This window comes from Paenibacillus sp. BR2-3 (assembly GCF_046529485.1).
In the GTDB taxonomy this organism is placed as follows: Bacteria; Bacillota; Bacilli; order Paenibacillales; family Paenibacillaceae; genus Paenibacillus_AQ.
Window position 1 is genome coordinate 4,902,077 of sequence record NZ_CP126311.1, and the last position, 57,671, is coordinate 4,959,747.

At 46.1% G+C, this 57,671-nt stretch carries 54 protein-coding genes and 1 riboswitch (2 of these 55 running past the window's edge); of the genes, 16 read left to right on the top strand and 38 right to left on the bottom strand.

Annotated features, from left to right (window positions below; translation table 11 throughout):
• From PaeBR_RS23515 to PaeBR_RS23535, 5 genes are all read right to left on the bottom strand, one after another.
• Window positions 1-117: the 5' end (the start) of a glycoside hydrolase family 13 protein gene (locus PaeBR_RS23515; RefSeq protein WP_410512841.1), read on the bottom strand. 1,575 nt of this gene lie to the left of the window's left edge; 117 of the gene's 1,692 nt are visible here — the first part of the coding sequence; it begins with the start codon at window positions 115-117; its stop codon lies off the left edge, out of view.
• A 42-nt stretch (window positions 118-159) separates the two neighbouring features.
• Window positions 160-996, bottom strand: a complete 837-nt coding sequence (locus tag PaeBR_RS23520; RefSeq protein ID WP_410512842.1) for a carbohydrate ABC transporter permease — start codon at window positions 994-996, stop codon at window positions 160-162.
• Window positions 996-1,880 (bottom strand): carbohydrate ABC transporter permease, encoded by an 885-nt coding sequence (locus PaeBR_RS23525; protein ID WP_410512843.1) that lies wholly within the window; start codon window positions 1,878-1,880, stop codon window positions 996-998. Before PaeBR_RS23525 ends, PaeBR_RS23520 begins: the two co-directional genes overlap by 1 nt.
• A gap of 72 nt (window positions 1,881-1,952) precedes the next feature.
• Window positions 1,953-3,248: a carbohydrate ABC transporter substrate-binding protein gene (locus PaeBR_RS23530; protein WP_410512844.1), complete on the bottom strand. Its 1,296-nt coding sequence runs from the start codon at window positions 3,246-3,248 to the stop codon at window positions 1,953-1,955.
• A 506-nt stretch (window positions 3,249-3,754) separates the two neighbouring features.
• A complete protein-coding gene (locus tag PaeBR_RS23535) occupies window positions 3,755-4,747 on the bottom strand; it encodes a LacI family DNA-binding transcriptional regulator (RefSeq protein ID WP_410512845.1) in 993 nt (330 codons plus the stop codon).
• 363 nt (window positions 4,748-5,110) lie between these two features.
• Here PaeBR_RS23535 and PaeBR_RS23540 point away from each other — a divergent pair, with 363 nt between their 5' ends.
• The 5 genes from PaeBR_RS23540 (at window position 5,111) to PaeBR_RS23560 (ending at window position 9,857) form a co-directional block, all read left to right on the top strand.
• Window positions 5,111-5,281, top strand: coding sequence for a hypothetical protein (locus tag PaeBR_RS23540; RefSeq protein ID WP_410512846.1), 171 nt, complete (start codon window positions 5,111-5,113; stop codon window positions 5,279-5,281).
• 678 nt (window positions 5,282-5,959) lie between these two features.
• Window positions 5,960-7,075, top strand: a complete 1,116-nt coding sequence (locus PaeBR_RS23545; RefSeq protein WP_410512847.1) for a GerAB/ArcD/ProY family transporter — start codon at window positions 5,960-5,962, stop codon at window positions 7,073-7,075.
• 1 nt (window position 7,076) lies between these two features.
• Window positions 7,077-8,459 carry a spore germination protein gene (locus PaeBR_RS23550; RefSeq protein ID WP_410512848.1) on the top strand — a complete coding sequence of 461 codons (1,383 nt, stop codon included), beginning with the start codon at window positions 7,077-7,079 and terminating at the stop codon, window positions 8,457-8,459.
• Between the two features lie 28 nt (window positions 8,460-8,487).
• Window positions 8,488-9,654 (top strand): Ger(x)C family spore germination protein, encoded by a 1,167-nt coding sequence (locus PaeBR_RS23555; protein ID WP_410512849.1) that lies wholly within the window; start codon window positions 8,488-8,490, stop codon window positions 9,652-9,654.
• Window positions 9,654-9,857, top strand: a complete 204-nt coding sequence (locus tag PaeBR_RS23560) for a hypothetical protein (RefSeq protein ID WP_410512850.1) — start codon at window positions 9,654-9,656, stop codon at window positions 9,855-9,857. Before PaeBR_RS23555 ends, PaeBR_RS23560 begins: the two co-directional genes overlap by 1 nt.
• A gap of 125 nt (window positions 9,858-9,982) precedes the next feature.
• Here PaeBR_RS23560 and PaeBR_RS23565 read toward each other — a convergent pair whose 3' ends face one another.
• The 10 genes from PaeBR_RS23565 to PaeBR_RS23610 form a co-directional block, all read right to left on the bottom strand.
• The gene (locus PaeBR_RS23565) at window positions 9,983-11,044 is read right to left on the bottom strand and encodes an aldose 1-epimerase family protein (RefSeq protein ID WP_410512851.1); all 1,062 of its coding nucleotides are present in this window, start codon (window positions 11,042-11,044) and stop codon (window positions 9,983-9,985) included.
• Window positions 11,045-11,056: 12 nt separating this feature from the next.
• On the bottom strand, window positions 11,057-11,737 hold the full coding sequence (locus PaeBR_RS23570; protein ID WP_410512852.1) for a D-lyxose/D-mannose family sugar isomerase: 681 nt from the start codon (window positions 11,735-11,737) through the stop codon (window positions 11,057-11,059).
• A 109-nt stretch (window positions 11,738-11,846) separates the two neighbouring features.
• Window positions 11,847-12,800: an ABC transporter substrate-binding protein gene (locus PaeBR_RS23575; RefSeq protein WP_410512853.1), complete on the bottom strand. Its 954-nt coding sequence runs from the start codon at window positions 12,798-12,800 to the stop codon at window positions 11,847-11,849.
• 46 nt (window positions 12,801-12,846) lie between these two features.
• A complete protein-coding gene (locus PaeBR_RS23580; RefSeq protein ID WP_410512854.1) occupies window positions 12,847-13,869 on the bottom strand; it encodes an ABC transporter permease in 1,023 nt (340 codons plus the stop codon).
• Window positions 13,870-13,906: 37 nt separating this feature from the next.
• Window positions 13,907-15,424 (bottom strand): sugar ABC transporter ATP-binding protein, encoded by a 1,518-nt coding sequence (locus tag PaeBR_RS23585; RefSeq protein ID WP_410515292.1) that lies wholly within the window; start codon window positions 15,422-15,424, stop codon window positions 13,907-13,909.
• Between the two features lie 104 nt (window positions 15,425-15,528).
• Window positions 15,529-16,995 carry an ATP-binding cassette domain-containing protein gene (locus tag PaeBR_RS23590; protein ID WP_410512855.1) on the bottom strand — a complete coding sequence of 489 codons (1,467 nt, stop codon included), beginning with the start codon at window positions 16,993-16,995 and terminating at the stop codon, window positions 15,529-15,531.
• A 10-nt stretch (window positions 16,996-17,005) separates the two neighbouring features.
• Entirely contained in the window at window positions 17,006-18,022 is a 1,017-nt protein-coding gene (locus PaeBR_RS23595; protein WP_410512856.1) for a sensor histidine kinase, read from the bottom strand.
• Between the two features lie 12 nt (window positions 18,023-18,034).
• Window positions 18,035-19,645, bottom strand: a complete 1,611-nt coding sequence (locus tag PaeBR_RS23600; RefSeq protein ID WP_410512857.1) for a response regulator — start codon at window positions 19,643-19,645, stop codon at window positions 18,035-18,037.
• Window positions 19,646-19,905: 260 nt separating this feature from the next.
• Entirely contained in the window at window positions 19,906-22,194 is a 2,289-nt protein-coding gene (gene metE, locus PaeBR_RS23605; RefSeq protein WP_410512858.1) for a 5-methyltetrahydropteroyltriglutamate--homocysteine S-methyltransferase, read from the bottom strand.
• 129 nt (window positions 22,195-22,323) lie between these two features.
• Window positions 22,324-23,226, bottom strand: a complete 903-nt coding sequence (locus PaeBR_RS23610) for a LysR family transcriptional regulator (protein ID WP_410512859.1) — start codon at window positions 23,224-23,226, stop codon at window positions 22,324-22,326.
• A gap of 111 nt (window positions 23,227-23,337) precedes the next feature.
• On the opposite strand from PaeBR_RS23610, the gene PaeBR_RS23615 reads away from it, so the two are divergent.
• From PaeBR_RS23615 to PaeBR_RS23630, 4 genes are all read left to right on the top strand, one after another.
• Window positions 23,338-24,018 carry a response regulator transcription factor gene (locus PaeBR_RS23615; protein WP_410512860.1) on the top strand — a complete coding sequence of 227 codons (681 nt, stop codon included), beginning with the start codon at window positions 23,338-23,340 and terminating at the stop codon, window positions 24,016-24,018.
• A 105-nt stretch (window positions 24,019-24,123) separates the two neighbouring features.
• Window positions 24,124-25,047 carry an ABC transporter ATP-binding protein gene (locus PaeBR_RS23620; protein WP_410512861.1) on the top strand — a complete coding sequence of 308 codons (924 nt, stop codon included), beginning with the start codon at window positions 24,124-24,126 and terminating at the stop codon, window positions 25,045-25,047.
• Window positions 25,040-25,837, top strand: a complete 798-nt coding sequence (locus PaeBR_RS23625; RefSeq protein ID WP_410512862.1) for an ABC transporter permease — start codon at window positions 25,040-25,042, stop codon at window positions 25,835-25,837. Before PaeBR_RS23620 ends, PaeBR_RS23625 begins: the two co-directional genes overlap by 8 nt.
• Before the next feature lie 11 nt (window positions 25,838-25,848).
• Window positions 25,849-26,742, top strand: coding sequence for a sensor histidine kinase (locus PaeBR_RS23630; RefSeq protein ID WP_410512863.1), 894 nt, complete (start codon window positions 25,849-25,851; stop codon window positions 26,740-26,742).
• A gap of 40 nt (window positions 26,743-26,782) precedes the next feature.
• Here the strand turns inward: PaeBR_RS23630 and PaeBR_RS23635 are convergent, their stop codons facing one another.
• The 7 genes from PaeBR_RS23635 to pflB all read right to left on the bottom strand — a co-directional run bounded on the left by PaeBR_RS23635 (window position 26,783) and on the right by pflB (window position 34,001).
• Window positions 26,783-27,067, bottom strand: coding sequence for an alpha/beta-type small acid-soluble spore protein (locus PaeBR_RS23635; protein ID WP_410512864.1), 285 nt, complete (start codon window positions 27,065-27,067; stop codon window positions 26,783-26,785).
• A gap of 138 nt (window positions 27,068-27,205) precedes the next feature.
• Entirely contained in the window at window positions 27,206-27,907 is a 702-nt protein-coding gene (locus PaeBR_RS23640) for an SDR family oxidoreductase (protein ID WP_410512865.1), read from the bottom strand.
• A gap of 42 nt (window positions 27,908-27,949) precedes the next feature.
• Window positions 27,950-28,831: an aldo/keto reductase gene (locus PaeBR_RS23645; protein ID WP_410512866.1), complete on the bottom strand. Its 882-nt coding sequence runs from the start codon at window positions 28,829-28,831 to the stop codon at window positions 27,950-27,952.
• A 26-nt stretch (window positions 28,832-28,857) separates the two neighbouring features.
• Window positions 28,858-29,850 (bottom strand): LacI family DNA-binding transcriptional regulator, encoded by a 993-nt coding sequence (locus tag PaeBR_RS23650; protein ID WP_410512867.1) that lies wholly within the window; start codon window positions 29,848-29,850, stop codon window positions 28,858-28,860.
• A gap of 85 nt (window positions 29,851-29,935) precedes the next feature.
• Window positions 29,936-30,517, bottom strand: a complete 582-nt coding sequence (locus PaeBR_RS23655) for an alpha/beta hydrolase (RefSeq protein WP_410512868.1) — start codon at window positions 30,515-30,517, stop codon at window positions 29,936-29,938.
• Window positions 30,518-31,017: 500 nt separating this feature from the next.
• On the bottom strand, window positions 31,018-31,758 hold the full coding sequence (gene pflA, locus PaeBR_RS23660) for a pyruvate formate-lyase-activating protein (protein ID WP_410512869.1): 741 nt from the start codon (window positions 31,756-31,758) through the stop codon (window positions 31,018-31,020).
• 14 nt (window positions 31,759-31,772) lie between these two features.
• Entirely contained in the window at window positions 31,773-34,001 is a 2,229-nt protein-coding gene (pflB, locus tag PaeBR_RS23665; RefSeq protein WP_410512870.1) for a formate C-acetyltransferase, read from the bottom strand.
• A 298-nt stretch (window positions 34,002-34,299) separates the two neighbouring features.
• On the opposite strand from pflB, the gene adhE reads away from it, so the two are divergent.
• Window positions 34,300-36,888: a bifunctional acetaldehyde-CoA/alcohol dehydrogenase gene (gene adhE, locus PaeBR_RS23670; RefSeq protein WP_410515293.1), complete on the top strand. Its 2,589-nt coding sequence runs from the start codon at window positions 34,300-34,302 to the stop codon at window positions 36,886-36,888.
• A 158-nt stretch (window positions 36,889-37,046) separates the two neighbouring features.
• Here adhE and PaeBR_RS23675 read toward each other — a convergent pair whose 3' ends face one another.
• The 4 genes from PaeBR_RS23675 to PaeBR_RS23690 form a co-directional block, all read right to left on the bottom strand.
• A complete protein-coding gene (locus PaeBR_RS23675; RefSeq protein ID WP_410515303.1) occupies window positions 37,047-37,337 on the bottom strand; it encodes a hypothetical protein in 291 nt (96 codons plus the stop codon).
• On the bottom strand, window positions 37,264-37,578 hold the full coding sequence (locus PaeBR_RS23680; protein ID WP_410512871.1) for a DNA/RNA helicase domain-containing protein: 315 nt from the start codon (window positions 37,576-37,578) through the stop codon (window positions 37,264-37,266). The genes PaeBR_RS23675 and PaeBR_RS23680 overlap by 74 nt, the downstream gene beginning before the upstream one ends.
• 212 nt (window positions 37,579-37,790) lie before the next feature.
• Window positions 37,791-38,144, bottom strand: a complete 354-nt coding sequence (locus PaeBR_RS23685; protein ID WP_410512872.1) for a helix-turn-helix domain-containing protein — start codon at window positions 38,142-38,144, stop codon at window positions 37,791-37,793.
• A gap of 132 nt (window positions 38,145-38,276) precedes the next feature.
• On the bottom strand, window positions 38,277-39,515 hold the full coding sequence (locus PaeBR_RS23690) for an ATP-binding protein (RefSeq protein ID WP_410512873.1): 1,239 nt from the start codon (window positions 39,513-39,515) through the stop codon (window positions 38,277-38,279).
• A gap of 297 nt (window positions 39,516-39,812) precedes the next feature.
• Between PaeBR_RS23690 and PaeBR_RS23695 the strand changes: the two genes are divergently transcribed.
• The gene (locus tag PaeBR_RS23695) at window positions 39,813-40,352 is read left to right on the top strand and encodes a hypothetical protein (protein ID WP_410512874.1); all 540 of its coding nucleotides are present in this window, start codon (window positions 39,813-39,815) and stop codon (window positions 40,350-40,352) included.
• A 300-nt stretch (window positions 40,353-40,652) separates the two neighbouring features.
• On the opposite strand, the gene PaeBR_RS23700 is transcribed toward PaeBR_RS23695, so the two are convergent.
• Window positions 40,653-41,429 (bottom strand): TerC family protein, encoded by a 777-nt coding sequence (locus PaeBR_RS23700; protein WP_410512875.1) that lies wholly within the window; start codon window positions 41,427-41,429, stop codon window positions 40,653-40,655.
• Window positions 41,430-41,842: 413 nt separating this feature from the next.
• Between PaeBR_RS23700 and PaeBR_RS23705 the strand changes: the two genes are divergently transcribed.
• Window positions 41,843-42,667 (top strand): sporulation protein, encoded by an 825-nt coding sequence (locus tag PaeBR_RS23705; RefSeq protein WP_410512876.1) that lies wholly within the window; start codon window positions 41,843-41,845, stop codon window positions 42,665-42,667.
• Window positions 42,668-42,730: 63 nt separating this feature from the next.
• On the opposite strand, the gene PaeBR_RS23710 is transcribed toward PaeBR_RS23705, so the two are convergent.
• A complete protein-coding gene (locus PaeBR_RS23710; protein WP_410512877.1) occupies window positions 42,731-44,095 on the bottom strand; it encodes an amino acid permease in 1,365 nt (454 codons plus the stop codon).
• Window positions 44,096-44,233: 138 nt separating this feature from the next.
• Window positions 44,234-44,313: riboswitch (glycine riboswitch) on the bottom strand.
• Between the two features lie 363 nt (window positions 44,314-44,676).
• Between PaeBR_RS23710 and PaeBR_RS23715 the strand changes: the two genes are divergently transcribed.
• Both PaeBR_RS23715 and PaeBR_RS23720 read left to right on the top strand, forming a co-directional pair.
• The gene (locus tag PaeBR_RS23715; RefSeq protein ID WP_410512878.1) at window positions 44,677-44,946 is read left to right on the top strand and encodes a PadR family transcriptional regulator; all 270 of its coding nucleotides are present in this window, start codon (window positions 44,677-44,679) and stop codon (window positions 44,944-44,946) included.
• A 55-nt stretch (window positions 44,947-45,001) separates the two neighbouring features.
• A complete protein-coding gene (locus PaeBR_RS23720) occupies window positions 45,002-45,520 on the top strand; it encodes a DUF2812 domain-containing protein (RefSeq protein ID WP_410512879.1) in 519 nt (172 codons plus the stop codon).
• A gap of 285 nt (window positions 45,521-45,805) precedes the next feature.
• Here the strand turns inward: PaeBR_RS23720 and PaeBR_RS23725 are convergent, their stop codons facing one another.
• The 3 genes from PaeBR_RS23725 to PaeBR_RS23735 all read right to left on the bottom strand — a co-directional run bounded on the left by PaeBR_RS23725 (window position 45,806) and on the right by PaeBR_RS23735 (window position 48,337).
• Window positions 45,806-46,771 (bottom strand): IS701 family transposase, encoded by a 966-nt coding sequence (locus PaeBR_RS23725; RefSeq protein WP_410515294.1) that lies wholly within the window; start codon window positions 46,769-46,771, stop codon window positions 45,806-45,808.
• A gap of 390 nt (window positions 46,772-47,161) precedes the next feature.
• On the bottom strand, window positions 47,162-47,656 hold the full coding sequence (locus tag PaeBR_RS23730; protein ID WP_410512880.1) for a hypothetical protein: 495 nt from the start codon (window positions 47,654-47,656) through the stop codon (window positions 47,162-47,164).
• A 222-nt stretch (window positions 47,657-47,878) separates the two neighbouring features.
• The gene (locus tag PaeBR_RS23735; RefSeq protein ID WP_410512881.1) at window positions 47,879-48,337 is read right to left on the bottom strand and encodes an Lrp/AsnC family transcriptional regulator; all 459 of its coding nucleotides are present in this window, start codon (window positions 48,335-48,337) and stop codon (window positions 47,879-47,881) included.
• A gap of 177 nt (window positions 48,338-48,514) precedes the next feature.
• Between PaeBR_RS23735 and PaeBR_RS23740 the strand changes: the two genes are divergently transcribed.
• Window positions 48,515-49,687 (top strand): serine hydrolase domain-containing protein, encoded by a 1,173-nt coding sequence (locus tag PaeBR_RS23740; RefSeq protein WP_410512882.1) that lies wholly within the window; start codon window positions 48,515-48,517, stop codon window positions 49,685-49,687.
• A gap of 23 nt (window positions 49,688-49,710) precedes the next feature.
• A complete protein-coding gene (locus PaeBR_RS23745; protein ID WP_410512883.1) occupies window positions 49,711-50,916 on the top strand; it encodes an MFS transporter in 1,206 nt (401 codons plus the stop codon).
• Window positions 50,917-51,082: 166 nt separating this feature from the next.
• On the opposite strand, the gene rlmH is transcribed toward PaeBR_RS23745, so the two are convergent.
• The 7 genes from rlmH to PaeBR_RS23780 all read right to left on the bottom strand — a co-directional run.
• Window positions 51,083-51,562 (bottom strand): 23S rRNA (pseudouridine(1915)-N(3))-methyltransferase RlmH, encoded by a 480-nt coding sequence (gene rlmH / locus PaeBR_RS23750; RefSeq protein WP_410512884.1) that lies wholly within the window; start codon window positions 51,560-51,562, stop codon window positions 51,083-51,085.
• Window positions 51,563-51,650: 88 nt separating this feature from the next.
• Complete coding sequence (locus PaeBR_RS23755) at window positions 51,651-52,490, bottom strand: EcsC family protein (protein WP_410512885.1); 840 nt, start codon at window positions 52,488-52,490, stop codon at window positions 51,651-51,653.
• Window positions 52,491-52,708: 218 nt separating this feature from the next.
• A complete protein-coding gene (locus PaeBR_RS23760) occupies window positions 52,709-52,876 on the bottom strand; it encodes a CxxH/CxxC protein (RefSeq protein WP_410512886.1) in 168 nt (55 codons plus the stop codon).
• Window positions 52,877-53,026: 150 nt separating this feature from the next.
• Window positions 53,027-54,826 carry a thiol reductant ABC exporter subunit CydC gene (gene cydC / locus PaeBR_RS23765; protein WP_410512887.1) on the bottom strand — a complete coding sequence of 600 codons (1,800 nt, stop codon included), beginning with the start codon at window positions 54,824-54,826 and terminating at the stop codon, window positions 53,027-53,029.
• The gene (cydD, locus tag PaeBR_RS23770) at window positions 54,823-56,586 is read right to left on the bottom strand and encodes a thiol reductant ABC exporter subunit CydD (protein WP_410512888.1); all 1,764 of its coding nucleotides are present in this window, start codon (window positions 56,584-56,586) and stop codon (window positions 54,823-54,825) included. The genes cydC and cydD overlap by 4 nt, the downstream gene beginning before the upstream one ends.
• The gene (cydB, locus tag PaeBR_RS23775) at window positions 56,586-57,602 is read right to left on the bottom strand and encodes a cytochrome d ubiquinol oxidase subunit II (RefSeq protein WP_410512889.1); all 1,017 of its coding nucleotides are present in this window, start codon (window positions 57,600-57,602) and stop codon (window positions 56,586-56,588) included. Before cydB ends, cydD begins: the two co-directional genes overlap by 1 nt.
• Window positions 57,589-57,671, bottom strand: partial view of a cytochrome ubiquinol oxidase subunit I gene (locus tag PaeBR_RS23780; protein ID WP_410512890.1) — the 3' end only. 1,321 nt of this gene lie beyond the right edge of the window; 83 of the gene's 1,404 nt are visible here — the last part of the coding sequence; the start codon falls outside the window, past its right edge — the gene reads right to left on this strand; the stop codon is at window positions 57,589-57,591. The genes cydB and PaeBR_RS23780 overlap by 14 nt, the downstream gene beginning before the upstream one ends.

Sequence of the window (57,671 nt, forward strand, 5' to 3'; positions counted from 1 at the left end):
GTAGTCCAGTTTGGAGATAATGCCCGGCAAATCCCCGATGCCGTCTCCGTTGCTGTCCATAAAACTTCGGGGGTAAATCTGATACACAACACTTTCTTTCCACCATTTTCTCCCCATTTTCTTAGAAATCTCCTTTGTATGGTTTCTCTTCAAAACTCACTATTTAATCGCTCCCTGCATAACACCTTTAATAATATATCTTTGGCCAAACAGATAGGCAAACAAAAGCGGCAGGATGGTCATCAGGATGGCGGGAATCAGCAGCTCCCAGTTGTTCATATAGGTGCCGTTGAACACCTTCATCTTGATCGGCATCGTATAATACTCTTCTCTGGTCAGCACCAGCGACGGCAGCAGGTAGTCGTTCCAGATCCACAGCACATTCAGAATGGCAATGGTCACGGATGTCGGCGTGAGCATCGGCAGGATAATTCGGAAGAAGGTTTGCTTGCTGCCGCAACCGTCAATCAATGAGGCTTCTTCCAATTCCAGTGGAATCGATTTGACGAAACCGTGATAAAGGAACACGGAAAAGGCGCTGCCGAACCCGATATACAAAACAATCAACAACGGAATAGGCGCTTGCTCAATCAGATTGAGTTTGGCTCCATAGATGTAAATCAAGGGGATCATAATCGATTGAAAAGGAATAATCATCGACGCAACCATAACCGCGAACAACATTTTATTGAATTTGCTGGAATTTCTCACAATAAAGTAAGCAGACATGGCGGAAAAAATCAGGATGAAAATGACGCTGATCGTCGTAATCAGGAACGTATTTCGGAACGTGACCAGAAAATTCATCTTTTCAATAACATCGGTAAATTGTTGGAAATTGAGTTGCTCCGGCAAGGCAAAAGGACTGGCGAGAATTTCCCCGTTGCTCTTGAACGAATTGATAATGATGAGAAAGAAGGGAAACGTAAAGATCACGAACGCCACGATCAGAAAGAGATAGATGGCCGTTAAGGATAAATTTCTGCGCATCGCCATTATGCCTCCACCTCCATCTTCTTGCTGAAATAAACCTGAAGTCCGGTGACAACCGCGACAATGGCGAACAGAATGATCGCTTCCGCCTGACCTACGCCAAAGTTGGATTCAACAAAAGCTTTCTTGACCACGTGCATGGAAACCATCATCGTGCTGTCGTAAGGTTCTCCTGCGGTCAGGGACAAGTTAATATCGTACACCATAAAGGCGCTCTTCAAAGTCAGGAATACGGTAACGACGAAGGAGGGAACCATCATGGGCATAATCATGTGAACCAACCGCTTCCACGCGCTGGCGCCATCGATGGTGGACGCTTCAATAATATCTTTCGGCACACTGATTAAGCCGGCGACAAAGATAATCATCATGTAACCCGCTTGCTGCCAGATCGTGACGATGACGAGCGCCCAGAAGGCCAAACGTTCATCCCCCAGCCAGCCAAGCCGGAACAATTCAATGCCTAGCTTCTCCCCGATGGCCGGCAAGGATTGGACGAAGATGAACTGCCAAATATACCCGAGGAGCAGCCCCCCGATGAGATTCGGCGTAAAGAGCGCGGTACGAAAAAAGTTTTGCTTGCGAATTCCGGAAGTCACCAGATAAGCTAGAGCGAAGCCAACGACATTCACCATAACAATGGTCGCACCCACATACTTTATCGTCAACCACATCGACGCCCAAAATTTCGGATCGGTATAGGCAATACTGTAGTTGTCAAACCCGGCAAATTCCAACGGGCTAATGATCGAATCCATTTTCGTTAACGTAAGGAAAAAACCGTAAGCGAACGGGATTAATAGGGCCATCGAGAAGGCCAAGATGGTCGGTCCCGTGAAAAACAATTGATCTCCTAGCCGTTTGCCTGCTTTCTTTTCAGCGATCATAAAAGTTCCTCCATTTAGGATCAAATGGGTAAAGAGACACCTTCACCCATTTGATTGTTCACGAATCCGAAATTACTTTTTGAAATAGGCCGCGATTTTCTTCGCCAGATCCTCGCGGGATTGCTTCTTGTCCACGTACTTTTGCACTTCCGGTCCGAGCACGTTCATCCAGTCTTCCGAAATAGTGTAGTTCAGGCTGAACGGCATCGTCTTCCCTGCTGCAATCGCCTCGCTGATCGCCGCGCCCAAAGGATTCGTCACTTTGTTCGGATTGTTCTTGAAGGCTGATACAATCTGCGACTTATTGACGACGAAATCCTGACCCGCCTCGTCATACACTAACCAGTCCAGAAACTTCTTGGCCGCTTCTTGCTCGGCGGCGGTAGCCTGTTTATTGATGGTAAGAATTTGCGTCGAGCCGGCGGAAATTTTATTGTTCAGCGGATTGTCGGGATTGTTGTCCACGGGTACCGACAGGAAGCCAAAGTTATCTCCGGCAACAGCCTTGAGCGAATCGAACGCCCAGTTCCCGTTGAATAAAATCGCGGAATCGCCTTTGCCTACAGATACATGCGCATCGTCATAGTATTTGCCGAGCGGCCGCTCGCCGAACTTGTTGTATTGTTTGGAGGTCAGCAAATCGAGCGTGTCATAATAGCCGTTCCAGGCCTCGTTGCTCGCCAAGTCCAACGAACCGGCTTTCAATTGGGCGACAACGCTCGCCGGATCATCGGCCTGATTCAGAAATTGCGTGCTGTAATGGTTGCTCACCGACCAGTTCTCAGTTTGAAAAGCGACCGGATACTTGATGCCGGAAGCCTGAAGTTTATCCAGCAGCTCTTTCAATTTATCGCGCGTATTGATGGAGAACGGGTCAAACGTGCCGCCAGTTACTTTCTCAATCACTGTGTTGTTGTACACGAGACCAAGACCTTCGATGGCAAAGGGAAATCCGACCACTTGACCTTGCTCGTTCTTAAAGGCGGCATCGGTTTCTTCGTTCCACTTCTCATTGGAAAGATCAATGCCCACGTCTTTGTACTTGTTCAGAACCGCGCTTGGCTCAAACATGGCAATCGTCACGGTTTTGCCAGACTTCGTAAGTTTATCAAAGATGTTGATCGGGTCGCCGACCGATATGGAGTAAGTCTCCACGTTAATGTTTGGATTCGCCACCATGAAATCTTTGGCTGCTTGTTCCCACTGGGAAGCAATTTCGCCTTTGCCGTTAGTAATGATAATGGAAACCTTGTCACCCGACGGGCTGTCTGACGAACCGTCCGGCACCGATGAGGAATCGGTTCCCGATTTCCCGCAAGCGGCCAATACGAACGTCAGAACCAGAAACAAAGCAAAAATCTTTTTCAAACAAACCCCTCCTAATTTTTATTTCTTGCTTGTATGTAAGACCCTTCAGAGCCTTGACACCGTTTTCAAAAACGCTTGCAAAGCAGCATCTTCCGGAACCATACATCCGCCCAACGTGATATGATATCGATTTCATACATATGAAAAAAATTATCTCATAAAAAAAACTGTTTGTGTACATTTTCCCTTATCAACCTGCAAAAATACGATATGATATCGGTTTCACAAACTTTATGCAGTGAGGGTGTTGCCCAATTCCTTTGGATAGACTTATTATAGCACCGAATAATACCGCTTACAATACATTCCCCTCCTAATTTTTTATGTTTTGCTTGTATGTAAGACCCCCCAGAGCCTCGACACCGTTTTCAACAACGCTTGCAAAGCAGCAGCTTCCGGAACCATACATCCGCCCAACGTGATATGATATCAATTTCATACATATGAAAGAAATGCTTACAATACATTTAAGTAAAGTAAGCCCCAACCAAAAAATTTGCCGGTAACTAAGTGGATTGGCGAATGACCAACTCAATAGGAAGCTCATAAATCGAGATTTCATATCCGGGGTCCTCCAGCATTTTAATAATGATCTCCATCGCTTTCTTCCCCATCTCATCCACAGGCTGACGAATGGTTGTCAGTTTGGGGACGAGCAGTTCAGCCACCGGTTGATCGTCAAAACCAATCACAGCCAGACTATCCGGCAGGGTTAATCCGCGCTCGTTCGCTTCTGCAATCACTCCGCTGGCCACTTCGTCACTGCCTGTAAAAATGGCCGTCGGCCGATCATCCATCTCCAGAATTTGTTTGACAACCCGTCGACCGTCCTCGATGCTGTTCTGGTTGACAAAAATCCATTTGGGGATCACTTCCAGCCCCGCTTCCATAAGCGCCTGTTGAAAGCCTTGGTTGCGGTCCTTGTCTTTGCGTTCCTGAGCGAACAATCCTCCGGTGCAATAGGCAATTTTCCGGTGACCCCGTTCAATCAAATGCCTGGCTCCGATAAAGGCTCCCTTGTGCTGATCCAGACGAATCATCGGAACCTGCGCCTGATCCATGTATTCGTTGCACATGAGCAACGGGCCGTATTGCGTAAAGGGTTCAATCACATTCCAATCGTTTTCGATGGAGGTCATGATGATTCCGTCCACCTGCTTCATCTTCAACAAGTTCAGAAAGGCCAGTTCCTTCTCCTTGTTCAGATTGCTTTGAAAGATAATGACCTGGTAGCCGTTCTGATAAGCGGTCTCTTCAATCGAATTCACTAAATAGGCAAAGAACGGGTTGACGATTCGAGGGACGATTACGCCTATAGTAGTCGTCAATTGGCCGCGCAGCCTTCTGGCTGAAGGGTTGGGGGTATAGCCGAGTTCTTCTATCACCTTCAGAACAATTTCTCGCTTCTCTTTCGAAACATAGGAATGGTTGTTCAATACCCGGGATACGGTTGCTTTGGACAGCCCTGATAATTTTGCTACATCCGAAATGTTCGTCATACTCCATCACCCCAAACGCAAAGTCGATATGAAATCAGTTTCATAACTATTTTAGCATATGCAAGCCCCAAACGCGAACAGGAAAAAACTCCCTCGGACCTCAGCTTGGACGCCCGTCGGCCTGGACTTCACATTTCCTATTTCGAAATAGTTCCCAAAACCTCACACCACTTCATTTAGCTTCTTTAGCATCTCGACTGGATTGTTCCCTTGTTACCTGCGCGTGACTTTTCGGACGTTGTCCTTGTATTTCTTCACTTTAGCATCTGGCAATATCAGATAATCCCTCCAGAAATGGAATCCAAGAAAACAAAATCCCTCATCGAAGTGCACTACCTTTGTTTTCTCCGGATGTATTCGTAGGTGAAGTTCTCCCTTCGCGACTCGGTACGCTTCTTCTGCCTGATGCGCGGAGTGTCCGGCACGAAAGCCAAAGCTGTAATAATAAAAGTCTTGTTCAAAGATTGGCTCGATGATTTGACGTACGGCTTGCTGAAATACGCGATCTCGGATCGGAATTCCGAGCGGTCTTAATTTCCCGTTCTCCTTCTCAATGAAATGTCGTCGTACCGGATCGGGTTTATACTTTCCCTGTTGCAATAACCTTTGCAGTTCCCTTAGGTTCATGCTCACGCCATCGATTCCGCCGATCTTTTCCCCGAGTATGCCTTGCCCTTCACCTTCGACGGCGATCCGTTCTCCCCAAACCCAAACGACTCATATCGTTCGGGTTGTCCTCCGCACCACCGATCCGATCGCCGAACTACAGGCTGTTGCGAATCATAGTACGGTTTAACTGTCTATAACAGCAAGTTTAGAGGCCATCCTTTGCGGATGGTCCTTATATACACCACAGGCAATATATTTTTACGCGTACTATTTATTAAAGGGGCTATCTATGTTCGCCCTTAATGTCACAATAGCAACTTGAAAATTTTCTTTTGTCTTATACCCGATTACATCCATTCGCCATTCACTTTCATCATCTTTCTAAATGTGTCTCACACCACGGTCGCCGAACAGATTCACCCTTCGAAGCACAACATCCGAACAATTCGCAAACGCCTGTCCAACAATGCCTGATTGGTTTTCATCTAATCACTGAAGGTGACTTCCGGCTCGAAGATCTTCTGCAGCACCTGCATCGATTTTTTGTGATGGCAGAAATATGCATAAAAGTACAAATATTTGGAATTATAAAGCAAAAAGGGGATGACAAATGTGAAGAGCTTATCCTCATGGCAGTTGTATGGCCTAATGCTTCTGTTTCAACTTGGTACGAGCGTTGTCTTCGGCATTGCAAGCTCTGCCAAGCAGGATGCATGGATTACCGCCGGTATCAGTGTATTTCTCGGCACGGGTCTCCTCTGGATGTATTCAAAGCTTTATGAAACACGTGCAAACGTGAATTGGTCCGGATTATTAACCTTTGCTTTCGGGCGATATATCGGAGCGATCTCAAGCGTGGGCTATGTTTTTATTTTTATTTATTCGGCGGCTCGGAATTTGCGGGACATCGGCGAACTGACGAATAACTTCTTGCTGCCAACGACTCCGATGTGGATTATTATGGTTATATTTCAAATTTTGGTAACCTACGTTTGTTATGCAGGGGTGCAGCGAATGGGGAAATTAGCAGAATTGAATGTTCCTATCATTATATTCCTATTTTTGCTACAAATCATTTTATTGGTGGCTTCCCAAACGATGAGATTGTCATTGCTGACCCCGGTTGCTGCGGAGTGGAGACCGATCATTACAGCTGTATTTCCGGCAAGCTTGACCGTTCCGTATGCGGAAGTCTTCGCTTTCGCCGCGTTCTGGTCGGCGACGATGCCGCCCAAGGGCTTCCGTAAGGTTGCAATTCTATCGGCTGCAACAGCAGGCATGATGTTCATGGTTTTGGATATTCTGGCAGTCAGCACACTCGGACCAGAAGTGTTTTCCCGTTCTTTTTTTCCGCTGATGACGACTTTTCATATGGTCAACATTGCCGATTTCATTCAAAACCTCGATCCTTTCATTGTGACCAACTATATGACCAGTGTTTTATTCAAAATTTCGATTTTCACTTACGCGGCATGCTCGATGATTTCAGACCAGTGGAAGATGAACCGCCACCAGGCTGCCGTTATTCCCGTATCAGTTATCGTATGTCTGTTTGCCCTTTACATGGCGGACAACCTTAGCAGTCATCTTTTCACGGGCCATCAATGGGCCGTATGGGTTATCTTTTTACCTTTTTTCGTTTTTGTCCCTATGCTTACGCTGCTTGCAATAAAGCTTAAATCCATGCTTCAATTCAATCCCAGCAAGGGGGACGGATAGGATGGGCCCGAAATCCATACGGTTGTCAACCTTGAATGATCTGGAACAATTCACAGAAGATTTGAAGCGAACGTTCGGTTCCATGCCCGATCTGGTCTTTCGTTCCATCGGAAGTTCCCTGATCGTGTATATTTCCGGTCTTGTCGATCAGCAGCGGATCGAGCGGGAGATTATAGATCCGCTGTCAACTCAGCAGGAGGCCGAAGGGGTCACGGTCAAAACGCCTTCTGTAGAGCAAACGACCGATTATCAAAAAACGGTGCAAGCAGTTTTGTCCGGCATGGCGGCAGTCGCCGTATGCGGCAGGGAGCAAGTGATATTGGCGAACGTGGCCGCCGCTCCGCATCGAAGTGTGACTAAACCTGAAACCGAGACGGTTGTCCACGGTCCTCGCGAAGGATTTGTGGAGCACATCGATATCAATATAGCGCTGATTCGCCGCATCCTTAAAAGCGAAAAGTTGAGAATGAAGAAATGGAACATCGGATCGGTTGCACAAACCGAAGTTCGGTTAGCCTACTTGGACGGCGTGGCCCCGAACGAATTGGTATCCGAAATTTCAAACCGAATTTCCTCCGTCCGTCTGGAAGGTATTCTAGACAGCAATTACCTTACGGAGAACATCAAAGACCGGCCGCTAAGCATTTTTCCGACCCTTCAAACGACAGAGCGTCCCGACGTCGTTGCCGATGCGCTGTTGAAAGGCAAAGTCGCCGTGATCGTTAACAATTCGCCCTTTGCTCTGATTCTCCCCTTCACATTCTGGAACGCTTTTCAGTCTATCGAAGATTATTATCTGTTGTACAGCAGCGCCACGTTTTTAAGAGTGATTCGGGCATTCTTCATTATTTCGGCCCTATTTCTGCCGTCACTCTATGTTGCGATCACAACTTTTCATGTCGAGATGATTCCTACGGAGCTGTTGCTTTCCATTGCTGTATCCCGTGAACCATCCCCCTTTCCTGCTCTGGTGGAAGCTTTGATTATGGAAAGCGTATTTGAAGCGCTTCGGGAAGCCATCGTGCGATTGCCGACCATGTTGGGTCAGGCCGTCAGTGTCCTCGGTGCTTTGGTTATCGGACAAGCGGTCGTACAGGCGGGAATCGTGTCCATTCCCATGATTATTGTCGTTTCGATTACTGGTATCGCCTCCCTGATGATTCCCCGTTACGAGATGACGTTTGCCGTGCGTATCCTGCGTATTCTGCTGCTCTTGTTGGCGGGGACTTTCGGACTCTTCGGCATTGCTCTTGGACTGTATTTCACGCAAATTTATTTGACCGGAATTAGCTCTGCGGGCATGCCTTATCTGTCTCCGATCGCTCCGCTGTTACGGAGCGGCTTAAAGGATTTTCTAATCCGCAAACCGTTCGGACGAAAATAACCGTTTCCTATAGGAGAGATGATTCCCCATGAAGTGCAGGCTTTTCTTTTTGCTTCCAGTCCTTCTGCTGACGGTCTGGACTTCGACAGGCTGCTGGGATCGCAAAGAGATCGTGGATGTAGCCATCGTGATGTTAACCGCATTGGATGAAGGCCAAAAGCCCGGAACTTATCGGGCCCATGCCCTTGTGGCCAATCCGATCCAGCTTGGCGGACCCGCGCAGCCTTCCTCCGGCAGCAGCGAGAAGGAACCTGTCGCCCACATTGTCACGGAAGGACGCAATATTGACGAAATCCGTTTTAAAGCGGAGCGAATACTGCCCCGAGATATCGAAACCTCACACCGCCGCGTCTATATTATTGGAGATTCGCTTGCACGGCGGGGTATTGAAGAAGTTCTCGACCAAATCAGCCGGAATCCGATGAACCGGATCAGCACTCTGTTGACCGTCGCCGAAGGCATGGAAGCGGATAAACTTATCGACCGGCAAGTTACATTGGAAACTTTCGCGATGGAGCAGTTTCGCGAGTTAGCTCAGCGCAAAGCTAATGTCCCGAGTACGTTAAAAGATTATTTCATCGCCGCTACATCACCTGGACAACAGCCAATAACGGTAAGTTACGGCGAAACGGGAAAAAAAGTTGGAGTAACCGGCATCGCTATTTTTCGAGACAACAAGCTGAAGGGATATGTTAAAGGGAGGGAGGCGATCGCCTTAACCGCTTTGCTGGGAGGCAAAGTGAGCGACAGCATCGCGATCCCCGCACCAAACGCAGAAGGGGAACTGTCTTTGCATCTGAAACAACTTAAGGTGCGGCGCAAAGTGGTCTTCTCGAAAGGCGAGCCGGTCATTTCGTTTGACGTGAAAGCGTCTGGACTCATTATGGATAATCGCGCCCAGCTCGATTTATCTGATCCTTCAATGATACAGAAGTTAGATAAAGTATTCGCTGAAGAGATCGAAGACACGTACCGGTCTTTATTTCAACGGTTGCAAAAAGAGCTGCGTGCGGACAGCGCCGGGCTGGGGGCGATGATTTACAGAAAGAATCCGAAGTACTGGAAACGCATTGAGAAGGATTGGATGGAAATGTATCCAGAGCAAACCATCAACTGGAAAGTAAGCGCACAAATAACTGGAGTCGGATCCGTCGGAGCGCCGATCTTTCTCCCGGAAAACGAGGTCAAAAAGTGATGGGTTTACCATTGGTTTTGTTCACATTGGGGGCAGCCGTCGTTACGGTGCATCAATTTCGGCATTGGCGCAAATACAGGCAGCATTCGGAAAAATGGGTGTTTCTGGGGTGGATGATTGTGGCATGGGCGATTGGTGTCCTGCTCATTGCCGGGATCAAGTTTCCTATACCCGTACGGCCGCTGTTTCCTACGTGGAAATGACGTACTAGTATGCTGAAAATGCACAATCCAAATAACAGCTTGCCGCAATGTTGCTAACTTCTTCCCCTAGGCATGTTCCCCATCACACTTATAATCATTGACAGGGAACCCTTCCTATTGGGTAATTAGAGCGTCGATATTTCATGTTTTATTCTGTCTATTTCCGCAGCACCATCCAATATTTCCGCTTCAATCTCAAACACCCTTACTTCTCCCGGCTCCAGGTATTCAATGACCCTTTTATTTCTGGCGTCCTCTCTACCCCCCACAAAACAGTTGCAAGGCTCAATTCCCAGCACATATTCGCCTTCACCCATCTGCTTCCACTCGGTCAGATTAAAAAGTTGATTTTTGTTAAAACGAATAGCGACACCGAGTCCCAGCTCCTCATTAATTAAAGCGGCACAAGTATTTCCATTTTCTGCGGCTTTCAAATCGTGATAGAAGACTTGTTCCAAGTAATTCGGGGTAGGCTTTTGAAATACATTGTAAGATTGAAGTTCTTTCTCGGCTTCTTCATCTCTTGGTTCTACCTTTACTGTTGGAACTTCAAGATAGGAATGCTCATCCAGCATAGGGTAACCCAGGTTAAAATGGTATAAAAGCATAAATGGCTCTCTCCTGAATCCATTGTTTTCCAAAGTATCCCTGATAGTTATTTTGTTCTCTCCGCCCAAGCATGTGATTTCTCTTTGAAGTATAACATTTTCCCCAAATACTCTGGCCTCTCTCATCCTTCCTCTGACCTTGAAGACAGGCTTACCGTCAATCCATTCTGTACCAGAAGATACTTCTTCACCCGGGGTATTGGAAATACGGCCATGAAGACCGAACTGTTCTCCGTTGTCTATGCAAGATGAGCCAACATTCATTAATCCGCAAGTTGTAAGGAAGCCTGCGTAAAAATTCCTTAAGAAGTTAGTCCCTGCTTCATTATAGTATTCGGAGGATACGATTCCCGTTTTACTGATATAACTGATATTAGTGCCTTTATAGGATAACCATGCAATATCCATTCCTCGATCAGGCAGTACGGTAAATTCAAGACCTGATCCGTTTTTCACATCAATTGCACGGACTCCCTGAGATTTCCCTCCGCTGAGGGTATAGTCCTTAGTGCCGAAAACTTGGCTAAAGTCCCCAGTATATTTGAGAATCTCTCTTTTACTAAAATCAATCTTCTCCATAAATAACGCTCCTTACTTTACGGATGGATATTCATTCCCCAGCAGATATAATGGAGCTTCATCTTCTTCAATTTCCGAGAACCGGCCAGCTTCCCCATAAAACCGATTATCTGTACGGTCATCATTAACCATCGATACTTCTCCAATCAATACTTTGCCGGTACCCTTTTCTCCCCAAAATTTATGGTATTGGCCTACCGGCAAGGTAATGCTCTCTCCAGGGGTTATCCGCAAAATAGCACCAGCCTCAACCGTATAGGCTCTACCGTCAGTAGATATTTGGACTGGTGTATCCAAAAATTCTCCATCTTCTCTTGAATTGTATACTTGAACCAGAAGGTTTCCACCTCCGCGGTTAATAATGTCCTCCATTTTATTCCAATGAAAATGGAACGGGGTTACCTGTTCTTCTTCAACAATCAGGATTTTCTCGGCATAAGGCTTAATATACTTATCCGTATTCAGATTTCCGTTGCGGATGGTGAACAACAGCAGGCCTACTTTACTAAAGTCACCGCTTCCAAAATCGGTAATATCCCATCCAAGCATATTATCTCTAATTTCATCATACTCGCTGCCCTTTGTTTTCCAGTCCCCCGGACTCCAATATGCAAAAGGAGGAAGCTTGAAATTCATCTGATCGACAAAAGCAACCGCCTCTCTCATCCTTTTATTCATCTCCGAACGTTTCATAAAACCACTCCTCAACAGATATTTTTGTCACATCTTTGGGCCCATGCCTTATTAAATATACATGGCCACTGTTTTAAGCAGTGGCCATGTATTGGTTTTTTATGAACCCTTACTTCACACTATCTTTGTTAATAACGGAAACACCGGTATCCACATTCTTTTCCTTGATTTCTTCTCCAGCTATCGCCTGTGCAGCTGCTTTCATACCTTCATATCCCATAACATCAGGGTTTTGGCCCATTACAGCAACCAAAGAACCGTCTTTAATCAGAGAAAGAATAGCATCCGATTTATCAAAACCGATACCAATTATCTTTTTACCGGATCCTTTAATAGCATTTCCAACACCGACTGTACTACCTTCGTTTGTACCATAGATACCTACAACACCTTCGGTGATATAGTTATCAGCAATATCCTGCGATTTCGAGGCGTCACCTTCACCGTACTGTGTTTGCAGCAGTTCGTACTTGGTGCCTTCAAATGCATCACGGAAACCCTTTTCACGTTTAATCGCAGTATCCGTGGAGGAATTAAAATTCACAATCCCAATTTTGCCTTCATTTATACCCGCAGCTTGTAATGATTCAATTAACTGTTCACCAGCAGTCTTACCTGCAGCTAAATTATCAGTAGAAAATATTGCCGAAGCTTCGGTGTTGGCCGGAGAGTCTACATAGATAATTTTGATGCCCTCATTTTTGGCTTCATCCAGTGATGCAGTAATGGCATCGGGTCCATTGGCAGCAATGATGATAGCTTTTGCACCATCGGCAATGGCATTATTGACACGTTCAATCTGCTGAGCGTCATCCTTCTTATCCGGAGCCATCCACTTATACTCAATATTTCCGAGCTCATCAGCTGCCTTTTTAGCCCCCTTATCCACCGATACCCAGTGCTGGTCGATACTATCCATAGTAATCAGAATTACCTTTTGCTTCTTTTGCGAAGTATCGCTTGTATTACCACTTGCCGAATTATTCGTACCTTGGCCACAGCCAGCCAACAGTACAACGATCATAACGAAGAATAACAACATTACTGACAATTTTCTTTTCAAAATAACATCCCCTTTATGTTTTTAATTATAAATTAAAGTTTTCACTTTAACTTCCAATTTCCCTTTGGACCAGTTTAGTGTTGTTTGCTTTTTTTCTAGGTTTTCCCGTACGGATAATAACATCAAGTAGAACCGAAATCACCACTATGGTGCCGATTACAATATTACGCATGGCAACCGGAGCTCCAGCGAACTGTAAACCATTCTGAAGCACTCCCCAAATTGCCGCACCGATAACCGCACCAATGAGAAGGCCTTGACCACCAAGCGTTGAAATCCCCCCGATAACCGAAGCAGCAACCGCATACATTTCATACATATTGCCAGCATCCATCGTTCCCATACCAGCAGTCGCACTAATGATAAGACCAACCACACCCGCACAAAACGCACTTATAATGTAGGCTATCATTGTGGTTTGTACCGTATTGACACCTGATAATTTAGCCGCTTCAATATTACTGCCCACCGCATAAATGTGACGGCCGGTACGGGTCTTGCTCAGCAGAAAATTAAACACCAGGAATAGAACAAGAGCAATCCAAATGGTATTGTACAAGCCCATAGATTTCCCATAGTAAAACAAATCCCTGAAACCTTTTGCCGCATCTCCAATTGCGTCCGTATTATAATTGTTGTTTACAATTTGAGCGATTCCCCTGGCTACTGTCATTGTACCTAGTGTGGCAATAAAAGGCGGCAGCTTGCATTTGGCTACAAGTGTTCCGTTCAAAACACCTACACTAATGCAGATAATCATTGTAATTAGCACGGCAACCCAAGGATTTACGCCCTTTGTCATGAGAGTCGCAGATATCATACCGCCCATACCTACTACTGAACCAATCGATAAGTCAATGTTGCCTGTAATTAATACATAGGACTGGCCGATGCCAATAATTAAGATGGGTGCAATCTGCCGAAGTAAGTTTTCTATATTTCTCCCGGAATAAAAGGACGGGCTTAATACACCAAATACAATACAAAGGATAACCAGACCCACGGTAACCGTAAGCACTTGGCCCATACCCCGAGTATTCAGTAACTTCTTAAACACATTTGTTTTCATTTTCCAAGTCTCCCGAATAAATCAATTTATTATTACACTAGGCATAGACTACCTGATCAAGCTTAGACTCAAATTTGGTTGCATGCTCTAGTATAAGGTCTTGTGTTGCTTCTTCGGTTGGAAACTCACCGGTAATCCTGCCATCACACATCACGAGTATTCTGTCGCTAATCCCCAATACTTCAGGCATTTCAGAGGAAACAAAAAGCACACCTATCCCTTGCTGCTTTAATTCATTCATAAGGTTATAGATTTCTACCTTAGCGGCAATGTCAATGCCTCGAGTCGGTTCATCAAAGATCACTACGCGAGAATTCCGAGCCAGCCATTTGGCCACAACCACTTTTTGCTGGTTACCACCTGATAATGTCCCTGCATCGACATTGGTATTTGCCAGTTTAATTTTCAAGTTGCTGACTGCCTTCTGTGCCATCGATTTTTCTTTCTTTTTATCCACGATGCCGATCTTATTGCAAAGCAAGTCCAAGTTAGGCAGAGCGATATTATCCTGAACGCCGAGCTTTATACATAACCCGTCTTTTTTGCGATCTTCAGGAGCAAGCACGATACCGGCCCGAATAGCATCTATAGGCTTATTAATGGTTATTGGCTTGCCATCCAGCAAGATCTCTCCCGAATCCTTGGGATCCGCGCCAAAAATAGCTCTTGTGGTTTCCGTTCTTCCTGCACCCATTAGACCTGCAATACCTACAATTTCACCTTCATACAAATCAAGGCTTACATTTCGGACCATTCTACCAGCGGTTAAGTTTTTAACCTCCAATATTTTTTTGCCCCGGTTACATCTCACATGCGGAAATTTCTCTTTAATCTCGCGGCCAACCATATTCGAAATGATTTCCGGCATGCCGGTTTCAGCGAAATTCATTGAAGTGATATATCTGCTGTCCCGCATGATTGTTACGCGGTCTACAATATGCTGCAGTTCCTCTAGACGATGTGAAATGTAGACAATTCCACAACCTTCTGCCTTGAGTTTATGAATGATCTTGAATAAATCTACAACTTCGCTTGAAGTGAGCGCAGACGTGGGTTCATCCATAATTAAAATTTTCGCTTTTATTGAGAGCGCTTTCGAAATTTCCACCATTTGTTGTTTGGACACAGCCAGATCCGCAACAATCGTAGTTGGATCAATGTCAATATTTAAGCGCTTTAAGATGAGTTCTGTTTCTTTGTTCATTTCCTTATTGGAGAGAACCCCGGCCTGCGTTTTCTCGCGCCCCAGAAAAATATTCTCGGCAACCGATAGATGCGCACACAGGTTCAATTCCTGGTGGATAATAGCTATACCGAGTTCCTGTGCCTTCTTCGGAGTTAACTCTTCGACAACCTCACCATAGATTTTGATTTCACCCTCATCTCTGGTGTGAACTCCGCTCAGTATCTTCATAAGCGTTGATTTTCCGGCGCCATTCTCACCCAGCAATGCCAAAACTTCTCCTTCCTTAAGATTAAACATGACATCATCCAATGCTTTTACCCCTGGAAAGTGTTTATGAATATGATTCAATTCGACAATATATTGCCCCACATCTCTCACCTGCCTTTTTCCTATTGACTAAATATAACTTAACATGAAGTTACTCAACGGATAAGGTGTGCGGATTTTGAATTATGGGGCTTTTTTTCTGTTCTTTAAAGAATAATACCTTCGGAGCTGAAAAGATTGAATTCAGAGCTCGAATACTCCGTGCTAAACCGTGCTTTTTCCAAAATGATCAGCTTATCGGCTATTGCAAGGGAATCTTCGATATTTACATCTAAAATAACAACAGTGATTCCCTTTTTTCTTAATTGATTAATAAGCTCAATCAAATACAATCTCAAATACATGTCTGCACCAGCAAAAGGCTGTACACAAAAAACGAGTTTAGGGTTGCATAAATGAATTCTGTAATAAACCAAATCGTACAATGACTGCAGCTTCAAATTCATAATATTGGTTTCATAGATTTCTTTTCCGACAATGGGTTCATACTCATGTATAATGCTTTTAATAACGCTGTTTTTGATGTGAATCGGATTCTGCTTTTTATCAACCATAAAGTACAGGTTCTTGATATAACTCATTTCTTTAAACAACATCGTTTGAATAGGGTTCTCCCGAATAAATGCCAAACCATGAGATATCGCATGGCGCGCCTGCTTTTCAGTAAATAGGGCATCTTCAAATAAAATGCATCCACTCTCCAGCTGTATTTCTCCATTCATAAGACCTAAAAAATCCGCTAATACGGTATTATCTATATCCAGCAGCAGCGTACATTTACCTTTTGTTATGCTGAAAGTCATATTTTCGAGATTTTCGGTACAAACGTTCTGAAACGTAAGAATTTCTCTTTCACTGTCGCTATCCACTTTAAATTTTGCGATATTAGCGTACTCGCCCATAAAGTAAGGAACCATTTTTTCTTTTTCAAATTCGTTCCGATCAAACATTTTCAATATTTTCCCATCCCGCATTAAACGCAACCTGTCACATATTTTGAAAGCTTCTTCATGATGGTTGCAAATATACAGAAAGGTAAACCCTTTTTGGCAGTAATATCTTAATAGTCTATGAAAATTTGAAAGCTCCACTGCACTCATAGCATTACTAATGTCTCTTATTACTATGAGCTCTGCCCCCATAATGACGGCCCGCAAAAGCTCCACCACACATTTTTCATAAGAACTCAGATTTGCTACCCATTCCGAACCGTCAATATCTATCCCTACTTCTTCAGTAAACGGCCGCAGCTGTTCGTTCAATATGCGGGCATTAATGAAAAACTTTTTCAACCCTCTGCGAAGGATAAATACATTGTCCGCTACTGTTAAATCTTCAATCAGGCTGCTTTTCTGCTCAATTACAAACGCCTTATTCATGGTAAAGGGACTGTGTTGATAATTGTTTACGAGCACCTCATTGAAATATACACGTCCATAATGAATGGGAACGTTTTGCCGGATTAGTTCAATTAATGATTCCTTTCCAGTGATATTTAGGCATACCAGTCCCATAATTTCACTTTGAAAAATATTTAGATTAAAATGATCTAGGGCAGTTGAATCATCTTTTTTTATAGTGACTCTTTCCAGTCTTAAGATTTCAGTTTTCATTTTGTTCCCCTTATATTCTCTTTATAAGCGGTAGTGTGATTTCTACGTCCGTTCCGACATGCATTGTACTATATACACAAACTCCGTATTCTTCACCGAATAATAGTTTTATTCGATTGTTAACATTTACAATGGCTATACCGCCTTGGGTTTTAGTATCGGGGTTAATATAATCCAGAGAAGTACGGCTTAGCTTGTCATTAACCTCCTTTAATCGTTCCTCAGTCATACCTATTCCATTATCCGATATCGTAATAATTAGCCTCTTTGTGGTTGTTTCGATTTTAATACGCAGGTCCCCTTTTCCGATATTCCGCTCAATACCGTGATAAATGGAATTCTCAACAATAGGCTGCAGGGTGAGTTTGGGGATTTTATACATCATGATTTCCATCTCATTCATGGTCTCGTATTCAACTCTTAGATGAAGTCTTTCATTGAAACGGTACTTTTGGATAATATAATAGTTATTCACATTCATTAATTCGTCTTCAAGGGTTACCAAATTCTCTGCATTGGAAATGGTATAACGAAAAAATGTAGCCAATGCCTCAGTCATTTTAGCTACATTCTCTAATCCCGCATTTAAGGTTTCACCCCGAATGCCCTCGAGGGTATTATAGAGGAAATGGGGGTTGATTTGATTCTGCAAGGCAAGATAGTGCGCCTGCTTTTTGGTTGCATTAATTAACTCACCTGTATCCATTATTTCCTGGACTTTATTGGCAACTTCTTCGATTTCCGGACTTAATGGCACGCGTTGGTCAAAGAGATCACGAATAGTGTATCCGGTTACAAATAAATGCAAGACTTTTGAGCTTTGTTTATATGGAACATAAATCCACTTATAACAGGCATAAGCAAATACACCCAGCGTAATATACCCGCCCAAGACAAAAAATAAATGTTTTCCTTCTTGAATCGCAATAATGGTAAACATTAGAAGAAAAAATACCATTATACTGAACATAATCATCGATATCCAAGCGATACGATAGGAAAGATAACGCAAATGTTTAATTTTCATTTAACCATCCCGCTAAGAGTATAATTTTCGAAACTCATTCGGCTTTATGCCTGTGTTTTTTTTAAAACTTTTTGTAAAATGCTTTAAATCACTATATCCTACTTTTTCACAAATAGTCGCAATACTAAAGTCCGTTTCCCGTAGAAGCTCCTTGGCGTTGTTCATGCGGATTTCAGAAAGATAATCCACAAAATTACTGCCGCTTACTTTTTTAAAAAGACTGCTGAAATATGTCGGATTAAATCCTACTACATTGCTGACTTCCTCTAAGCTGATTGATCTCATAAAATTCTGCTGTATATATTGTTTTGCAATCCGGATGGGTTTTGTTTCCCTCTGCTTCTGGTCTAGGATAATAGCCTCAAGGGATTCCCCTACCATTGTCGACAAATATTCAAACAGTTGATCAATGGAACTGCATCGGTTGGCATGAACTCGGAACGTATCATAGAACTTTTCGTCGTGATGCATGATTTGATTATTACGAAGATGAAATAAATACATTTCACATGTATGTTCAACCACAGAATATATAATCTCACCATTTAAATTTTCCGCCGACTTTATTTGTTCTTTCAAATGGGCAATGCAATTTAGTACGGCTTCCTTATCAAGCACTTCGACAGCTGCTCCCATTGACTTATTCAATTCCGCCAATAGTGCGTCGCCTCTATGTAATCCCTTTTGTTTGGCTCCATCTTCTATAAACTTGCCAGCTCCAAGAACCAACCTCTGCATAATTGTATATCTAGCTTCTTCATAGGTGTCTTTTAATTGCCTGATATCCTCTACAGCCGTGCCCACTCCAATCGTAAATTTAAATTGTTCAAACGCAGCTTCTTGTGCCATCAACTCGTCCAATACTGTTTTCACTTGCCTTCTTATTGTTTTTTTCAAGCCCGGTTCATAATTTAAAACACAATATGTAAAGCTATCATTTAAATAAATCCACATTTCAAAGCATAGGTCTTTTAACAGATTGTTTATAATCTGTAGAGCCTTCTCTTCTAAAATTCCTATAGCATTATTATTTTGATCTTCATAACCACAATCTATTTTTACCGCAAACACCTGAAAAAGGCCTGGCTGAAATGAAAAATGGTAATTTTCATTGACATTGTGAATATCCAAATTCAAAGTGTCACTCTTTTTCAGAAGTAGTCCTGTAAATAAATTGTTTCGTAATTTATCCACATCACTTTTCAGCCTTATTTTTAAACGTTCCTCATTGCCGAGTTTCTCCGTACGCTGCATATATCGATAACACATTTTATTAAGCGAAATTAGAAAATCGTCCTTCTTTATCGGCTTTAACAGGTAATCACCTACACCGTATTTGATAGCATTTTGTGCATATTCAAAATGCCGGTAGCCGCTAATGATGATGAAGTCCAGATCTTCTTTAATTGTTTTGGCGGAACGAATCAACTCCAAGCCGTCACATCCAGGCATTCGAATATCCGTAATCATTAAATCTGGCATGCTCACTCTTACCATATCCAGCGCTTCAATACCGTTGTGTGCAACTCCTACAATTTCCATATTCAGTAGTTCCCAATTAATTAAACCTACAATAAGTTGGCACACTTTTTCCTCATCATCCGCAATAATTACCTTAATCATGCATTCCCTCCTATCTCGTTATTAAATATGTAGCACTTACATTTCCACATTTCAAAGTATAACTAAAATTTTTTGATTTTGAAAAGGTAATCTGATCCATTGGGGGATTACCGCGCCTCTGAAGGTGAAGCACATCCGTCATCTCCCTGAAAGTAGCGATCGCCTCCAGCTTAAGGTCCTTTTGATCATCCCGGATCGAATGGCCAAATGCTCAAGAGGCCACCCGAGGACGATCTCTCGTCCAGGTGGCCTCACTTTTTTTACACTGTCGAGCTATGCTTTTCACGGGTAATCAGAGTCGCTTTAACCATATTTTTCAGGGAAAGGATCGTTTCCTCGAATCCGCGAGTCTTCAGCCCACAGTCCGGATTAATCCAGAATAACTTGGGGTCGAGCACACGTAAGGCACGTTCGATCATAACTGTCATTTCCTCGACGCCCGGTATACGCGGACTATGGATATCGTATACTCCTAAACCGATCCCTTTGTTGTAGGTGTTCGCCTCGAAGCTATGAATCAGTTCACCGTGGCTGCGGGACGTCTCGATCGAGATCACATCGGCATCCATTGCTTCAATGGAATCAATCATGTCATGGAACTCGCAGTAGCACATATGGGTATGAATTTGCGTGGTATCCTTTACGGTACAGGTAGCCATGCGGAATGCTTTAACCGCCCATGCCAGGTATTCTGCTTGATCATCCTCTTTAAGCGGCAGCCCCTCGCGAACCGCAGGCTCATCAACCTGTATCATGCCAATGCCCGCTTGCTCTAGCGCCTCAACTTCTTGTCTAAGCGCATAAGCCAGCTGGTATGCGATTTGTTCGCGCGGAATGTCCTCGCGGACAAACGACCAATTCATGATCGTTATGGGTCCGGTCAGCATCCCTTTAACCGGGCGTGTAGTCCGTGACTGCGCATACGTTGTTTCTTCTACGGTCATTTCTCCGGTGAATGCTACATCCCCAAATATAATCGGCGGTTTCACACAGCGGGAACCGTACGACTGTACCCATCCATTCTGCGTAAATGCAAAGCCGGCCAACTTCTCGCCGAAGAACTCGACCATATCGGTACGTTCAAATTCTCCATGCACGAGCACATCCAGACCAATGTCCTCCTGCAGCTTGATCCAGATATCGGTCTGCTCCCGGATAAAGCCGGCATACTGCTCATTACTCCATTCACCCTTGCGCCAGAGTTGGCGGGCCTTACGCACCTCTGCCGATTGTGGGAAGCTGCCGATGGTCGTTGTTGGAAAAATCGGCAATTGCCAATTCTGCTGTTGAACAATACGACGCTCCGAAAATGGGCGGCTTCGCTCCAGCTGTTGATTACGGATTACGGCTACTGCATACTGAACGTCACTGCGCTTCCGCTTATCTGACCGCTTAAACGCTTGATAAGCACGATTATTTTCTTCCAGTTCACCGGTATATTCTTCTCCTTCCCGGAAGACTGATTTCGCCAGAAGTACAAGCTCATCCAGTTTTTCATCTGCAAATGCGAGAGCGTCTTTCAGCTCATAGGAAAGCTTCGTCTCCTGTTCTACTGATACCGGGACATGAAGTAAGCTGCACGACGATTGAACGACCAGGCGCTCGGGTTCAACAAATGCGGCAAGCTCCTCCAGGATCGTCAATTTCTCGCGGAGCGGCGCCTTCCAGATGCCGCGGCCGTCTATGATACCTGCGCCCAGAACCTTGTCCTTCGGAAAACCAAGTTCCCTAATGGACGACATATTACCGGAGAACCCGTGCACGAAATCAAGCCCGATCCCTTTGACGGGCAGTGAGATAATGTCGCTGTAGTGCTGAGCCGACTCAAAGTAAGTTTGAAGCATGATGTTCAGGTTTGGCGCTGCTGCGGCGAACGTCTCATAAATGGTTTTAAGCCGCTGCACGTCTGCCGCGCTTACATTCGTTACGAGTATCGGTTCGTCGATCTGTACCCATTCTACCCCTTCGCTTGAAAGCTCCTGAAGGATCCGGACATAAAGCGGGAGCAGCCGGTCGAGCCAGGCATCGGTCTCGGATAAGCTATACCCTTTGGATAGCTTCAGGAAGGTCAGCGGTCCGACAATAACCGGCTTGCCCTCGATACCGAGCTTCTCTTTGGCTTCACGATAAGCTTTTAGCGGCTTATTTTCAGTAAGCACCGGGGTAGTCCCGTTCAATTCAGGTACGATATAGTGATAATTGGTGTTAAACCACTTGGTCATTTCGCTTGCCCCGGCATCTTTAGTCCCACGGGCGATACCATAGTAGACAGACAATGGCACGACGCCGCCCTCATAGGCAAAGCGTTTCGGAATAATTCCGAACATGGTTGCCGTATCAAGCACATGATCGTAGTAGCTGAAATCATTGACCGGAATCAAGGTAATGCCTTTCTCCTGCTGCTTGCGCAAATGATTCAAACGAATCTTCTGCAGCCGACTGTTAAACTCCGGTTCCTCAAGCTTGCCTGACCAGAACGCTTCGAGCGCTTTCTTCCATTCCCGATCCGTGCCAATACGCGGATATCCTAGTGCACTGCTTTTTACCATCTTGTAAACACCCCTATGTCCCTTTTATAATCGGCGATTATTTACAAGTAAGATATCACGGGATGTCTGGTATAGCGTAACTGGTATAAGCTATATTTGGTTATAGCTTATTGGTATAGCGGTAATAAATTAAGATAATACGGCTTGCTTGAGCGCTTCTATATAGACGAGGCCCAGCTTGGAAAGTGAAATATTTCGGTGGGAAATCCAGCCGACGTTCATGCTCTCCTCACTTTCCAAGGGGACTGCAATAATTTCATTGCCGTTCAAATCCGCGCTTAGCACTCCTGTCGAAACGGTATACCCGCTCAGCCCGATCAGTAAATTAAAAAGCGTTGCCCGGTCATTCACACGAATGCTTTTTCGATGGGTGATCGTACTGAGAATTTCTTCCGAGAAATGAAAGGAATTATACTCCCCTTGGTCAAAAGAAAGATACGGGTACTGCTGAAGCTGCTGGGTGGTCACACTGGCCTGCTTGGCCAGCGGGTTTCGAATGCTGATGAAAATATGCGGTTTCGCCGTAAACAAGCTGTTGAATTGCAAATTAGCTTCTTTAAGCAGTTTGTTGATCACTTTCTCGTTAAACTCATTGAGATAAATGATCCCGATCTCACTGCGCAAGCTTTTGACATCCTCGATAATTTCGTAGGTTTTGGTCTCTCGCAGCGCAAACTCATATTCATCTTGACCATACTCCTGAACCAGACTCACAAACGCATTCACCGCGAAAGCGTAATGCTGAGTCGATACCGAAAAATGCTGCGGGGACGGTTTGGCGTTAAGATAGCGACTTTCGAGCAATTCAGCCTGCTCGACTACCTGCCTCGCGTAGCTTAGAAATTCCGCCCCCTCCTTAGACACGGAAATCCCTTTATTCGACCTTTCAAAAATGACGATCTGCATTTCTTCTTCCAAATCCCTGATCGCATTGGAAAGGCTGGGCTGAGAAATAAACAACCGCTTGGCAGCCTCATTAATGGAACCCTGATTCGCGACCTCAATTACGTACTTTAATTGCTGCAGCGTCAATGAAATACTCCCCCCTTTTACAGAAGATTGATATAGTTAAACATGTAGAAAGCCCCATTAATCGCCGATATAAAGATAACCGAACAACGGAAAAGGATTGGGTGATTTGTAGTGGAAACGATTCTGATTATCGAAGATCATGAAGATGTCAATCGGATGCTGGCCGAAGCTTTGATCCATGCGGGTTATAAAGTGAAATCATGCTACACCGGCGTCGATGGAATCAAGGAAATCAAAAACAACTCGTATGATTTAATTCTACTTGATATTATGCTTCCCTACAAAAGCGGGGATGAAATACTTAAAGATACGCGGAAACTTACGGAAACCCCTGTCATTGTCATCTCTGCAAAGGATAGGGTCGGCACGAAGATTGATCTTTTGAAGCTGGGAGCGGATGACTATATTACAAAGCCCTTCGATTTGGGAGAAGTTGTGGCACGTGTCGAATCCAATCTGCGGCGTGCTCATAAGCAATTACAAGAGAACAAAGTTTTTCGTTATAAGAACCTGTCACTGAACGACCATACAAAGCGCGTTACGGCAGACGAGACTGAACTAGAGCTGACTGCAAAAGAATACATGATATTGGAGCTGCTGATCAAGCATGGGGGCAAGGTTTTTACGAAAGCCAACCTCTACGAGTCGGTCTGGAAAGATGAATATCTCGGTGATGATAATGCCGTCAAGACTCATATCAGCAATCTGCGCAGCAAGCTGAAGAAAGCATATCCCACAGAGGAATATATCGAAACGGTATGGGGTCTCGGTTATCGTCTATACAAAGAATGAAGGGTCTGTGCGTGACGGGTCTGCTGCCCGTCACTTTTTTTGCTGCCCTTAACCTTTTCTAAACCAATGGAAATTACACTAAAGTCAGAAAGGGCAGGTGAGCAAATGAAATCATATGTAGTAAAAACAAACAGCCTTACGAAGATCTACCGCGGGTCTTTTGCGCTGCGTGATGTGTCGATTACGATGGAATCCGGTAAAATATACGGTTTAATCGGGCAGAACGGCGCAGGAAAAACAACGCTAATGCGCACTTTGGCCGGGCTTTCTTTTCCCACGGAGGGCAGCATTGAGCTTTTTGGTCATAGCGGCGAGCGTGCTTTGCAGGAGGAGAGGAAGCGGCTGGGCTGCATGATCGAGGATCCCGGATTTGTTCCCCATATGAGTGCGAGAGATAATCTCAAGCTTCACAGAATCATGCGTGGTGTCCCAAACAAGGAAATTGAAGGTGAATTATTGGAACTGGTCGGACTTGCCGACACAGGAAATAAGAAAGCCAAAAACTTTTCGCTGGGCATGAAGCAGCGTTTAGGGATTGCGATCGCCCTGCTTGGCAACCCAGAGTTGCTGATCCTGGACGAGCCGATCAACGGACTTGACCCATTGGGCGTCGTTGAAATTCGCAATCTGCTGAAGAAGTTGTGCGAAGAACGGCAAATGACCATATTAATTTCAAGTCATAATTTGCCGGAGCTATATCAGACCGTCACGAATTATATCATCATTCATAAAGGCGAAATCAAGCAAACCCTTACTCTTGAACAGCTTGAAGAAACCTGCAAGCATCATCTACATATTAAATGCGACCAGCCGGAAAAGTTGACGAGCGTATTGGAGATGCAGCTGAACACCACCCATTTTAAGGTCATGCCGGACAAGACCATTAAGCTCTATGATTATGTGACTGAAAAGGATCTGGTGGCAAAGACGATTTACGAAAACGGGATTGTCGTCTCGAAATTTTCGATCGAGGGAGATACGCTTGAAAACTACTTTATCTCTGTTATAGGCGGTGATCGGGATGCTTAATTTGATTCAGGCGGATGTATTTAAATTACGCAAATCTATGGCCATTAAGATTTTATTGGCAATCACAACGGTAAGTGCGGCCATCATGGCAGTGTTCGCCTATCTGATACCACAGGGTAAGATGGATCCCAGCATGACAGGGCTCGGGTTCATGTTCTCTGATATCAACGTAATAAGCATACTCGGCGGTGTTATCGCAGGCGTTATGATTTGCGGGGATTTCGATAATAAAACCATCCACGACTCTATTGCTAATGGCTGTAGCAGGAGTGCGGTCATCATTAGTAAGGCAGCCGTATTGGGCTTTGCCCTGGCGTTCCTCCTGCTCCCCTATGCCATCATAACAGGTATTGCTCTTAGCACAGGTTCCGAGTTCAGTATGGGCTCCGTGGCCGTGGGCTTCCTGAATGTACTAACATCAGTAGAGGGTACAACCTTTTCTGCATCAGGCGTGTGGAAAATGTTCGCTGTCACGTTGACCTTGATGATCGTATATGTGGCACAATTGAGTATCTGTGTACCGCTTGCTTTTATGCTGAAAAAGCCCCTCTTCGTGGTTGCTATTTACTATGGGTTCTCGATTCTTACTGCACAGCTCATAAGATTAAGCGAAAGCTCTCCGGTGTTTGATCGTATGTTCTCCTTAACGCCATATGGAGGCAAGCACGCCTTTGTCACATTGGATACGGGAACGGGAGACATGGTCAAGGCAATCGCTGTTGGTTTGATATTTATAAGTGTAATGATTGCTGTCACTTACAGCGCATTCAGAAAATCGGAAATCAAGTAGCTGGAAGGTTGGTGAACACGTTGACAATTGTGGCGGGCACTTTGGCCATTCTTATTATTTTGCTCGCCTTGTATATTGCCTTTCTTCAGCAGCAATTGCGCAGCATCAACCGGCAGTTGGACAAGCGGCTGACTAAACATACACGTCAACCTATCCGTTTGGAACTCCTAAGCAGGGAGCTTGATACGCTGGCTATCAATATTAATAAATGCCTCAAGGCGGAGGAAAACCTCCGTCTTAAAGGCATTCAAGAGGAAAAGAACTTTAAGGAGCTCATCGCAAATATTTCCCATGATTTACGAACACCGCTTACGGCTATAAAGGGCTATCAGCAGCTTATGGGCAATGGTGAGCTGAACGTCGATCAACAAAAGAAACTGCAAACCGCCCAAAAACACGCCGACGAATTGGGGCGGTTGATCGAACACTTTTTTGAGTACACCTATCTCCTAAACGCAGAACCAGAACTACATATCGAACGAATGAACCTTACTAATCTGGTGGCAGAGTGTCTGGCAGCGTCAGTTCCCGCATTGGAAGAGAACAATCTAGCTGTGCAACTTGAGGAACCGCCGCCTATATTTGTCCATGCTGATAAAGAAAGGGTCACGAGGATTATCCATAATTTAATTCGTAATTGCGTTCAGTACTCCCATGGAGATATAGAAGTAAAGTTGCTGGCTGCGGACAAAGCAGTCCTATCTTTTAAAAATCCTGTGAAAAATGCTTCCGTAATCGATGTAAAGCGGCTGTTTGACCGTTTCTATACTGGCGATCAAGCAAGAAGCAATAGTACAGGGTTGGGCTTGTCTATCGTTAGGCTATTAGCAGAACAGATGGGCGGCAACACAAGTGCATCCATACAAGGCGGGTTCCTCGAGATCAGAGTTGAGCTTCCACTATGATTTTCCGGGTCTTAGCGAGTACCACTGTCTTCGAAGTCTTTTATGGTTGATCCCTGTTTGCCATTTGCTCTTGGGCGAGACGGACCATTTCCCGAACCATGGCACCGCCAATTTTGCCTCCGACATGGCCCACCGATTCCGTAGTCAGACCGCCATTTCCACCTGGCTGCAGAGGTACACCAAGCTCCTTAGCCACTTCGTATTTGACGTCGTCCGGTCGATTCAGATCAACAGTATACCCTTCCTGCTTCATTACATTTGCTTTGAATGTCTGCATGTCCTGCTCCACCCCTGGCACCGCATATCTCCTCTTTCTTCTGGCCATCCTGATCACTCCCTTAATGTCTTTTCCCCTAAGATGCCCGGAGAAGAACTATTTATCCCGTTCCCAAGAATGCTGGAACGATATAAATAGATGAAGAATTGACTCGACAAAATTCTCCCCCTCTTTTGCATGCAATATTTATGGGTATCCTCTCTCAATTACGGGAGTAATGACAACTTCGTTCACTACAAATCGGGGGTCTTGTGTGACCATATGAAAGAAAAATCTGCCCACATCTTCCGGATTTAAAAAATCAGGCTGTCTTTCTTCATGCCAGTTTGTATCCATGCCCCCTGGATATACAACAGAGCAACGTATATTGTAGGGCTTACCTTCCCCATTTAAAGCCTGGGTTAACCCCGTTAAAGCGAACTTGGAAGCGCAGTAAGCAGTGGCATTGGGCCAACCTTTTTTACCGGCTACCGAAGAAACGTTAATAATATACCCTGAATTTTGCCGTTTCATAGAAGGGAAGACGGCTTTAGACGTATAGAAAACTCCGCTGAGATTGACACCAATGATTTGGTCCCACTGCTCAATCGTTAACTCTTCAATCGAAGCCGGATAATCGATTGCTGCGTTATTCATCAGTACATCAATTCGTCCAAACTCTTTTAACGTTTTTTCGACCGCTGATTGGACTTGTTCTGCCTTGGAGATATCCGCCGGTATGGCTAGCACCTTTCCCTTTAACATTTTCAACTCTTCAGTAACGCGTTCTAATTTCTTGCCTCCTCGTGAGATTATGACGACATTCCACCCCTCTTGAGCAAACACTTTTGCTGTTCCACTCCCAAGCCCGTCACTTCCACCGGTTATAATAATCACTCTATTTTCCATCGAACATAGCCTCCTTATGATGCTTTGGTTGTATTGAACTGGTTAGAAAAGTTCCAGTTCCGCGGCTTTCGCACTTGACTCTAATTGAGCTACATTCCTATATCCTGGGATCACACATGTGACAGCAGAATGCTGAAGGCACCAGGCAAGTGCCCACTGTGCCATATCTACACCCTCAGGTACTTCCTTGCGCTCTATTTCTTCAACAAGTTTCAATTGTTCCTGATCTTTTAAACTACGCCAGTCATTTTTTCCAAATACAGAACCAGGCTTATATTTTCCACTTAAAAATCCGTTCGCTAACGGTTCACGGGCCAACACGCCCAAATCCTGTCTCTCACATGAATTAAAAACTTCCGCTTCAGGCTTTCGGTCCAATCTGTTATAGACAACTTGAATCACATCTGCGTTTACTTTTGCAGCCGCATCTGTTTGGTACAGGTTATCATTACTTCCAAGAGAAATACCAAGATGGCGTATCTTTCCTGCCTGTATTTGCTTATCCAATGCTGTCCATAAATCATCATTATTGAAAACTTCATCACTTCCGGAATGAAATTGATAAAGATCAATGTAATCCGTACGCAAAGCGTGCAAGGAATCTTCCAATTGCTGAATGACCTGCTTCGCTGACCAATGATCTGTACGGTCCACATGGCCATGGTAGTGATGGCCGAATTTAGTAGCCAGTATCCAATCTTTCCTGTTATGCTCGATTGCTTTCCCGATTAAGGATTCGGAAAGATGGTCCCCATAACATTCTGCTGTATCAATGAGGTTGATTCCTAATTCTTTGGCTCTGTTTAAAATTTCATTTACTTCCTCCTGGGAGAAATCTTTGCCCCATTCGCCGCCAAATTGCCAAGTTCCCACGCCAACAACGGATACATTTAAATCTGTTTTTCCAAGTCTGCGGTGTTTCATAAGTTTAATCTCCTTTTCATATTTACTTATGTGGACTCCCGGATACACAAATTTGCTTCAAGCACCATACGTTTTCCTTCCAAAACCGATTCCTCCAAACAGGACATCAGAAGCTCCACTGATTTTACCCCAATTTGAAAAATCGGTTGATCAACCGTTGTTAAATGGGGTTGAACGACTCTCGAGATTTGAACATTATCAAAGCCGGCAACTGACACATCTTGCGGAACCCGTAATCCTTGTTCTTTAACAGCTTGAATAACACCAACGGCCATTTCATCATTAGCAGCAAATATGGCAGTAGGCTTCTCCTCTAATTTAAGAAGCTGTTTAGCACATTCAAACCCGCCTTCAATGGAAAAATCACTGCAAATAATCAAATCGTCAGAAACGGGTATTGCATATTTTTCTAGTGTTTGAACATATCCTTTTTGTCGATCACGACAGAGAATAATGTGCCCCGGTCCATTGATAAAGCCTATTCTCATATGGCCTTTCAAAATCAAATGTTCGGTTACCTTGCAAGCCGCTTCACCATTGTCAATCATGACTGCAGGTATGGAATCATCGTCTGTGTATTCACTAGCAAGTACAATTGGACCGTACTTAAGGAAGGCTTCCACCTTTTCCAAGGGATTTCTCAAGGCAGTCATAATTACACCGTCTACCTGTTTTCTCTCAAGCATCCTGAGGTACTCTATCTCCCTAGCAGGATCTTCACCGGTATTGCAAAGGATGACATTGTATCCTTTTTTTACAGCCACCTCTTCCATCCCCTGAACCAAACTGCCGAAAAAAGGGTTGGAAATACCGGGAATTAATACGGCGATCAAGTTGGTTTTCTGTCTTCGTAAATTCCGGGCAACCTGGCTTGGCTGGTAGTTTATTTCTTTTATTGCCGCTAACACCCTGTGCCTTGTTTCCGGATCTACCCGGTTACTATTGGTTAGGACTCGCGATACCGTTGATCTTGAAACTCCAGCCTTCTCCGCTACATCTAAAATAGTTGGCAATTCCATCACCTTTTTGTTTAATGAATGGTCATTTCACTTGCGGGATCGATCCCACAAAAACAATATATTATAGACACCATAAAAATACAAGCTAGGCGAAGAAATAACTGCTCAGATCACGTTTGTACTTCATCGGCGAGCGAGACAACAGAAGTCGAAAGCTGAGCTTTGTAGCTATTCCATCATGCAACTCCCCGGGACGCTTGTAGAGTTCCATGGCGGGGAGCCCGTGCCAGCCTTTGATTCCTATCGAGTCCAGCATGCTAAGGATGACCACTGTTCCCATATGTAGCTTGCGATGCCCATCCGCTGGGCGTTCAGTCGGGTTTCCCGGACCCAAGTGTGGCGCTAGTAATAGGTATGAGTCGGCAAGGTCGGCATATTTGCTCCCAGCGAAGCGTATAGCCGTTCCTCCACCTGCAGAGTGACCGGCCATCACGACTTGCTTGATATGAGGGTACTCGGCTTTGATGTATTGGATAAGATCCGCAAGGTCATCCTCTAGCTGGCCAATATAGTCAATATCGCCGAGATTAGCGGCTGTTGGCCCATAGCCTCGAAGGTCGGGCGTGAACACGTGGGCGAGCCCCGTTGACGAGACCTTTTGAGAGTATGGGTATAAATATTTGCTGTCTTCAGATATTCCATGAAGAAGAATAATCGCCTTCTCCATTTTAGCGACGCTAGGATAGTATCGAAAGTAAAGTTCGCTCGCGTTGCGGGTTACGTATGGCTGCAGCTCTGGTAGGGGATATTGAGATGGATTTACATAGACCAGATGGATCTCCTCCCAAACGATTAGGATTATGGAACTGAGGGACGAAAGTTCACTTAATTTCTAATATTCAACACAAAGCTTTAGGATCCTTTTACACAATATTCCCCGTATCTGAGCCGCTTTCGGAACGCAAAAGCCTCAAAAAACACTCTACTCCCGAGGAGCGGCCGAAGGCCGCCCAAGCCACACAAGGTCATTTCCATGCCTCCTGTGCGCCCAACACAAAAACTTGCGGTTTCTTGTGGTACGGTTCACCGTACCACTTATAGGGCGAAATTTAAGGGCACCCGTTTGGGTGCCCTTCGATGTTGGGACAGGGGTTCTACACGGCGAACCGTGGATCAGCAAATCCACAATTCGCCGCCCAATATACGAATGATTATAGATAAGCGGTGTTAATGTGCGCCCAAAATCTCTTTCGCCATTCGAATGGTCTCTTCATCCGGTGGCCTGATATGGAGAAGAGGGTATTCAATACCAAGCTGTTCGTACTTATACTTTCCCATTTCGTGATAGGGCAGGATTTCAACGCGCTCTACATTACGCAAGGTCTTGATAAAGTCGGCCAGCTTCCGAAGATCCGCTTCATCATCAGACAGGCCGGGAACAAGGACATGCCGGATCCAGACCGGAATATCTGCCTCCGAGAGAAAACGGGCAAATTCGAGAATATGATCGTTAGGCTTACCCGTTAAGTCGAGATGCTTTTGCGGATCGATTTGCTTCAAATCAAGCAGCACGAGGTCGGTATACTTCATCAACTGCTGCAACGTCTCGAAGAAATGACCGTGCCGGGTAAAGCAACCGCCAGAAGAATCGATGGCGGTGTGAATACCGAGTTCTCGTTTTAATGCCCGGAACAGAGTAAGCAGAAAATCGGCCTGCAATAAAGGCTCGCCGCCGCTGACCGTTACTCCGCCCCCGGAAAATTGCAGGAAAGGGAGATATCCGCGAATTTCTTCGACCAATTCCTGAACGGTTACTTTCTGGCCTTTCCCAATCGTCCAGGTATCCGGGTTGTGGCAATATTGGCAGCGCAGTAAGCATCCCTGCATAAAAACAACGAACCGGATACCCGGTCCATCTACCATACCGGATGTTTCAATGGAATGAATACGACCTTGGTTCTGCTCCATCAGCGCTTCCCCCATCAAATTTTTTCATGAAAGGTTCTGTTGATGACATCGAGCTGCTGCTCTCTCGTCAGTTTGATGAAATTAACCGCATAGCCCGAAACTCGTACCGTGAGCTGCGGATACTGCTCCGGATGATCCATCGCATCAAGCAAGGTTTCTTTGTCGAACACATTAATATTGAGATGATGACCATCCTTGGCTGTATACCCGTCAAGAATCGCAGTCAGATTACGGATTCGATCTTCTTCGTTTTTCCCAAGGGCACCCGGTATAATCGAGAATGTATTCGATATGCCATCCAAGGCGTACTCATAGGGCAGCTTCGCCACGGAGGCCAACGAAGCAATTGCACCTTTCCGGTCTCTACCGTGCATCGGGTTAGCTCCTGGAGCGAATGGCTCACCCTTCTTCCTCCCATCCGGGGTATTCCCGGTCAGCTTACCGTATACCACATTGGAGGTAATAGTCAGCACCGACATCGTGGTCTTGGCCTCCCTATAAGTCGAATGTTTCTTCAGCTTGCGAAAGAACCGTTTGACGAGGTCAATAGCGATATCATCGGCACGGTTATCGTTATTGCCGTAAGCGGGATATTCCCCTTCAACGATATAGTCAACAGCAATGCCCTTCTCATCTCGAACCGGCCGAACGTTGGCATATTTAATGGCGCTGAGCGAATCGGTTACGACCGACAGCCCGGCAATCCCGGTTGCCATCGTTCGCATCGTTTCCTGATCGTGAAGCGCCATCTCAATACGTTCATAACAGTATTTATCATGCATGTAGTGAATCACATTCAAGGTGTTAATATAGAGCTCTGCAAGCCACTCCATCATATAGTCAAAGGCGTCCATCACTTCGTCAAAGTCCAGTTTGTCCGACAGAATTGGCCGCATTGGCGGGGATACTTGCACCTTCATTTGTTCATCCACTCCGCCGTTAATTGCATACAGCAGTGCTTTGGCCAGATTTGCCCGAGCGCCGAAATACTGCATTTGCTTTCCGATCCGCATGGCGGACACACAGCAGGCAATCCCGTAATCGTCACCAAAATAAGTCCGCATTAAATCATCATTCTCATACTGAAGAGAGCTTGTCTGAATGGTCATACGTGCACAATATTCCTTGAACTTCTGCGGAAGCCGAGGGGACCAAAGTACGGTTAAATTCGGTTCCGGTGATGGACCGAGCGTCTCAAGCGTATGCAGGATTCGAAACGTTGTCTTAGTGACTAACGGACGACCATCCAGACCAATGCCTGCCAGCGACTCGGTCACCCAAGTCGGATCGCCGCTGAACAGCAGGTTATATTCCGGCGTCCTAGCGAACTTCACCATACGCAGCTTCATGACAAAATGATCGACGAGCTCCTGTGCCTCTTGTTCCGTTAACCTTTTCTTCTTTAAGTCACGCGTGACATAGATATCCAGAAAGGTGGAGGTACGGCCAAGACTCATAGCCGCCCCATTCTGTTCCTTGATCACGGCCAGATACCCGAAGTACAACCATTGGAAGGCTTCCTGCGCGGTTTTCGCTGGCTTGGAAATATCGAACCCATAGCTGGCCGCCATCTGCTGCAGCTCCGAAAGGGCCCGGAGCTGTTCCGTAATTTCCTCACGGAACTGAATCACATCATCGGTCATGGTGCTTTCGTCGAAGAAGGAGAGCTCGTCTTTTTTTCTTTTGACTAGAAATTCCGTGCCATATAGTGCAACACGTCTGTAATCACCGATAATGCGCCCCCGGCCATACGCATCTGGAAGTCCTGTAATAATGCCGGCTTTTCGAGCGAGACTCATGGCAGGTGAATAAGCATCGAAAACGCCTTGATTATGAGTTTTTCGGTACGTGGAGAAAACATGCTCGATTTCCGGATCCAGCTTAAAACCGTAAGATTCACAAGCATTTTTGGCCATTCGGATCCCGCCGTAGGGCTGAAGAGCTCGTTTGAAAGGTTCGTCCGTTTGCAGGCCAACGATTCGCTCAAGCTCCTTATTTAAATAGCCTGGTTCGTGTGAAGTAATGCTGGAAACTACCTTGGTATCCATATCCAGAACTCCGCCTTGTTCGCGTTCTTTCTTTGCGAGTTCCATGAACTGCTTCCAGAGTTGCTGCGTTGCTTCCGTGGGACCCACCAGAAAAGACGGATCTCCTACATACGGTTCGTAGTTGAGCTGGATAAACTGGCGGACATCGATCTCTTCCTGCCAGCTTCCTGATTCAAAGCCTTCCCATGCCTGCATCGCGTTATTTCCTCCTTTATCACTTTCGTCATGTTTACGAGATGTGCTTAGTATGATCTGTTTTAGCAAATATAAAGAAGGTACATAAATGGTTATCTTGGTGAATATTGCCAAATTTTACACAAGTGTCTGAAACGGCAAAGACTGGGAACGGGGATAATATAACGAAAGCAGGAAAAACTGTACTTGTTTATAACGACTTTAGATTTCCACAACCTAAATTAAACCACCACGAGTAGGATGGCAGGGAGGAAAAATGATGGCTGTCAAACAAAGCCAGACAGAAGGCAAGGAAAGCATGACAGAGAAGAATCATTCCGTACAGGATGAGGTCAACCGTCTGGTTACCCGTGCAAGGGCTGCGCAAGAAACGTTCCTCTCAATGAATCAAGAACAGATTGACCGCATTGTGCAAGCAATGGCACTTGCAGGACTGGACAAGCATATGCTGCTTGCCAAGATGGCGGTTGAAGAAACCGGACGCGGCGTGTACGAAGATAAAATCACGAAGAATCTTTTTGCATCAGAGTACATTTATCACAGCATCAAAAATGACAAAACCGTCGGGATTATTGAGGAAAATCCTTATGAAAATTACCAGCGGGTAGCCGAACCGGTTGGCATTATTGCTGGTGTTACGCCCGTAACCAATCCGACCTCCACGACGATATTTAAAACGCTGATTGCCACGAAGACCCGCAACCCCATCATTTTTGCTTTTCATCCGTCCGCGCAGAAATGTAGTAGGGAATCGGCAAAAACGCTGCTCGATGCGGCAGTAGCAGCAGGAGCGCCGGCACATTGCGTGCAGTGGATTGAGAATCCGTCGCTTGAAGCGACTCAGATGCTCATGAACCATCCGGATGTAGCCCTAGTCCTCGCTACGGGTGGGTCGGCCATGGTAAAGGCTGCTTATAGTACAGGCAAGCCCGCCCTTGGTGTAGGACCAGGTAATGTACCGTGTTTTATCGAAAAAACGGCTGACCCGAGACAAGCGGTCAACGATCTTATTCTTTCCAAAACTTTCGATAATGGCATGATCTGTGCTTCCGAGCAAGCCGTCATCATCGAGGAACCGGTTTATGACCAAGTTCGCAAAATGATGACGGACAACGGTTGCTATTTTCTAGATAAAACGGAAACAGAGGCGGTATCGAATTTGGTGATCACCGGGGAGAGATGTGCCGTCAATGGCGCTATTGTCGGACAGCCTGCTTATAAAATTGCCGAGATGGCCGGTCTTCAGGTACCTAAGAATACGAAAATTCTTGTTGCCGAATTGGAAGGCGTAGGAACGGACTTCCCACTGTCCGCCGAGAAGCTAAGCCCCGTTCTGGCATGCTATAAGGTAACATCGGCCGAACAGGGCATTGATCGTGCATCGGAAATCGTCGCTTTCGGCGGTTTGGGCCACTCTTCGGTCATTCACTCGAAGGACAAGACGGTAATCGAGGCCTTTGCGAAAAGGTTACAGACCGGACGTGTGATTGTTAATTCTCCTTCGACTCAGGGGGCTATCGGGGATATTTACAACACCAACTTACCGTCACTAACTTTAGGCTGCGGATCCTACGGCAAAAACTCGACCACCTCCAATGTATCTGCAGTCAACCTAATCAACATCAAACGTGTCGCATACCGGACGGTGAATATGCAGTGGTTCAAAATTCCGCCTAAGATCTACTTTGAAAAAGGGTCCACGCAGTATCTCGAGAAAATGCCTAACATTTCCAAGGTGCTTATCGTTACCGACGAAATAATGGTGAAGCTGGGCTACGTGGAAAAAATCGAATATTACTTGAGAAAACGTTCGGAGCCAGTTTCTATTGAAATCTTTGCCGATGTCGAGCCAGATCCGTCTGTGGAGACGGTTAAACGCGGGACTCAAATGATGGAAAACTTCAAGCCGGACTGCATCATTGCACTGGGGGGCGGGTCGCCCATGGACGCGGCTAAGGCGATGTGGCTATTTTACGAATACCCGAATACGAGTTTCCATTCGCTGAAACAGAAGTTCCTGGATATCCGTAAACGGGTCTACAAATATCCGCGATTAGGCGTAAAAGCCCAATTCGTCGCGATCCCGACGACGTCAGGGACGGGTTCGGAAGTGACTTCGTTTGCGGTAATCACGGATAAAAAAGAAGGACATACCAAGTATCCGCTTGCGGATTACGAACTGACACCGGACGTGGCGATCATTGATCCGGAGCTTGTCTATACCCTGCCGAAAACAGCGGTTGCGGATACCGGGATGGACGTGCTGACGCATGCCATTGAAGCCTATGTTTCCGTCATGGCCAGTGACTATACCGATGGTTTGGCGCTGCATGCCATCAAGCTTGTATTTCAGTACCTGGAAAAATCATTTCAAACGGCTGACCCGATTGCTCGTGAGAAAATGCATAATGCGTCAACGATCGCCGGAATGGCTTTCGCAAATGCCTTCCTCGGCATTAACCACAGCTTGGCGCATAAATGGGGCGGAGAATACCATACGGCACACGGCCGTACAAATGCAATTCTGATGCCGCATGTCATTCGGTATAATGCCCAGAAGCCGTCAAAATTCGCGTCGTTCCCGAAATACCGCTATTTCATCGCCGATGAGCGTTATGCGGAAATCGCCAGAATGCTCGGATTGGCAGCCCGCACCACGGAAGAGGGGGTTAACAGCTTGATTATGGCTGTTCGCAAGCTGAACCAATCGCTCGACATTCCGGAGAAATTCCAGGATCTCGGCTTCGATCCGTCCGATTTTGAATCGAAGGTCGACTATCTCGCCGATCGCGCCTTCGAGGACCAATGCACAACGGCCAATCCCCGCATGCCCCTAGTCAAAGAACTTGCGGATATTTATCGGAATGCCTTTTTCGGGAAATTTTAATATTGTTGTTCAAAAGAAGCCCTCCTTTGAATGGTTGCTCGAAACATCCATTTTACCAAGGGGAGGCTTTTTTGAACGAAAGACGACCACCAAAGGATGGACGCCTTATAGCCTAAAAAGCCACCAGCCAGATTATGGTTGATGGCGTTTCTTCTAACTCAATGGAGCCGAACTGTGGCTGTCAACAGCAGCGGGCCGCGTTTGCCGGCCTCCAGCACCTCGTCCACCAGATCCTTGCCCGGCTTGAACAGGTTGATGCGTCCGCCAAGCATTAGAATGACTTCGGCCGATCTGCATGTTGTGGAAGAACGATTGAAGTTTGCGGTTTTCTTAACTGGCATTTGCCGCTTCCTTGCACTGCGCTTTCTCTTCTTCTTACTCCCTTGCATCAGACCAGACAAGATGGATAAGGCGATAATAGCTACTATAAATCCAATAATCGATGTCATATATGCTCCTTAGAAAAAATAATATTATTGCGCAGCTTCTGCCACTATCCGATTTAATTGTCCCTCTATGTAGTCCCTCAGTTTTCTTCAATCCGCGCTTCCCCATCGTATCCTTATATTCCTCGTAATCCGCATAAATCTGCATGCGCTCCGGGTCATAATTCAAGTCATTGCCAATGATCACTCCGACATAATCGAACTCCAAGCCCTGCGAGGTGTGTACACAGCCAATCTGCTCCAATCCATGCTTATAAGCTCTTCATTCATCTTCGTACTCCTGTCATGACTAATAGAGTTATGAAATCAACCACGCAATAAGTAACACAAAAAAGAGGCAGTTCTCCCCTGTGCCGGGGATACGCCTCTGATTGGTCAGGTCACGGCCATGCTTTGGCCTTGTTATATGCATCTTATATAAATTTATTATGGGATGGGGAAATAGTCAAACACTGGTTATGTGGAAGCGTTGCCTCTTAAAATTTCTCTCAGCACATTTTTAGCCAGCCGTATCTTCTCTTCATTTGCTTCACGAAGCAAACCCACAATGTCTTGAAAATCGTTCTCCGCTGATGTAACCACCATCTCTTCATTCACATATGCAAATAGCTGAATCAAATTGACTTCAAGAGACTCTGCAATCTTATTCAAGTTTAATAAAGATACGTTCTTCTCGCCGCGTTCAATCTGCCCTATGTATGAAAAATGAAATCCGCCCTTCTCTCCGAGAGCTTCTTGGGACAAACCCCTCTCTTTCCGAAGAGCACGAATCCGGGTTCCTACGAGCTTCAATATTTCCTTATCCTTCACGGTATTCACCTCTCCATGTCAAAAGTTTAGACAAGTTTCATCAAGGTAAACACCAAACTATAAATATCATTATTCTGGCGGCAAAAGGGCTCAGGTGAAATTAAATCGCCGGCTTTTACTTCCACAAGGCATTTAAGTAGGGATTGTTATAAGAAATGTTGTGCCTTTGCCCTTTTCACTATCGACTTCAATGATTCCTTTAACTTTATTGATTGCACTGTAGGCCATGAGCATACCAAGACCCGTTCCTTCTTCTTTTGTAGAATAATACGGCTTACCCAGACGCGATATTTCTTCCTTTGTCATTCCAATTCCTGTGTCCTGTATACGGATAATGATATTTTGCTTTCTTTCCGATATATCAATGAATAGAGTACCGCCGCCACTATCTTTCATTGCTTCGATACCGTTTTTATATAGATTAATTAAACATTGCTGGATTTGGTTCCGATCATAACTTTTATTTAACGAGTTGTTGAAACTAAATTGGACCTCCACTTGATGGATCGTGGCATAAGGTATAATGAGATTTTTTGTATACTCTGACTCCACTTTCATGTTGGAATAAAGCATGTTTTCGGATTGTGGCTTGGCAAATGAAAGATAATCGCTAACTATTTTTTCCGCTCGATTTAGTTCTTGTAAAGATAATTCTATATATCCTTTTTCCTTCTGTGTTATGGTTTTTGATTTATTTAAAAGTTGTAGAAAACCACTGGTAACCGTAAGCGGATTTCTTATTTCGTGAGAAACACTGGCCGCTAACTCACTGACGACATTTAATCTTTCCGATTGTAGAATCCGGTCACGATTTTTAATATTAGTAATGATCTGCTCTATTAAGAGCATAATGATGCTCATCACCCCAACATAAGTCGTTAATGCATGAAAGGTGAGAATCCAGAATTGTCTATCTAATGTCCCCAAAATAATACTTAAAATGATTAGGTAAACTCCCATGGTAAGAAAAGAAATAACGGTTGCCACTATTTTTCGGCTTTTAGAATTTAGTTTTAAAAACTTTTTACTTACTAACGGTACCAGAATAAATACAGCTGTTGAAAAAAGAAACGAATAAATAGTCCCATCGCCACCTAAATAAAACCGGTAGATATTTAATATTAAATATAACGGGAGAACATTCTTGTATCCTCCATAAAGTGCCACGATAATAAACGGAATGTATCTTAAATCAAAAATAAATCCGATTTCCAGTTTAATAGGTTTGGCAATACAAAGAATCATCGTCACTGCCGATAGTACAATAAGAATTTTTCTATTATACGAATGTGGTCTATTTTCAAAAAAAATGAGAACTATTACAACGGGAAAGAGTAAAAACAAGAAGTTCAACAGTAAGGTTTCAAACAAGGCATAACTCCCTTTCGGCCTCTCTTGCTAAAAAAGAATATATCTCACGTTTTGGGCTTTATTATAAACATTACGCTAATTTAATATTATAAGTAAAGTTAGACCAGTTAACTATTAAAATAGACACTTCTATAAAAATACTTTGCTCACTGAACCTTAAACTTGAATATTTACTGCATGATTTGCTCGTAATAACACTTTGTTTAGCGAATCAGCACTACCTTTGTCACCCGTGAAGGGAGTCGCTTAATAACAGCGAATTATTTACAACAAAACACCCGAAGCGGAGGAATTAAAATGGATATTTTGAAAACGAAGGATGCCGCAGATCTGCTTTCCGTTAGCCAAACTACTATTAAACGTTGGGCCTTCAATTTCCCTAATTTCTTTCAAAAGGACCGGTTTGGCCACTATATATTCTCGGAGCAGGAAATTGGCCTTCTCATTCATATTAAAGACCGAATCGATCACGGGGAAACGTTGGAACGCATTAATCTCGTAACGAACAAGCAGCCACCAGAGCCACTGCAAGATAAGAGTCCCCTGCACACACATGATAAATCTATAAAAGATATGGTTTACCGCATTGATTATATCGAACGCTCACTTAATCAGAAAGCTGACGAAATCGTCTCGATACAGCTGCTCCAGCAGCGCGAGGAACTCGAAGACCTACGCCAGATGATCAAACAATTAGCTGCATCCTTAGAAACTATTCAGAAGCCAAGCAGCAAAACCCACTCATCACGTGAAGAGATTCACCCGACTGCAGTCGCCATGCTTCAGGCTCCGCCAAGGAAGCGCAGCCTTTTGCGCTCTTTTTTCTCATTCCTCTAAGGTTTTTCTTGATTTGAACTGTATTATACGTCCGTCTTCATGGTTGCTTCCTGTTCGCTAATTTCTCTTGGGCGAGACGGATTTCTCGGAGAAATTCGTATCTATTATGATTCTTTAAACTTTGATTTAATGGGGAGTAACAGATCCAATTGTACACATTTATCCATTTCCTCATTGCATATATAATATTGATTGATGTAATTTAAATGATTCTTCCAGAGAACCATACATGCAATCGGGATCGCGGATGCTACTTATGAAAAAGCTTATTACTTATTCTCGGGCAATCTGGAGTTGAACCTAGAGCTGATCAGCCTGTGAATGTTTTTTACTCGCAGGCGCAAACCAACCGAGAAGGGCTATCGCAACCAACACACCATAGAAGATTAGGGTCCAGGCTGTGCTATGCGGAAAATGATAATCCAGCACACCAATATCTTCATGGGCCAGGGTAATCACAGTAAGCTTCACGCCGACCCATGCCACGATCGCGTAAGCCGTAGTCTCTAGAGCTGGCCGCTCGGCCAGCAGCTTTACAAACCATGCAGCCGCGAATTTGATCAGGACGAGCCCAGCGATTCCGCCAAGCACGACTACTATGAATTTTCCTCCGTCCATGCCGCCGAAATCACCAAGTGGTGAATCTGGAAGACCCAGTGCCAGAGCTACTGCAGCAAGAATGGAATCAATCGCAAAGGCGAGATCCGCAAGAGCAATTTTTCCTACTGTTGGCCAAAAGCCTTTGCCTGCAGCATCTTTCTTTACGTCCTCGCGAATGTTCTCGTTTTCCTTGCCGAAGCGCGCTTTGATTACGTGCTTTAACCCGAGGTATAGAAGATAAGCAGCTCCAATCGCCTGTATTTGCCAGACGTTCGCAATAAATGATATCGCAAACAGAGCGGCGAAGCGGAAAATAAAAGCCATAATGATCCCATAATTGATGGCTTTCTTCTTCTGCTCCTCCGGTAAATGCTTCGCGATAACCGCCAGAACAAGGGCATTATCCGCCGACAGCAAACCTTCCAATCCAATAAGAATCAGTAATGCCCATGCATACTCCAACCAAAGTGAATCCAACAGTACTTCTCCTCTCTATGTTTAGAATGGTGATGACAAAGTCGCCGCTTACAACTAAGTTCACTAAAGCCGTGGATTTCCCGTGTTAAGGGTTTTGATTGTACCGTTACCCTTTGACTATTCTTCCCAAAGACCTTTAAGTCATTATCTTTTCTTTTTTAGCTTGTCCGACTATAATATTCCACCTCGGGGTTGAAAAATACTGTCTCATTTCATTTATTATTATATATAAAGAACACCCTAATCAGATCTATGCTTCCTGCCATATTTTTAGCCAGCATATATGCGTGACTAAGAAAAGCCAGAGTTGGTCCCGAAATACTGGGAGCTACCACGGTCATTGAATTGAGCGATATCCTCTCGATGCTGTCAAACGGGGCAGTCCCTAACAATTGAAACCTCAGATATTATCTATGCGTATGATGGGGTATGTAACGAAAAGAGAGGGGATATTTACATTGTCCATGTTCAAACGTATGCTGGCGAGCGCCGGAATTGGTGCCGCCAAGGTTAATCTTATGCTTCATGAAGATACGGTGAGCGCTGGGGATATCATCAGCGGTGTCGTCCGGATCGAAGGTGGCCGCGTGGATCAGGAGGTCGATGACGTTTACGCTTTTGTCAAAACGCATTATGTGAAGGAACATAATAATTCAAAGACAAATGTGGAAGCAACTTTGGCCAAATTTCTGCTCGCTGAGAAGTTCACCGCAGAGGCGGACAAAGTCTATGAATTCCCCGTCTCCTTTCAGATTCCGGCTTTTACCCCGGTGACAACGGGCAGAACACCCGTGTGGATCCACACCGGCCTTGATATCAAGGAAGCGCTTGATCCGACAGATGAGGATCGTCTTCAAGTCATGCCACATCCGCATTCTGCTATTATTCTAGATGCAGTCAATCAGCTCGGATTCAGACTTCGTGAGGTAAGCTGTGAGCATGCGCCTCATTACGGCAAAATAAACGGGCTGCCTTTTGTCCAGGAGTTTGAGTTTGTCCCTACCTCCATGTTCCGCGGCCAACTGGACGAACTCGAATTCATCTTTTATCCGGATGAGAATGGCGTCAGCTTGCTGATGCAGGTCGACCGTAAGGCACGCGGGCTCGCCGGCCTGTTCGCCGAAGCGCTTGATGCAGATGAGCGTTTTGTAAGACTGCGTTTTGACCGCAGCGACCTTGCTGCAGGAGTACATCACATCGCCGATCAACTGGCTGCTACGATTCGCAGATACGCCTGAGGCTTGGTATAATCCATTAAATAGAATGGCGGCACAAGGAGTTAATCCCTGTACCGCCATTTTTCATGCTGCTTTTTTCTCTTCTTTCCCCTTCTTGCTTCCGAATGAATAGAGCACCAATAATAGAATAAACCACAGAGGTGTGAACAATAAGGCCGGACGTGTATCTTTTGCGAACAGCATAATGATGAGAATTCCGGCAAACAACGTTAAGACCACATAGTTAATAAATGGTGTAAAAGGGGCTTTGAATTTGGATTTAGCCTGTAATTCCGGCCGGGTCTTCTTATACTTGATATGGCATACGAGAACGACCCCCCACACCCAGATGAAACAAATTGCACTGATGGTGGTCACGATGCCAAAAGCCTGCCCCGGAATGATTTTACTCAAGAGCGCTCCCACGGATATGACCAGTGTGGAAATGAACAACGAGTTCCCTGGTACATGGTTTTTGTTCAGTTTGGCAAAATGAGGTGGCGCCTGATCTTTCTTGCTTAAGCTATAGAGAATCCGGCTTGTGGAGAACATCCCGCTGTTACAAGCGGAAGCGGCAGAAGTTAATACGACAAAATTAATAATCCCTGCGGCGATCGGAATCCCTACTAAACTAAATGTTTTAACAAAAGGACTCTCTGACGGATTGAGCTCCGTCCATGGGTTAATGCATAGCAGGACGAACAGCGCGCCAACGTAGAAAAATAGAATTCTTAGAGGAATTTTATTAATAGCCGATGGAATATTTTTTTCGGGATCCGCTGTTTCCGCTGCCGATACACCCACTAATTCCACACCGACGTAGGCGAATACAACCATTTGAAAGGAGAGTAAAAAGCCTGTAATTCCGTTCGGGAAAACTCCCCCATGCTCCCAAAGGTTCTTGACCGTCACAGTTCCTGCATCCGTCTTTAATCCCATCACCAGCAAAACGACCCCGGTGCCAATCAATGCGAGAATCGTGATAACTTTGATTAAAGCAAACCAAAATTCGAGTTCTCCGAAATTTTTCACATTTAATAGATTGAATCCCAATAGAATGATTAAGCAGACGATGGCAGGTACCCACTGCGGGATATCAAACCAATACTGTACATATACGCCGACCGCAATAACATCAGCCATAGCTGTCATGATCCAACAAAACCAATACGTCCAACCGGTTATGAATGCGGCCCGGGATCCAAGATAGTCTTCGGCAATATCCGTAAAAGATTGATAACCCGCTTTAGACAACAGGAGTTCTCCTAGCGCTCTCATTACAAAAAACACGGCGATACCCACGATCAAATACGTAATCATGATAGATGGTCCTGCCTGTTGGATCGCTCTACCCGAACCTAAGAATAATCCCGTACCAATGGTGCCGCCGATGGCGATGAGTTGAACATGCCGGTTTGCCAGCTCTCTTTTTAATTCTTGTTGTGCCATTACCTAGTTCCCCCTTCTGAATGCAAAACGTTAATGCCAATAAAAAAAAGAGATTGGATGTCATCCAATCTCCCGGTTCATAAGAATATTAAATAGTACTTGCCCTGCTAATAACGATCAGCATGACAAATAAATATTCAGTACTCTTCTGTCCTTTTGCCTGAGATTGTGAACCCTTCGGCGCCGCGGTTTCCCGCAGTCTCTCCAGAAGCTGCTCCTGCTATAGTGTGATCCATAGCAATCATAGCTTGCGAATTATGAAGTTAATGAAGCGGTGTTGCCTTTTGTATTTTAACATATTACTTGCGATGTGAGTATTGGGGCAGTGATATAAGTCTCTTTTTTTCAAACCACTTTTTGGGATCGGCAAATGAATTCGTAAAAATTGCCGTTACTTGTGGTAGGGCTCACCGTGCTGTCTACAACGGCGAGTTTAATGAAGGGTAGTCCATGAATATATAGGACTATCCTTTTTTTATTCCTTACAGCAAACCAAACGAGACCTATGGACAGATGGTTGAGCCGAAAATCTGTTTATTCACTTGACGGATATATCAATGATGGATATAGGAGGTAACACAGTGGCTAGAACAAGCCCCTACGAATCTGGTGAGCTTACAGAAAGTATCTTTCTGATTTTGTTGGCAACACTTGAGCCGATACATGGCTATAGAATTATGCAAGTCATTCAAGATATGACTGAGGGCAACGTCGATATCGGCCCAGCAACGATGTATACAACACTTAGAAAGTTAAAGAATGCCGGTTGGATTGCGGAAACTAGTGAGGAAGATTCGAAAATTTCATATCAAATCAGAGACGAAGATAATACTCCTCGAAAATTTCAATAGAAGAATAAGTATAGTTGAAATTGCCAAAAAGCATTTCATTAAGGAGGGTAAATAAATGGCTAAATATCGTATGAGCGGCGGATTGGCAATGGCACCGGTGAGCGATATGAATTTGCTTAAAAAAATGAGTCAAAAGGGCTGGCATGTAACCGGGATGAGGGGCATTTTCTACCGCTTCGAAAAAGGTCTGCCGCATGACTTTGATTATTCCTTGAACTTGGAGGAGCGCATAAATCCTGAAATGATGTCTTTTTACGAAGCCAGCGGATGGACACCCATTGTAGCCGAGAGCGGATATCAGATTTTTAGAGCAAAGGCAGGCTCATCTCCCATATTCAGCGATTCGGAATCCGAAATAGAGCTTCTTAGCAGGAACAGACAACAATATGGCAAGTGGTCCTTGGTTCCGATGAGTTTAATGATAGTCTTCATTATTGTAGCCAACTGGATTGAATGGGACACTTTTATTTTTACCGGGCTGGGGCTATTCATGTTTGTGTGTTTTATTTTTACGTTCCTCCCGTTCATCGGATTTAGCATATCATTGCATAGGAGGAAACGGCAGCAAGGTTAAACAATAGGCGGCAAGCTGTTGGGCCACCCTTTGCAGGAGGCCCCTTCCTTACATTAGCTTATTTTTTACACATTTGATGATTATCGTTGGAGGACTTAATCATGCCTTCATTCCCAAATATTCCATTTTTGGATATACAAGCGGACGAACACGTGGGATTTGCAGGCGGCAGAAAGAAGACACTGCTCCAGCTTTCGAACAGTTTTTTAATAACTTGAGTCTTGCAAAAACACAGATCGTCTAGCCCCAAAGGGCATACTGGTAGCGTGAAGCCAAAAATGGTGTTCAGGCGGTGAGCTTCAACCGTTTCAAAACATCGAAAAGTGGTGTTTTCGCCAATGCCTGCTCGTACACATACACGACCAGTTGTCCAAAGTAATCTTGGCGAATCCGTCTTACGACATCTCCAAACGTTAATTGGGCGTTCGTTTTTGACCATTCATAGCGCTGCAGTTCGACGAAGTTTTGTGTCAAAAATTGAATCACCCAAAACCGCTCGATCGCTTGAAACGACCACAATTGGTAGTGGTCAAAGCCCATTAAATCCTTGAAGTAACGATAGCCGGTCTCGATGTGCCAGCGTACATCATAATAGCGCAGGATGGTCACGACATCCAGACTCTTATCCGTACACAGAATAAAGAAAGGGTTCTTACCGGACTCATACGTGTTCTCCCAAGACATCAGGACGTTGACATTCTCGATATCAGCCACAGGGCCTTCGTATTGGTAAATCCAGTACGTCTCTCGATTCTCCGTGGTAACGGAACGAAGATCAGACTTTCGGACGTACTGGGAGGTAAAATCTGCTAACGATATCCGAATACCCGCAGGAGCGATCAAACGGTTGCTTTTGAGAGCCGCGATAATGTGAAATCCCTTGGCATTACAGGCGTTGACGATTTTCTCGCTCGTATACCAGCTGTCCATCAGTACGTAAACGAGCTCATCATCAGAGGCCGGATAATCCTCGATCATTTGGATGGCCAAGTCATTTTTGCTTTTGAACGGAAGATTATGCTTCTCGCAGTATTCCTTCCGAAAGTAGGGACGGAAATCCCAAGACAGGGAGAAGCCATCGGTCACCAGATGAGACGTGACGAGGCAATGCGACCATTGGCTTTTGCCATCGTCGTGAGCAAAATGAAAGTCCAAGCCTTCCATTCGTTTGGTGCTCTTGTCTTTCTTGCAACTGGTATCATCAATGATGAAGAAACCAGGGTTCGCGTGTCTCCTTTGTTCCGGCGTGATCGACGAATCCGCTCAATTAGAAATTGTATACGCCGCCGCTGAACACGGTTCTTGCACCAGGTGGATTCTTTTAGAAAACGAGTGATACAACTAAGATCCCGGTATTGTCCGGTCTGCTTTCGGATCGAAGTGATCGTTTTGCGTCCTTCTCATAACAGGATGCCGTGCATCAATGAAATCAAATGATTACGTTGCGGACGAAACAGCATCAATTGAAGAGATAAAATGAACTTGACGAGGGGCATGTACGAGGTTACCATATTCCTAGACATCTCCTTTTGGGAATTTGTGGGCGTGGTAACCAACAATTTCTCCAAATCCGGTAGATGTCCTTTTTATTTTTGCACCTTCGACAAAGGTTCTGATTTATCGTCAATTGATCTTATGGATTTACAACAAGTTTTTTGCATAACTCAAGTTAATAAGCTTGGGTCTCCCTGAAGGACAGATCGAGAGCAGATTGATTAGTAATCGACACCGTGATTCAGTGGAACAATTACTATATTTCCATTGATTGACGTTGATCCCTTCGGCTACAAGTATTCCGTGTCTCGCTGTTGTACTATTGTCTGGACTGCTTTCGATTTCCCCTAGTTCCTTAGAAAGATCAGCCAATACCCACTCAATAGACAGGTCGTTTTTTATCGCATATTCAAGTATAGTTATCATTCCAGCGACAAGTTCTCTTCGATACTGCTTCAAATACTGAACGTAATCGCTAAGAACCTCACGCCTTCCTTCCATCAAATCCACTGTATATGTATTGCCTAGAGCAAAGATCCTGAAGTCGTCTATTATATACTTCTCATTTTCCTCAACCCCTTTCATCCAAGAAAGGTTTGTGTACTTCTTAATGCAATCTCTTGATGCTTTATATTGTTTCAATTTTTGATAAGCAACCCCCTTGCAGAGTTGTGAATATTCAATGTAGTAAATCAAAGGTCTGTTATGATTGTTACAAAAATAGGAACTTACTGTTAGTTTCCCAGTAGAGCATCGCAAAGAGCCGACCTCAAATGGATCGGCTCTTTGTCTAGGCGTTGACATTTTCAAATTGGAGTAGAGTATCCATACAGCAGCATGTGGACCCGCAATTGTATCTCAATCTTAACTCATCAGATTTACACTTGCTTCTTCAAGGGAAGGAATTAGAAACTTATGATCAATAGGCGATGACATCACGATCAGGATCGTATATGTCCCATATTTGTCACACTGGTTCCCGAATGCCTCAAGTCCCTGAGTAGAGTCGGACATGACTTTTAACAGATAATTATGCTCTCCACTGATGCGATAGCATTCAACGACATCGGGATGGGCACGGCAGAAATCAAGGAAGGCATGACATTCTCTGGAGTGGAACAGCATGTAGGCAGCGGCCTGTTTTCCGATTTTTTCGGGGGAAATAATAGTCCGGTACTCCTTGATCACCCCTTTTTCCTCCATGCGCTTCACTCTTTCCGTTACTGCGGGCTGGGACAATCCGACGCTTTTCCCCAGTTCCGTCATGGAAATTCTCGCCTGGCTTTGAAGATGGAACAAGATTTGCTTATCAATAAGGTCCATTTTAGACCACTCCTTTAATTCTAAGTTTTATGGTTTGAAATACCTTGCTTTTAAATGTATTAAGTGGATTTTATCTTTATTGGCTTATGTAATCAAGTTAACTTATTTTATATAATGTACCAACAATAGTAAAGCGGAGCCAATTACTGCTTTAACTATAACGAAAGGATGTTGAGTATGCAGTATTCAAATATCATTAACCCGGACCATCTGCCGGAGCGCATCGATAACGTATTAGACCAGACATTAGCCGACAAGCGTCTGGTAGGGGCTGTCATCAAGGTAGCATTAGATGGGAAGATCATATATAGCCGCGCTGCCGGTTTTGCGAGCCGCGAGCTGAACCAGCCCATGCGGGAGGACACCTTGTTCCGGCTCGCATCGGTTTCCAAGCCCATTACCTCTGCGGCTGCTCTGGTTCTGGTGGCGCAAGGTCGCCTGAAGCTGACTGACCGCGTGGACCGCTGGCTGCCGGAGTTTCAGCCACGTCTGAAGAACGGTGAACCCGCGGTGGTGACAATCCGTCACTTAATGACCCACACCGCTGGTCTGACCTATCGTTTCTTTCAGGAAGATCACGGCTCCTATGAGCAGGCCGGGGTATCTGATGGTATGGACCAGTCCAGCATCACGCTTGAAGAGAACCTAAGACGTATCGCCTCTGCCCCGCTCCTCTATACGCCAGGCACCATGTGGAGATATTCTATCGCAACAGATGTGCTGGGGGCTGTGATTGCAAGTGTCACCGAAACCACACTCAGCGAAGCCATCCATTCACTCGTGACCCAGCCGCTCGGCATGAGTGACACCGGCTTTGTTGCCGCAGACCCGCAGCGGCTGACCACTGCTTACGCCGATGACATTCCCGGGCTGCGGCCTTTAAGCAATCCGGACAGTCTTGCATTTGTGGAAGGCACGGCAGGCTTCCGCCTTGCCCCCGACAGGGCGCTCGACCCTGCCGCTTATCCTTCCGGGGGAGCCGGTATGGTAGGCAGCGCCGGGGACTTCATGCAGCTGCTGGAAACCTTGCGCAAGGGTGGAGCACCTCTGCTACCGGAAACCCTGGTCCGCGAAATGACCACCAATCAGATTGGTGATCTGCCCATGCCCTTCTGGCCAGGGCGAGGTTTTGGCCTGGGGATCACGGTGCTTAAAGACCCTATTGCCGCAGACACTGCGGAATCCCCTGGTACATGGCGCATGGGCGGCACTTATGGTCATTCATGGTTCGTTGATCCCAAGCAGCGGCTAAGCGTGGTCGCCTTCACCAATACCGCGCTGGAAGGGATGTCCGGTCCGTTTACAGTAGACCTGTGCAATGCCGTCTACGGCAGATTGGGCAAATCATGAACGACACAAGGGAGGGGTTCGAAATGAGCAGCAGCACAGCTTCTTCTTCACAGCAAGTCTCCCGTGCTTCTGCCTCCGGGCGCCTTCCCTGGGCCGGATTGCTTGCTCTGGCTATGACGGGGTTCATCTGTATCCTTACCGAAACGATTCCCGCCGGATTATTGCTCCAGATCAGTAAGGGGCTTGGCGTGACGGAGGCCATGGCGGGTCAGCTAGTTACCCTGTATGCCCTGGGCTCGCTACTCGCCGCAATTCCTTTGACCACCGCAACACGCGGGTGGAGACGGCGTCCCTTGCTGCTGATATGCATCCTTGGGTTCCTAGTATTCAATACCGTCACTACGTTCTCTTCGAGCTATACCCTAACGCTTGTAGTTCGTTTCTTCGCGGGCGTATCCGCAGGTGTCCTATGGGGAATGATCGCAGGCTATGCCCGCCGCATGGTGCCTGAGCAGTTGAAGGGGCGCGCTATGGCCGTTGCCATGGTAGGAACGCCTCTTGCGCTGGCGCTCGGTGTTCCTGTCGGAACCCTTTTGGGTGACCTTGCCGGCTGGCGCAATGTCTTCGGAATCCTGTCGCTGCTCGCTCTTCTGCTGACCGTTTGGGTACTCTGGAAGCTGCCGGACTATCCGGGAGAGGCCGCAGACAGACGGCTCCCACTCCACAAGGTCTTCGCTATCCCGGGAGTGCGGCCGATATTGTTTGTCGTACTGGCCTGGGTACTGGCCCACAACATCCTGTATACCTATATTGCACCGTACCTTACCCAGGCCGGGCTTGCCGGGCGTGTGGACTTAGTGCTTCTAATCTTCGGCGTTACAGCGCTGCTTGGCATCTGGTTGACCGGGGTCTGGATTGACCGCCACCTGAGACTGCTGGTTCTGATCAGCCTCACTGCATTCGCCTTGGCGGCTATCCTGTTGGGTCTAGGCAGCAGCCAACCATTCGTGATCTATCTGGTGGTTGCCGTGTGGGGCTTAACATTCGGAGGAGCGGCGACGCTGTTGCAAACAGCAATTGCTGTAGCTGGAGGGGCAAGTGCGGATGTGGCTCAATCGATGCTTGTGACAGCATGGAATCTGGCCATTGGCGGTGGCGGTGTGGCCGGTGGAATTCTTCTCGAAACAACGGGTGTCATGTCGTTCCCGTGGGCGTTGAGTGTCCTGTTAGCCTTTGCGTTTCTGGCGGCCTGGCGCAGCAAGTCACACGGATTTCCTTCTGGAAAGTGAAATGAACAGCAAAGGGGCGTCCCATGAATAGGACAGCCCCTTGTTGGTTTCTCAATTCCGGCAAATGGACGGGGCTTTTACTATATCCGGACACAAGTACCCTTCTCATCTCACCATCGTATATTTCAATCAATGCCCCACAAGGAATACCGCAAGAAACTTGCCCCTACTTATGATACGGTTCACCGCGATTTATCTTCACCGCGCGATAAATCTGCTCGGTGAGGACCAGGCGCATGAGCTGGTGGGGCAGCGTCATGCGCCCGAAGCTCATGCGCTGCTGCGCGCGGCGCATGACGTCATCGGAGAGCCCGTGGCTCCCTCCGATGACGAAGACGACATGGCTCGTCCCGTAGGTGCCGAGCCGGTCAATTTCTGCGGCAAGCTCTTCCGAGCTCCATAGCTTGCCGTCGATCGCGAGCGCAATAACATGCGCCTCGCTCTTCACATGCGCGAGGATCCGTTCGCCCTCGCGCGCTTTAACCAACCCTACCTCTGCTTCGCTCAGAGAGTCGGGTGCCTTCTCATCCGCCACCTCAATAACTTGGAACTTGAGGTATGGCGTAAGCCGTTTGGCATACTCTGCGATGCCGTCGATCAAATACTTTTCCTTCAATTTGCCTACGCCGATAATTTGAATTAACATACATGCCCCCACTTGATTAACTTTATATTATTGTTCCGTTACAGTTTTTCGTTACAGTGTTCTCTTACGGTTACCTTAATGTTTTATCCTACTCCACGCTCTTCCCCAGCCGCTCCAAAATCCTTCTTTTACGATACAGCATATGTGCGGTCTCCGCGACCTCCTCCAGCGCTTTTCGGTTCGTATAAGCGCCGAAAAACATTCCCGCTACCGGAATGGCCTGCAGCATTTTCTTCAGACCCCAGTTGTCGCGGTAGACGGTAATGACCTCTCGCCAGCCTTGTATTTTTGAGATAGCTGCATTTGTACCTGCCGAGATATCACCGTCTCCACCGGTCTGCAAATTCAGCTCTTCAAGGATCGCCCGCTTGCCCACGATGTCCGACATGGCAAACTGCATAACCTTCACTGTAAATATTCTTTCCGTTTTATCTGTAGGATCATAACCATAACATAGGCCAATCTCCTGAATAACCTTCAAAGATAAGCCCAGGGTAGCCGGAATATCGGCAGCAAGGGTGAACAAACCGCCAATGCCCGTGGTTGCTCCCTGTGCGGTTGCAAACTTCCGGCGGCTCCGCGATAGCTGAAGCGAGGCGGAGTCCATAACAGACAGAGGATATGGTCCTAAATCCGGTCCTCCAGCAGCTTGGCTGTGGGCAGCCATAAGAGACCCCACTTTTCGCCCGGCTACCAGATAATTGCCGCCGTTTTGGATGTATCCGCCCAGCTCGTCCAATAGCAGACCTATTTTGTCGCTGATGAATTTAGGCGTAATCTTGTCGAGCAGCTTGAACGGGAGGCGGGTTATGCGGTCCCAGATCATTAATTGGTTCTGCTCCTTCTCCCACCTTGTTACCTCGGCAAGTTCTGCACGCAGCTGTGCTGGTGTCTCCAAATGTGCGGCCGTATCAATGGTTTTCGTCATATGAATACCTCCTGGTCTGGTCTGTTTTTCTTCAATGATTTCCGAACCGATGTTATTGTTAATTACCCAATTGGCAGCCTATCCAAAGATAGAAAAAGCACCCGCAATTTACACGGATGCATGAGATTCCGCAGAATCTTGAGACTTGTACGCCAAAAACCTCTATAAACAACAAAAGGACGTAGGCCACGTCCCTTTACATTATCATCTCATAGTAGTCAGACCACCAGATACTCCGCATTTTTATCACATTCCGCGCACTTCGCCGGCGGGTCCCAGTCAGAGAACTCTGTCTCCTTCAAATCCACAATGTCGGGTGCATCCTCATACTCGTCCACAAACATATCAATGGCCAATTCCACATGTTCCTTACACACTACATACATTCAACCAAGCATCCCTTTCTGTGCCGCTGCGGCGTAATACTCCTTCTATTGTTCTACCACACTTCCATGGAAAAGGAAACTCCCCTCTATAACAGGCTGCACAAAAAGACTCCTCCACCCCGATCCAGGGGCCGAAGGAGTCTTGCATATTTACTCACCCAGAAATGCCTCCGGACGATCCAGCTCATACAATCTGCGATACCTCGGCTCCCGTTCCATCAGCTCGGCATGTGTGCCGCGAATTTCCACAGCTCCATTTTCCATGAAAATAACTTCGTCCATCTGCTCCGCACCCACGAGATGGTGGGTTACCCAAACCAGTGTTTTACCAGCCATCGCTGCAAAAATCGTACTCAGCAGCTCACGCTCTGTCCGCGGGTCCAGCCCTACCGTTGGCTCGTCCAGCACAACAATAGGGGTCTTCTGCAGCAGGATACGGGCCAGCGCAATCCGCTGCCGTTCCCCGCCGGAAAAACGTTGTCCCGCTTCACGCACCGGTGTGTTGTAGCCCTCCGGCAGTGAGGAGATCAGCGTATCCAGCCTCGCCAGCATCCCAGCTTCCTTGACGTCTTCGGCCGAAGCCTCAGGGTCACCCAGACGGATATTATTGGCTACCGTAGTATCGAACAAATGCGGACTCTGGTTCAGCACCGAAATAATCGCAGGAATTTTGTCACCATAAGCGGCAGCGTCGATTCCATTAATAACAGCCGATCCGGCGGAAGGCTTAATCACACCTTGGATGACCTTCAAAAGCGTGGATTTACCGGCACCGCTGCGGCCGATGATGGCGATTTTTTTACCCTGCGGAATGTCGAGGGTCAGATCACGGATCGACCAGTCTTCACTTGTACCATAACGGTATCCGGCATTTTTCAACTGAATGTGAGTGCCTTGTGTATGCATAGCCGCCACAGCCGCTTCAATGGTTTCACTGCGGACTCCATTAACCGTTTCCGTTTCTATTGGCAGCCGCGCCGCTTCCGTTCCATTCCTCTTATCCGCCTCCACACCCGACAGACGCTCCAGTGAGTTGCGGTACTGCGGAATCTTCTCTACGGCATCCGAAACCGGCAGAAAAGCATCCGCCACCGGAAATACAACCAAGACAAAAGCCGCAATCAGCGTACCTGCAATGGCTCCGTCTGCGTACTCTCCCGCAGCCCAGTATAGCAGCGAAATTACGCCGATACCGACAATCGCCTGCCCGATGAACATGCGCAGTCGTGCCCAGCTGCGCAGGGCAGCATCGGTACGGGCTACCATTTTCTCATCGGCATCATAAGTCTCCACGAACTGGCTTTGCCGTCCGCTGATCACCCAATCGCCCATGCCGAGCACGGCGTCCGTCAGCTTTTGATAGAGGCGGTTTCGCTCCTGCTTCACTTCCCGCTGACGTTTTTGCGTAATCAGCAGTGAAATAAGCGGCAGCACCACAACCAGCACAAGAATATACAGCGCCATCAGCAGCGCAAAGGCAATATCGAACGTCCCCAGCGAAATGACCGCAGCGGCATAAATCAGCAGCGCGATCACGCTTGGAAATACAGTGCGCAGATATACATTTTGCAAATATTCAATGTCGTCGGCAAGCATGCCGAGAATATCTCCTGTACGGAAACGCGACGATAGGAACAGCGCCTGCGGCTCCAGTATGTTGTACAGACGGACACGCATTTTGGAGAGAATACGAAGGATCGTATCATGCCCCACCAGTCGCTCCACATAGTGGATGACGGCCCGGCTCGTCCCGAACGTGCGAACTCCAACAATCGGCACATAGATCATTAAGATATTTTCAGGCGGTATGGACGCTTTCGAGATTAGAAACCCAGACGTATACATCAGTGAAGAGGCCGAAAAAACAGTCAACGCCCCCAGCGCGATAATAAGCACAAAACGCCAGAAATACGACGATACATAAGGAGCAAACCATCCTTCACGTTTCAATGGATTCCCTCCAATTGTGCTTGAATCAGCTCATAATATGCACCCTTGCGGGCGATTAGCTCCCGGTGGGTACCGATCTCCGCGACTTGTCCCTGCTGCATCACAATAATGAGATCCATATCAATCATCCAATGCAGGCGGTGCGTAGCTAGAAAGACAAGCTTCCCTGCAAAAAGCGGCAGCATCGTTTCCTTCAGCTCATACTCCGTCTCAATATCGAGATGAGCTGTCGGCTCGTCCAGCAGCATAATCGGACGGCTGCTAAGCAGGGCACGGGCCAACGCAACGCGCTGCTCCTGTCCACCGCTTAGCGAGCGGCCGCCGCCGCCGATCATTTCATCCAGTTCATTCGGCAGTGAGGCCACCAGCCGCGATAATCCGGCTGCATCCACCACTCTGCCAACGTCCTCTGTAGAAGCTTCCGGATAATAAAAACGCACATTATCCGCCAGCGTACCGCTGAAGATATACGGCCTCTGCGGGATATAGGAGGTTTGCTTCCGCCAGGCCTCATCCGTCAAGCCGCTGACAGTCACCCCGTTGACCGTAATGCTTCCCGATGTAGGGTGCAAGAAGCCGCCGAGCAGATCCACCAAAGTGGATTTACCCGCGCCGCTCTCCCCGATAATGCCGATTTTGCCGTAACCTTTGAATTGCAGGCGAACGCCTTCCAGCGACGAAAGGCCGCCTTCTTCATATTTTACGCCGACTTCATTCAGCGAAAGCACGCTGTCTTTGTGCCACACAAACACAGACTCCGGAGGTCGTGCCAAATCAGAGCTCTCCTTACCGTCCTTCTCCAGCACCACAGCCTTCACCGTATCCCGGTCAATGATGCTCTTCATCGCCTCACCCGCTTCCTTCCCATCCAGCGTAGCATGGAAATCCGCACCCACAAGCCTTACCGGCAGGAAATATTCCGGCGCAAGGATCAGAATCGTCAGACCGGTAACCAGCGTCATCTGTTCGTTAACAAGCCGCACTCCCAAGCTGACAGCTACAGAAGCCACTGACAGCATGGTGAAAAAGTCCAGCGCAAATGAAGATAGGAACGCCACGCGCAGCGTCCGCATGGTAGCCGACCGGTAACGGTCGCTTACTTCGGCAATGCTCTTGCTATGGCTGCGGCTGCGCCCCAGAAATTTCAGCGTTTCCAGTCCGCGCAGCGAATCGACAAAGTGATTGGACAATGTGCGGTAAGATTTCAGCTGGCGATCCATCTGCTTGCGCGCAGTCATCCCGATCAGGATCATAAAGACAATAATAATCGGCATTGTTACCGTAAGGATAATGCCGCTCATGGTATCTTGAGTATAGACATAGAACAGCAGCAGGACAGGTGTAACCGACATCCCTACCATCCGTGGAATAATCAGCTCCAGGTACGTGCGGAATTTCGTAACACCTTCCAATACAAGCGTAACCAGATTCCCGGTTCCTCGGTCGACAGCCATGCGGGGTCCCAGCTGGAACAGCTTGTCCATCATTTCCTTTCGCATACTGCTGCCTGTCGCTTCCGCAAAGCGGTAAGAGACACGGCTCATCAGCATTGCACACGCATGGCGTACAAGAAACGCAAGAAGGAACAACAGCGCAGTGCCCCATTGTTCCTTCAGCGGTTCTCCCGCAAACAGCGCAGAGATGACTTCTGCCAGCCCTTTCGCCAGCAGAAGAATGGACAGGCTTTGCACCAGGGTAAGGAAGCCCACGATCAGGAAGACCGGCTTTACTCCTTTATACCCAAGCAAATTTTTATCCATTAATATTCAAGATGCTCCTTCTCGTGAACACGTTTGTGAAAGATAAAGTAACTCCAGATCTGATATCCCAGTACGAACGGCAGCAGCGACAGCGCGACAATCGTCATTACTTTCAGTGAATAGGGCCCTGAGGCCGCATTCGTGATGGTCAGATTAAAGGCTTGATCAATCGAGCTGATCATCACCCGAGGGAACAGCCCGATGAAGATCGAGGCTACCGACAGGGCCATCACGGCTCCGGTCATTCCAAAGGCGAGACTATCCTTCTTCTTCGTCATGAAATAGCCTGCAAGGACGTAAGCAATAATACCCAATAGTACTACAATCAGAAGCAGCGTACCACGTACTTCAAATACATCTGTCATGAAATAAGTCATGATCACAAAAGCAAACAATAATGTGGCCAGCGGAAGCAGCAATTTCTGAGCCAGCTTGCGCGCCCGTACCTGCAGGTCGCCAATCGTACGAAGGGTGGTGAACATAAGTCCGTGAACCAGGCATAGCAGGACTACCGTTACACCCGCTACTACTGTGTACACATTGACAATATCCGTAAATCCTGCGTACATCTCCATATCCGCATCAATCGGCAAACCTTTGATGAAGCTTGCGAAGACAACAGCCAGCAAGAACGGCGGCAGGAAGCTGCCGAAGAAGATGCAGGCATCCCAGGTTCTTTTCCAGGCCAGCGAATCTCGTTTGCCTCTGAATTCAAAGGCTACACCGCGGGCAATCAGAGCCAGCAAGGCGAATACAAAAGGAATATAAAATCCGCTGAACAGCGTTGCATACCAGTTAGGGAAGGCGGCGAACATCGCGCCTGCACCCGTCAGCAGCCATACCTCATTAGCATCCCAGAAGGGTCCGATCGAGTTGATCAGAACCCGGCGCTCCGTATCATTCTTGGCCAGGAACTGTGTTTCCATCCCTACGCCAAAGTCGAAGCCCTCCAGAAAGAAAAATCCTATAAAAAGCACCGCAATCAGCACAAACCACAATTCATTAAGAGATAGCATGGAATCCCTCCTTGTTATATGGATCATGCGATTCGCCGTGATCGTTGTCCATGTTATAAGGGCCTTTGC

Excerpts from the sequence above, each read along its gene's own strand:
- PaeBR_RS23695 (WP_410512874.1), top strand. The coding sequence starts at position 39,813 with ATGGATATTTTGAAAACGAAGGATGCCGCAGATCTGCTTTCCGTTAGC.
- PaeBR_RS23580 (WP_410512854.1), bottom strand. The coding sequence starts at position 13,869 with ATGAAAACAAATGTGTTTAAGAAGTTACTGAATACTCGGGGTATGGGC.
- PaeBR_RS23705 (WP_410512876.1), top strand. The coding sequence starts at position 41,843 with ATGCGTATGATGGGGTATGTAACGAAAAGAGAGGGGATATTTACATTG.
- cydB (WP_410512889.1), bottom strand. The coding sequence starts at position 57,602 with ATGCTATCTCTTAATGAATTGTGGTTTGTGCTGATTGCGGTGCTTTTT.
- PaeBR_RS23565 (WP_410512851.1), bottom strand. The coding sequence starts at position 11,044 with ATGGAGAAGATTGATTTTAGTAAAAGAGAGATTCTCAAATATACTGGG.
- PaeBR_RS23740 (WP_410512882.1), top strand. The coding sequence starts at position 48,515 with ATGCAGTATTCAAATATCATTAACCCGGACCATCTGCCGGAGCGCATC.
- PaeBR_RS23520 (WP_410512842.1), bottom strand. The coding sequence starts at position 996 with ATGGCGATGCGCAGAAATTTATCCTTAACGGCCATCTATCTCTTTCTG.
- cydD (WP_410512888.1), bottom strand. The coding sequence starts at position 56,586 with ATGGATAAAAATTTGCTTGGGTATAAAGGAGTAAAGCCGGTCTTCCTG.
- PaeBR_RS23755 (WP_410512885.1), bottom strand. The coding sequence starts at position 52,490 with ATGACGAAAACCATTGATACGGCCGCACATTTGGAGACACCAGCACAG.
- pflB (WP_410512870.1), bottom strand. The coding sequence starts at position 34,001 with ATGCAGGCATGGGAAGGCTTTGAATCAGGAAGCTGGCAGGAAGAGATC.
- PaeBR_RS23545 (WP_410512847.1), top strand. The coding sequence starts at position 5,960 with ATGACAAATGTGAAGAGCTTATCCTCATGGCAGTTGTATGGCCTAATG.
- PaeBR_RS23650 (WP_410512867.1), bottom strand. The coding sequence starts at position 29,850 with ATGGAATTGCCAACTATTTTAGATGTAGCGGAGAAGGCTGGAGTTTCA.
- PaeBR_RS23675 (WP_410515303.1), bottom strand. The coding sequence starts at position 37,337 with ATGACATCGATTATTGGATTTATAGTAGCTATTATCGCCTTATCCATC.
- PaeBR_RS23555 (WP_410512849.1), top strand. The coding sequence starts at position 8,488 with ATGAAGTGCAGGCTTTTCTTTTTGCTTCCAGTCCTTCTGCTGACGGTC.
- PaeBR_RS23535 (WP_410512845.1), bottom strand. The coding sequence starts at position 4,747 with ATGACGAACATTTCGGATGTAGCAAAATTATCAGGGCTGTCCAAAGCA.
- PaeBR_RS23655 (WP_410512868.1), bottom strand. The coding sequence starts at position 30,517 with ATGGAGAAGGCGATTATTCTTCTTCATGGAATATCTGAAGACAGCAAA.
- rlmH (WP_410512884.1), bottom strand. The coding sequence starts at position 51,562 with ATGTTAATTCAAATTATCGGCGTAGGCAAATTGAAGGAAAAGTATTTG.
- PaeBR_RS23640 (WP_410512865.1), bottom strand. The coding sequence starts at position 27,907 with ATGGAAAATAGAGTGATTATTATAACCGGTGGAAGTGACGGGCTTGGG.
- PaeBR_RS23720 (WP_410512879.1), top strand. The coding sequence starts at position 45,002 with ATGGCTAAATATCGTATGAGCGGCGGATTGGCAATGGCACCGGTGAGC.
- PaeBR_RS23625 (WP_410512862.1), top strand. The coding sequence starts at position 25,040 with ATGCTTAATTTGATTCAGGCGGATGTATTTAAATTACGCAAATCTATG.
- PaeBR_RS23590 (WP_410512855.1), bottom strand. The coding sequence starts at position 16,995 with ATGAAAACTGAAATCTTAAGACTGGAAAGAGTCACTATAAAAAAAGAT.
- pflA (WP_410512869.1), bottom strand. The coding sequence starts at position 31,758 with ATGGAGCAGAACCAAGGTCGTATTCATTCCATTGAAACATCCGGTATG.
- PaeBR_RS23550 (WP_410512848.1), top strand. The coding sequence starts at position 7,077 with ATGGGCCCGAAATCCATACGGTTGTCAACCTTGAATGATCTGGAACAA.
- PaeBR_RS23645 (WP_410512866.1), bottom strand. The coding sequence starts at position 28,831 with ATGAAACACCGCAGACTTGGAAAAACAGATTTAAATGTATCCGTTGTT.
- PaeBR_RS23570 (WP_410512852.1), bottom strand. The coding sequence starts at position 11,737 with ATGAAACGTTCGGAGATGAATAAAAGGATGAGAGAGGCGGTTGCTTTT.
- PaeBR_RS23600 (WP_410512857.1), bottom strand. The coding sequence starts at position 19,645 with ATGATTAAGGTAATTATTGCGGATGATGAGGAAAAAGTGTGCCAACTT.
- PaeBR_RS23735 (WP_410512881.1), bottom strand. The coding sequence starts at position 48,337 with ATGGACCTTATTGATAAGCAAATCTTGTTCCATCTTCAAAGCCAGGCG.
- PaeBR_RS23710 (WP_410512877.1), bottom strand. The coding sequence starts at position 44,095 with ATGGCACAACAAGAATTAAAAAGAGAGCTGGCAAACCGGCATGTTCAA.
- PaeBR_RS23525 (WP_410512843.1), bottom strand. The coding sequence starts at position 1,880 with ATGATCGCTGAAAAGAAAGCAGGCAAACGGCTAGGAGATCAATTGTTT.
- PaeBR_RS23595 (WP_410512856.1), bottom strand. The coding sequence starts at position 18,022 with ATGAAAATTAAACATTTGCGTTATCTTTCCTATCGTATCGCTTGGATA.
- adhE (WP_410515293.1), top strand. The coding sequence starts at position 34,300 with ATGACAGAGAAGAATCATTCCGTACAGGATGAGGTCAACCGTCTGGTT.
- PaeBR_RS23560 (WP_410512850.1), top strand. The coding sequence starts at position 9,654 with ATGGGTTTACCATTGGTTTTGTTCACATTGGGGGCAGCCGTCGTTACG.
- PaeBR_RS23635 (WP_410512864.1), bottom strand. The coding sequence starts at position 27,067 with ATGGCCAGAAGAAAGAGGAGATATGCGGTGCCAGGGGTGGAGCAGGAC.
- PaeBR_RS23745 (WP_410512883.1), top strand. The coding sequence starts at position 49,711 with ATGAGCAGCAGCACAGCTTCTTCTTCACAGCAAGTCTCCCGTGCTTCT.
- PaeBR_RS23760 (WP_410512886.1), bottom strand. The coding sequence starts at position 52,876 with ATGTATGTAGTGTGTAAGGAACATGTGGAATTGGCCATTGATATGTTT.
- metE (WP_410512858.1), bottom strand. The coding sequence starts at position 22,194 with ATGGTAAAAAGCAGTGCACTAGGATATCCGCGTATTGGCACGGATCGG.
- PaeBR_RS23620 (WP_410512861.1), top strand. The coding sequence starts at position 24,124 with ATGAAATCATATGTAGTAAAAACAAACAGCCTTACGAAGATCTACCGC.